At 72.2% G+C, this 56,723-nt stretch carries 53 protein-coding genes, 1 pseudogene and 1 riboswitch (2 of these 55 only partly in view); of the genes and pseudogenes, 39 read left to right on the forward strand and 15 right to left on the reverse strand.

The window, feature by feature from the left end; genetic code table 11:
* Positions 1–330, reverse strand: the 5' portion of a protein-coding gene (locus BSL84_RS23980) for a CAP domain-containing protein (protein ID WP_075971087.1). It extends 681 nt beyond the left edge of the window; 330 of the gene's 1,011 nt are visible here — the first part of the coding sequence; it begins with the start codon at positions 328–330; its stop codon lies off the left edge, out of view.
* Positions 331–466: 136 nt separating this feature from the next.
* Between BSL84_RS23980 and BSL84_RS23985 the strand changes: the two genes are divergently transcribed.
* The 4 genes from BSL84_RS23985 to BSL84_RS24000 all read left to right on the forward strand — a co-directional run bounded on the left by BSL84_RS23985 (position 467) and on the right by BSL84_RS24000 (position 7,196).
* The gene (locus tag BSL84_RS23985; protein WP_030032600.1) at positions 467–748 is read left to right on the forward strand and encodes an acylphosphatase; all 282 of its coding nucleotides are present in this window, start codon (positions 467–469) and stop codon (positions 746–748) included.
* A 348-nt stretch (positions 749–1,096) separates the two neighbouring features.
* Entirely contained in the window at positions 1,097–1,315 is a 219-nt protein-coding gene (locus BSL84_RS23990; protein WP_030032603.1) for a hypothetical protein, read from the forward strand.
* Between the two features lie 185 nt (positions 1,316–1,500).
* Positions 1,501–5,580: an AAA family ATPase gene (locus tag BSL84_RS23995; RefSeq protein WP_075971088.1), complete on the forward strand. Its 4,080-nt coding sequence runs from the start codon at positions 1,501–1,503 to the stop codon at positions 5,578–5,580.
* 182 nt (positions 5,581–5,762) lie between these two features.
* On the forward strand, positions 5,763–7,196 hold the full coding sequence (locus BSL84_RS24000) for a sugar porter family MFS transporter (protein WP_030029882.1): 1,434 nt from the start codon (positions 5,763–5,765) through the stop codon (positions 7,194–7,196).
* A 42-nt stretch (positions 7,197–7,238) separates the two neighbouring features.
* Here the strand turns inward: BSL84_RS24000 and BSL84_RS24005 are convergent, their stop codons facing one another.
* Entirely contained in the window at positions 7,239–8,225 is a 987-nt protein-coding gene (locus BSL84_RS24005) for an LLM class flavin-dependent oxidoreductase (protein WP_030029881.1), read from the reverse strand.
* Between the two features lie 169 nt (positions 8,226–8,394).
* Here BSL84_RS24005 and ftsY point away from each other — a divergent pair, with 169 nt between their 5' ends.
* Complete coding sequence (ftsY, locus tag BSL84_RS24010) at positions 8,395–9,609, forward strand: signal recognition particle-docking protein FtsY (protein ID WP_030029880.1); 1,215 nt, start codon at positions 8,395–8,397, stop codon at positions 9,607–9,609.
* A 76-nt stretch (positions 9,610–9,685) separates the two neighbouring features.
* Here ftsY and BSL84_RS24015 read toward each other — a convergent pair whose 3' ends face one another.
* On the reverse strand, positions 9,686–10,354 hold the full coding sequence (locus tag BSL84_RS24015; RefSeq protein ID WP_075972207.1) for a bifunctional DNA primase/polymerase: 669 nt from the start codon (positions 10,352–10,354) through the stop codon (positions 9,686–9,688).
* Positions 10,355–10,801: 447 nt separating this feature from the next.
* On the opposite strand from BSL84_RS24015, the gene BSL84_RS24020 reads away from it, so the two are divergent.
* From BSL84_RS24020 to ffh, 5 genes are all read left to right on the forward strand, one after another.
* Positions 10,802–12,292, forward strand: a complete 1,491-nt coding sequence (locus BSL84_RS24020) for a hypothetical protein (RefSeq protein ID WP_075971089.1) — start codon at positions 10,802–10,804, stop codon at positions 12,290–12,292.
* 350 nt (positions 12,293–12,642) lie between these two features.
* Positions 12,643–13,986, forward strand: coding sequence for an ammonium transporter (locus tag BSL84_RS24025; RefSeq protein WP_075971090.1), 1,344 nt, complete (start codon positions 12,643–12,645; stop codon positions 13,984–13,986).
* The gene (locus BSL84_RS24030; RefSeq protein WP_030030798.1) at positions 13,983–14,321 is read left to right on the forward strand and encodes a P-II family nitrogen regulator; all 339 of its coding nucleotides are present in this window, start codon (positions 13,983–13,985) and stop codon (positions 14,319–14,321) included. The genes BSL84_RS24025 and BSL84_RS24030 overlap by 4 nt, the downstream gene beginning before the upstream one ends.
* Positions 14,322–14,532: 211 nt before the next feature.
* The gene (locus BSL84_RS24035; RefSeq protein WP_075971091.1) at positions 14,533–16,962 is read left to right on the forward strand and encodes a [protein-PII] uridylyltransferase; all 2,430 of its coding nucleotides are present in this window, start codon (positions 14,533–14,535) and stop codon (positions 16,960–16,962) included.
* Between the two features lie 225 nt (positions 16,963–17,187).
* Positions 17,188–18,759: a signal recognition particle protein gene (gene ffh / locus BSL84_RS24040; protein WP_045321717.1), complete on the forward strand. Its 1,572-nt coding sequence runs from the start codon at positions 17,188–17,190 to the stop codon at positions 18,757–18,759.
* A 79-nt stretch (positions 18,760–18,838) separates the two neighbouring features.
* On the opposite strand, the gene BSL84_RS24045 is transcribed toward ffh, so the two are convergent.
* The gene (locus BSL84_RS24045) at positions 18,839–19,525 is read right to left on the reverse strand and encodes a methyltransferase type 11 (RefSeq protein ID WP_045321716.1); all 687 of its coding nucleotides are present in this window, start codon (positions 19,523–19,525) and stop codon (positions 18,839–18,841) included.
* Between the two features lie 130 nt (positions 19,526–19,655).
* On the opposite strand from BSL84_RS24045, the gene proS reads away from it, so the two are divergent.
* The 18 genes and pseudogenes from proS (at position 19,656) to BSL84_RS24135 (ending at position 34,229) form a co-directional block, all read left to right on the forward strand.
* Positions 19,656–21,068 (forward strand): proline--tRNA ligase, encoded by a 1,413-nt coding sequence (proS, locus tag BSL84_RS24050; protein WP_030031957.1) that lies wholly within the window; start codon positions 19,656–19,658, stop codon positions 21,066–21,068.
* Positions 21,069–21,277: 209 nt separating this feature from the next.
* Complete coding sequence (locus BSL84_RS24055; RefSeq protein ID WP_030031959.1) at positions 21,278–21,874, forward strand: hypothetical protein; 597 nt, start codon at positions 21,278–21,280, stop codon at positions 21,872–21,874.
* 296 nt (positions 21,875–22,170) lie between these two features.
* On the forward strand, positions 22,171–22,608 hold the full coding sequence (rpsP, locus tag BSL84_RS24060) for a 30S ribosomal protein S16 (protein WP_030031059.1): 438 nt from the start codon (positions 22,171–22,173) through the stop codon (positions 22,606–22,608).
* A gap of 2 nt (positions 22,609–22,610) precedes the next feature.
* Positions 22,611–22,850, forward strand: a complete 240-nt coding sequence (locus BSL84_RS24065; protein WP_030011889.1) for an RNA-binding protein — start codon at positions 22,611–22,613, stop codon at positions 22,848–22,850.
* Between the two features lie 83 nt (positions 22,851–22,933).
* Positions 22,934–23,500: a ribosome maturation factor RimM gene (gene rimM, locus BSL84_RS24070; protein WP_030031060.1), complete on the forward strand. Its 567-nt coding sequence runs from the start codon at positions 22,934–22,936 to the stop codon at positions 23,498–23,500.
* A complete protein-coding gene (gene trmD, locus BSL84_RS24075) occupies positions 23,500–24,321 on the forward strand; it encodes a tRNA (guanosine(37)-N1)-methyltransferase TrmD (RefSeq protein ID WP_075971092.1) in 822 nt (273 codons plus the stop codon). The genes rimM and trmD overlap by 1 nt, the downstream gene beginning before the upstream one ends.
* 134 nt (positions 24,322–24,455) lie before the next feature.
* A complete protein-coding gene (rplS, locus tag BSL84_RS24080; RefSeq protein WP_030031062.1) occupies positions 24,456–24,806 on the forward strand; it encodes a 50S ribosomal protein L19 in 351 nt (116 codons plus the stop codon).
* Between the two features lie 44 nt (positions 24,807–24,850).
* The gene (gene lepB, locus BSL84_RS24085; RefSeq protein WP_075971093.1) at positions 24,851–25,603 is read left to right on the forward strand and encodes a signal peptidase I; all 753 of its coding nucleotides are present in this window, start codon (positions 24,851–24,853) and stop codon (positions 25,601–25,603) included.
* Positions 25,596–26,804: pseudogene (lepB, locus tag BSL84_RS24090) on the forward strand (signal peptidase I); the annotation flags it as partial. The gene lepB (BSL84_RS24085) and the pseudogene lepB (BSL84_RS24090), both read left to right, overlap by 8 nt.
* Positions 26,713–27,609, forward strand: a complete 897-nt coding sequence (gene lepB, locus BSL84_RS24095) for a signal peptidase I (RefSeq protein WP_075972208.1) — start codon at positions 26,713–26,715, stop codon at positions 27,607–27,609. The pseudogene lepB (BSL84_RS24090) and the gene lepB (BSL84_RS24095), both read left to right, overlap by 92 nt.
* Positions 27,610–27,650: 41 nt before the next feature.
* Entirely contained in the window at positions 27,651–28,430 is a 780-nt protein-coding gene (gene lepB, locus BSL84_RS24100) for a signal peptidase I (RefSeq protein WP_075971095.1), read from the forward strand.
* Entirely contained in the window at positions 28,420–28,926 is a 507-nt protein-coding gene (locus BSL84_RS24105; RefSeq protein ID WP_030031864.1) for an NUDIX hydrolase, read from the forward strand. Before lepB (BSL84_RS24100) ends, BSL84_RS24105 begins: the two co-directional genes overlap by 11 nt.
* A 55-nt stretch (positions 28,927–28,981) precedes the next feature.
* Complete coding sequence (locus BSL84_RS24110; RefSeq protein WP_005311352.1) at positions 28,982–29,290, forward strand: DUF2469 domain-containing protein; 309 nt, start codon at positions 28,982–28,984, stop codon at positions 29,288–29,290.
* A gap of 108 nt (positions 29,291–29,398) precedes the next feature.
* The gene (locus BSL84_RS24115) at positions 29,399–29,770 is read left to right on the forward strand and encodes a YraN family protein (RefSeq protein ID WP_030031862.1); all 372 of its coding nucleotides are present in this window, start codon (positions 29,399–29,401) and stop codon (positions 29,768–29,770) included.
* Entirely contained in the window at positions 29,770–31,401 is a 1,632-nt protein-coding gene (locus BSL84_RS24120; RefSeq protein WP_045321711.1) for a YifB family Mg chelatase-like AAA ATPase, read from the forward strand. Before BSL84_RS24115 ends, BSL84_RS24120 begins: the two co-directional genes overlap by 1 nt.
* Positions 31,398–32,522, forward strand: a complete 1,125-nt coding sequence (dprA, locus tag BSL84_RS24125; RefSeq protein WP_075971096.1) for a DNA-processing protein DprA — start codon at positions 31,398–31,400, stop codon at positions 32,520–32,522. The genes BSL84_RS24120 and dprA overlap by 4 nt, the downstream gene beginning before the upstream one ends.
* 260 nt (positions 32,523–32,782) lie before the next feature.
* Entirely contained in the window at positions 32,783–33,619 is an 837-nt protein-coding gene (gene whiG, locus BSL84_RS24130; protein ID WP_037664874.1) for an RNA polymerase sigma factor WhiG, read from the forward strand.
* Positions 33,620–33,689: 70 nt separating this feature from the next.
* Entirely contained in the window at positions 33,690–34,229 is a 540-nt protein-coding gene (locus BSL84_RS24135; protein WP_075972209.1) for a TetR/AcrR family transcriptional regulator, read from the forward strand.
* Positions 34,230–34,262: 33 nt separating this feature from the next.
* On the opposite strand, the gene BSL84_RS24140 is transcribed toward BSL84_RS24135, so the two are convergent.
* A complete protein-coding gene (locus BSL84_RS24140) occupies positions 34,263–34,826 on the reverse strand; it encodes a M23 family metallopeptidase (RefSeq protein WP_075971097.1) in 564 nt (187 codons plus the stop codon).
* Between the two features lie 250 nt (positions 34,827–35,076).
* On the opposite strand from BSL84_RS24140, the gene rpsB reads away from it, so the two are divergent.
* The 9 genes from rpsB to BSL84_RS24185 all read left to right on the forward strand — a co-directional run bounded on the left by rpsB (position 35,077) and on the right by BSL84_RS24185 (position 44,958).
* Positions 35,077–35,949, forward strand: coding sequence for a 30S ribosomal protein S2 (gene rpsB, locus BSL84_RS24145; protein WP_030028673.1), 873 nt, complete (start codon positions 35,077–35,079; stop codon positions 35,947–35,949).
* A 135-nt stretch (positions 35,950–36,084) separates the two neighbouring features.
* Entirely contained in the window at positions 36,085–36,921 is an 837-nt protein-coding gene (tsf, locus tag BSL84_RS24150) for a translation elongation factor Ts (protein ID WP_030028672.1), read from the forward strand.
* Positions 36,922–37,083: 162 nt separating this feature from the next.
* Entirely contained in the window at positions 37,084–37,863 is a 780-nt protein-coding gene (gene pyrH / locus BSL84_RS24155) for a UMP kinase (RefSeq protein WP_030028671.1), read from the forward strand.
* A gap of 78 nt (positions 37,864–37,941) precedes the next feature.
* Positions 37,942–38,499, forward strand: coding sequence for a ribosome recycling factor (gene frr, locus BSL84_RS24160; protein ID WP_030028670.1), 558 nt, complete (start codon positions 37,942–37,944; stop codon positions 38,497–38,499).
* On the forward strand, positions 38,499–39,575 hold the full coding sequence (locus BSL84_RS24165; protein ID WP_030028669.1) for a phosphatidate cytidylyltransferase: 1,077 nt from the start codon (positions 38,499–38,501) through the stop codon (positions 39,573–39,575). Before frr ends, BSL84_RS24165 begins: the two co-directional genes overlap by 1 nt.
* Positions 39,576–39,706: 131 nt before the next feature.
* Positions 39,707–40,822 carry a 23S rRNA (adenine(2503)-C(2))-methyltransferase RlmN gene (gene rlmN / locus BSL84_RS24170; RefSeq protein ID WP_045321709.1) on the forward strand — a complete coding sequence of 372 codons (1,116 nt, stop codon included), beginning with the start codon at positions 39,707–39,709 and terminating at the stop codon, positions 40,820–40,822.
* 58 nt (positions 40,823–40,880) lie between these two features.
* Positions 40,881–40,990, forward strand: a riboswitch (TPP riboswitch).
* Positions 40,991–41,075: 85 nt separating this feature from the next.
* A complete protein-coding gene (locus tag BSL84_RS24175) occupies positions 41,076–42,173 on the forward strand; it encodes a thiamine ABC transporter substrate-binding protein (protein ID WP_030028667.1) in 1,098 nt (365 codons plus the stop codon).
* Positions 42,174–42,325: 152 nt separating this feature from the next.
* On the forward strand, positions 42,326–43,942 hold the full coding sequence (locus tag BSL84_RS24180; RefSeq protein ID WP_075971098.1) for an ABC transporter permease: 1,617 nt from the start codon (positions 42,326–42,328) through the stop codon (positions 43,940–43,942).
* On the forward strand, positions 43,942–44,958 hold the full coding sequence (locus tag BSL84_RS24185) for an ABC transporter ATP-binding protein (protein WP_030029204.1): 1,017 nt from the start codon (positions 43,942–43,944) through the stop codon (positions 44,956–44,958). Before BSL84_RS24180 ends, BSL84_RS24185 begins: the two co-directional genes overlap by 1 nt.
* Before the next feature lie 31 nt (positions 44,959–44,989).
* On the opposite strand, the gene BSL84_RS24190 is transcribed toward BSL84_RS24185, so the two are convergent.
* The 10 genes from BSL84_RS24190 to BSL84_RS24235 all read right to left on the reverse strand — a co-directional run bounded on the left by BSL84_RS24190 (position 44,990) and on the right by BSL84_RS24235 (position 54,856).
* Positions 44,990–46,246, reverse strand: coding sequence for a cytochrome P450 (locus BSL84_RS24190; RefSeq protein ID WP_045321706.1), 1,257 nt, complete (start codon positions 46,244–46,246; stop codon positions 44,990–44,992).
* Positions 46,247–46,285: 39 nt separating this feature from the next.
* Entirely contained in the window at positions 46,286–47,689 is a 1,404-nt protein-coding gene (locus BSL84_RS24195; RefSeq protein WP_045321705.1) for an NAD(P)/FAD-dependent oxidoreductase, read from the reverse strand.
* Positions 47,686–47,943 carry a ferredoxin gene (locus BSL84_RS24200; protein ID WP_030029209.1) on the reverse strand — a complete coding sequence of 86 codons (258 nt, stop codon included), beginning with the start codon at positions 47,941–47,943 and terminating at the stop codon, positions 47,686–47,688. The genes BSL84_RS24195 and BSL84_RS24200 overlap by 4 nt, the downstream gene beginning before the upstream one ends.
* Positions 47,944–48,067: 124 nt before the next feature.
* On the reverse strand, positions 48,068–48,715 hold the full coding sequence (locus tag BSL84_RS24205; protein WP_075971099.1) for a hypothetical protein: 648 nt from the start codon (positions 48,713–48,715) through the stop codon (positions 48,068–48,070).
* A 142-nt stretch (positions 48,716–48,857) separates the two neighbouring features.
* Complete coding sequence (locus BSL84_RS24210; protein ID WP_075971100.1) at positions 48,858–49,763, reverse strand: hypothetical protein; 906 nt, start codon at positions 49,761–49,763, stop codon at positions 48,858–48,860.
* A 103-nt stretch (positions 49,764–49,866) separates the two neighbouring features.
* On the reverse strand, positions 49,867–50,958 hold the full coding sequence (locus BSL84_RS24215) for an LOG family protein (protein ID WP_107069581.1): 1,092 nt from the start codon (positions 50,956–50,958) through the stop codon (positions 49,867–49,869).
* A gap of 26 nt (positions 50,959–50,984) precedes the next feature.
* Entirely contained in the window at positions 50,985–52,058 is a 1,074-nt protein-coding gene (locus tag BSL84_RS24220; protein WP_075971101.1) for a hypothetical protein, read from the reverse strand.
* A complete protein-coding gene (locus BSL84_RS24225) occupies positions 52,040–52,795 on the reverse strand; it encodes an ABC transporter ATP-binding protein (RefSeq protein WP_030037259.1) in 756 nt (251 codons plus the stop codon). Before BSL84_RS24225 ends, BSL84_RS24220 begins: the two co-directional genes overlap by 19 nt.
* Before the next feature lie 193 nt (positions 52,796–52,988).
* The gene (locus BSL84_RS24230; RefSeq protein WP_030037258.1) at positions 52,989–54,368 is read right to left on the reverse strand and encodes an aspartate aminotransferase family protein; all 1,380 of its coding nucleotides are present in this window, start codon (positions 54,366–54,368) and stop codon (positions 52,989–52,991) included.
* A complete protein-coding gene (locus BSL84_RS24235; RefSeq protein ID WP_030037257.1) occupies positions 54,353–54,856 on the reverse strand; it encodes an Lrp/AsnC family transcriptional regulator in 504 nt (167 codons plus the stop codon). The genes BSL84_RS24230 and BSL84_RS24235 overlap by 16 nt, the downstream gene beginning before the upstream one ends.
* A gap of 169 nt (positions 54,857–55,025) precedes the next feature.
* Here BSL84_RS24235 and BSL84_RS24240 point away from each other — a divergent pair, with 169 nt between their 5' ends.
* Positions 55,026–56,465, forward strand: a complete 1,440-nt coding sequence (locus BSL84_RS24240; RefSeq protein WP_030037256.1) for a gamma-aminobutyraldehyde dehydrogenase — start codon at positions 55,026–55,028, stop codon at positions 56,463–56,465.
* Between the two features lie 190 nt (positions 56,466–56,655).
* Positions 56,656–56,723: the 5' end (the start) of a hypothetical protein gene (locus tag BSL84_RS24245; protein WP_045321702.1), read on the forward strand. 400 nt of this gene lie beyond the right edge of the window; only the first 68 of its 468 coding nucleotides appear in the window; its start codon is at positions 56,656–56,658; its stop codon lies beyond the right edge, outside the window.

Consider the following 56,723-nt stretch of genomic DNA (forward strand, 5'->3'; position numbering starts at 1 on the left):
TGCGGTGGGCGAGGCCGGCGCGGTCGCGGGGGCACTGGGCGGCCCGCTCGTCGCGGAGCCGCGGCCTGACAGGCTCGCCAGGCCGCCCTGCCTCTGGAGTACGGAGTCACCGGCGTCGGGCGCGGCCTTGGCCCCGTCGGCCTTGGCGGCGGTGTTCTCCGTGGCGCTGACCCCCACATAGGGGAACGAGCCGCCGACCGGCACCGTGCCGGTGGTGACGGCCGCGGCGCCGAGGGCCACGGCCGCCGAGACCCCGAGCAGGCCGGTGCGCAGGGCGGTGCCGTGCGGGCCGCCGCGGCGCGGCGGGGAGGGGAGCCGGTGACGTCCCATCGGTGTCGTGCCTTCCTGAATGGATCAAGAAATCCCTAACCCACCCAAATGGGTGAGTTCATTGGTGCGCGACTGTACGCCATGGGGCCCTGGGGGCGATGTGACCGGAAAGTGGCGACCCGGTTAGCGTTCACGCATGAACGAAGACGTCCGTCTGACCGCCTGGGTGCGCGGTCGTGTGCAGGGAGTGGGCTTCCGCTGGTTCACCAGGGAGAACGCCTTGGAGATCGGCGGGGTGGTCGGCTTCGCGCTCAACCTCGACGACGGGCGAGTGCAGGTGGTCGCCGAAGGTCAACGTGAGAATTGCCACCGGCTGCTCGACTGGCTGAGGTCCGCCGACACGCCCGGCCGGGTGGACGGAGTGACAGAGATCTGGGGGACACCGCGCGGTGGCTACGAGGGCTTCGGGATGCGATGAGCGATCGACTGATCATGGACTCATCACATCTCTGAGCGTCCGGACCCGGTCGGAACTGGGCATTCGTCGACGAGGCGTTGCCGCGGCGGGCGATCCGTGGAAGGCTCGGAGACGAGGATGATCTCCACGCCCCTCGTGGGGGCCGGGACGCCCGCCGATACGGGGCGTGATCGTGTTGACCGTCAAACTTTTTGGTGAGACGCTGGAAGCCCCGCGCACCTGAGCTGTTTGGCAGTGCTGGCAGTAGTAAGCGCAGTGACTGACAGTCGCTGCCGGACATCCGCGGGTGCGATTCCCTCACGACCCACACCGCTTCGGTCGGTCACTCAGTGTGGAGGACCATCCATCATGGCAAAGGCGCTTCTCGGTTACGTCGGCGGTTCCGACCCGCGACTCCTCGCCGAGATGCGACGGCTTCAGCAGCGCGTCCAGGACCTTGAGTCCGAGCTCGTACGGATTCAGTCCGAAAATGACGCGCTGAACGCGGCCGCCGCTCAGCACGACGGAGACTCGCTGCTGGACAGCATCGACATCGACGTACCCCAGGCGGAGCCTGCGCTCACCTGATCCGCGCTCACTCGTCGCTCGATTCCAGCCCCGCATGATCTGCAAGGGACGCTCCGGCGTCCCTTCTTTCTTTGCACTCCGCACCAGGCACCACAGGGCCGGGTGGGGGCCCTGATGCCTACGACGTCGATCGTGCCCTGCACCTTCATGGGTGAAACCGACCGTGAAAGGTAGAGTCCGGCGGCGTGCACCTCAAGTCCCTGACCCTGCGTGGCTTCAAGTCCTTCGCCTCCGCGACCACCCTGCGCTTCGAGCCCGGCATCACCTGCGTCGTGGGTCCGAACGGCTCGGGCAAGTCCAACGTCGTCGACGCGCTGTCCTGGGTCATGGGCGAACAGGGGGCCAAGTCCCTGCGCGGCGGCAAGATGGAGGACGTCATCTTCGCCGGGACCACCGGACGTCCGCCGCTCGGGCGGGCAGAGGTCTCCCTCACGATCGACAACACCGACGGCGCGCTGCCCATCGACTACGCCGAAGTCACCATCACCCGGATCATGTTCCGCGGCGGCAGCAGCGAGTACCAGATCAACGGCGACACCTGCCGGCTGCTCGACATCCAGGAACTGCTCTCCGACTCCGGCATCGGCCGCGAGATGCACGTCATCGTCGGGCAGGGCCAGCTGGACTCCGTCCTGCACGCCGACCCCATGGGCCGCCGCGCCTTCATCGAGGAGGCGGCCGGCGTCCTGAAGCACCGCAAGCGCAAGGAGAAGGCGCTGCGGAAGCTCGACGCGATGCAGGCCAACCTCGCCCGCGTGCAGGACCTCGGCGACGAACTGCGCCGGCAGCTCAAGCCCCTCGGCCGGCAGGCCGCGGTCGCCCGGCGGGCGGCCGTGATCCAGGCCGACCTGCGCGACGCGCGGCTGCGCCTGCTCGCCGACGACCTGGTCGCCCTGCGCCGCGCCCTGGACGCGGAGATCGCCGACGAGGCCGCGCTGAAGGAACGCAAGGAGGCCGCCGAGGCCCAGCTCGCCGGCGCGCTGCGGCGCGAGGCCGAGCTGGAGGAGGCCGTACGGGAACTCACGCCGCGGCTCCAGCGGGCGCAGCAGACCTGGTACGAGCTGTCGCAGCTCGCCGAGCGGGTACGGGGCACCGCGTCCCTGGCGGAGGCGAGGGTCAAGAGCGCGACCGCCCCCGTCGAGGAGGAGCGCAGGGGCCGCGACCCCGAGGACATGGAGCGCGAGGCCGAGCGGATCCGCGAGCAGGAGGCGGAGCTGACGGCGGCCCTGGAGGCGGCGACCCGGGCCTTGGAGGACACCACCGGACACCGCGCGGAGCTGGAGCGGGAACTGGCCGAGGAGGAACGGCGGCTCCGGGACGCCGCGCGGGCCATCGCCGACCGGCGTGAGGGTCTGGCCCGGCTGACGGGACGGCTCGGCGCGGCCCGCTCCCGTGCCGGTGCGGCCCAGGCGGAGATCGACCGGCTCGCCCTGGCGCGGGACGAGGCGCGGACCCGGGCCGAGGCGGCGCAGGCCGAGTACGAGGCCCTGGCCGAGGAGGTCGGCGGGCTCGACGACGACTCGGCGGAGGCGGACCACGAAGCCGCGCGGGCGGAGCTGAGGGAGGCCGAGGCGGGCCTCGGCGCCGCGCGGGAGGCACTGGCGGCGGCCGAGCGCGCGCGGGCCGCGGTGTCCGCCCGCCGTGACGCGCTGGCGCTGGGGCTGCGCCGCAAGGACGGTACGGGGGCGCTGCTCGCGGCCCGCGAACGGCTGGCCGGCGTGCTCGGACCGGCGGCGGAGCGCCTGTCGGTGACCCCCGGCTACGAAGCCGCCGTGGCCGCCGCACTGGGCTCGGCGGCGGACGCGCTGGCGGTGGCCTCTCCGTCGGCGGCGGCCGGGGCCATCCGCCACCTGCGCGCAGCGGACGCCGGCCGGGCCACCCTCCTGATCACCCCGCCGACCGCCCTCCCGGACGGGGCTGCCGATTCCCTCCCGGGTGGGGGTGCCGGGTCCCTTCCGGGTGGGGGCGCCGGGTCTCTTTCAGGTGGGGGTGCCGGCCTCTCCGGCGGGGGTGCCGGGTCCCTTCCGGGTGGGGCTGCGGGCTTCTCTGGTGGGGGTGCCGGGTCTCTTTCAGGTGGGGGTGCTGGCCTCTCCGGCGGGGGTGCGGGTATGTCGGCGCCCTTGCCGGGCCAGGGTTCCGGACCTGCTCCGGCCGTGCCGAGCCGCAGTGCGGCGCCCGCAACGGGCGCCGCTGCCGAGGGGCGCGCCGCGGACGCGGGTGGTCCGGCGGGGCTGCCGGGGCAGGGGATCGGGGTCGGGGCCACTGCGGCGGACGACGCCCAGCCGGGCTCGGGCGCGAGCTCCACGGCCGCGGCGGCGCCGGAGGCGGTCCCGCCCGCCCGCACCGCGCAGACGGCCGAGGCCCTCGCGGGCCGGCTCCTGCCAGGGCCGGCCGGGAGCGCGGACGCGGCGGCCGCCGCCCCGGCAGGACAGGGTGAGGCCCGACCGGACTCCGGACCCGACGGGCCCGTACCCGTCACGGCGCTGGTGGCCGGGGACGGCGAGGTGCTGCGGGCCCTGGCGTGGGTGCTGCGCGACCACGTCGTCGTCGGGACGCTCGACGAGGCCGAGGCGCTCGTCGCACGGTGCCCGGAGGCGGTGGCCGTGACCGTCGAGGGCGACGTCCTCGGAGCGCACCTCGCGCACGGCGGATCCGCCTCGGCGCCCAGCCTGATCGAGGTGCAGGCCGCCGTGGACGAGGCGGCGGCGGAGCTGGCCCGGCTGGGCGTGCGGTGCGGGGAACTCGCCGAGGCGCAGGCGGCCGCGCAGGCCCGGCGGCAGGACGCGGCGGCGCTGGTGGACGAGCTCGCCGAGCGGCGGCGCGTCGAGGAGCAGGCCCGCGCCGGGGTCGCCCAGCAGCTCGGCCGGCTGGCCGGCCAGGCGAAGGGGGCCGCCGGTGAGGCCGAGCGCGCCGCCGCCGCCGCGGCCAAGGCCCAGGACGCCCTGGAGCAGGCCCTGGCCGAGGTCGAGGAGTGCGCGGAGCGGCTGGCCGTCGCCGAGGAGATGCCGGTGGAGGAGGAGCCCGACAGCTCCCGCCGTGACCGGCTCGCGGCCGACGGGGCCAACGCCCGCCAGACCGAGATGGAGGCCCGGCTCCAGCTGCGTACCCACGAGGAGCGGGTCAAGGGGCTGGCCGGGCGGGCGGATTCCCTCGACCGGGCCGCTCGGGCGGAGCGCGAGGCCCGGGCACGCGCCGAGCGCCGCCGGACGCGCCGGCGCCACGAGGCGGACGTGGCCCGTGCGGTGGCCGACGGCTCTCGCCAGCTCCTCGCGCACGTGGAGGTCTCCCTCCTGCGGGCCGACGAGGAGCGCGTCCTGGCCGAGCGGGCCAAGGGCCTGCGTGAGCGGGAGCTCGCCGACGCGCGCAACAGCGCCCGCGACCTGAAGGGGGAGCTCGACAAGCTCACCGACTCCGTCCACCGCGGCGAGGTGCTCGGCGCCGAACAGCGGCTGCGCATCGAGGCCCTGGAAGCCAAGGCGCTGGAGGAGTTCGGCATGGAGCCCCGCGCGCTCGTCGCCGAGTACGGCCCGGACCAGCCGGTGCCGCCGTCACCGCCGGCCGACGGCGAGGAGCTGCCGCAGGACCCCGAGCACCCGCGCAACCGGCCCGGCCCCTTCGTCCGTGCGCAGCAGGAGAAGCGCTTCAAGGCGGCCGAACGGGCCTACCAGCAGCTCGGCAAGGTCAACCCGCTCGCCCTGGAGGAGTTCGCGGCCCTCGAAGAGCGCCACAAGTTCCTCAGCGAGCAGCTGGAGGACCTTCGCAAGACCCGAGCCGACCTCCTTCAAGTGGTGAAGGAGGTCGACGAGCGCGTCGAGCAGGTGTTCACCGAGGCGTACCGGGACACGGCCCGGGAGTTCGAGGGCGTCTTCTCACGGCTGTTCCCCGGTGGAGAGGGCCGCCTGGTCCTGACCGACCCGGACAACATGCTCACCACCGGCGTCGACGTCGAGGCGCGCCCGCCGGGCAAGAAGGTCAAGCGGCTGTCGCTGCTGTCCGGCGGCGAGCGCTCGCTGACCGCCGTGGCCATGCTCGTGTCCATCTTCAAGGCCCGCCCCAGTCCGTTCTACGTGATGGACGAGGTCGAGGCCGCGCTCGACGACACCAACCTGCAGCGGCTGATCCGGATCATGGAGGAGCTCCAGGAGAGCTCGCAGCTGATCGTGATCACGCACCAGAAGCGCACCATGGAGGTCGCGGACGCCCTCTATGGCGTTTCCATGCAGGGCGACGGGGTATCGAAGGTCATCAGCCAACGTCTCCGCTGAGCCGTATAAATTCAAGAAGTGAATTCAAGGGTGCCAGTCTCTGCGGTATGCGAACTTAGCCCCAGGCCTTGACTTCAGAAACTGAACGCATAGGCGCGCTCCGCTGTCCCCCGGCTTCGAGTGGTGCCCGATCTTGAACTGTGCGCCACTGTGAAGACGGACGAAACCCCACGGAGCACACCTTGACCAGCAGCACATCGCGGGCCTCGGCGCCCGGCGGCGGAGCCTCGCCCCAGCCCGACCACCTCGGCCACGTCATCTTCATCACGGCGGCCGCTGCCATGGGCGGCTTCCTCTTCGGGTACGACAGCTCCGTCATCAACGGCGCCGTCGTCGCGATCCGCGAGCGGTTCGACGTCGGCTCGGAGGCGCTCGCCCAGGTGATCGCCGCGGCGCTGATCGGCTGCGCCATCGGCGCCGCGACCGCGGGCCGGCTCGCCGACCGGATCGGCCGAATCCGCTGCATGCAGATCGCGGCCGTCCTCTTCACCGCCAGCGCCATCGGTTCGGCCCTGCCCTTCGCCCTCTGGGACCTCGCCATGTGGCGCGTGATCGGCGGCTTCGGCATCGGCATGGCCTCCGTCATCGGCCCCGCCTACATCGCGGAGGTCTCCCCGCCCGCCTACCGCGGCCGGCTCGCCTCCTTCCAGCAGGCCGCCATCGTCATCGGCATCGCCGTGTCCCAGCTCGTCAACTGGGGCATCCTCAACCTCGCCGACGGCGACCAGCGCGGCGAGATCGGCGGCCTGGAGGCCTGGCAGTGGATGCTGGGCGTCATGGTGGTGCCGGCCGTGCTCTACGGGCTGCTGTCCTTCGTCATCCCGGAGTCCCCGCGCTTCCTGGTCTCCGTCGGCCGAACCGACCAGGCCAAGAAGGTGCTGGCCGAGGTCGAGGGCTCCAAGGTCGACCTGGACGGGCGGATCCGCGAGATCCAGCACGCGATGCACTCCGAGACCAAGTCCACCTTCAGGGACCTGCTCGGCGGCCGCTTCGGCTTCCTGCCCATCGTCTGGATCGGCATCGGCCTCTCGCTCTTCCAGCAGCTCGTCGGCATCAACGTGATCTTCTACTACAGCTCCTCGCTGTGGCAGTCCGTCGGCATCGACCCGACCAGCTCCTTCCTGTACTCCTTCACCACGTCGATCATCAACATCGTCGGCACGGTGATCGCGATGATCTTCGTCGACCGGATCGGCCGCAAGCCCCTCGCCCTCATCGGCTCCACGGGGATGGCCATCTCCCTCGGCCTGTGTGCCTGGGCGTTCTCCTTCACGACCGGTACCGGCGAGGACATCACCCTGCCCGACGCCCAGGCCACGGTCGCCCTGGTCGCCGCGCACTCCTTCGTGCTCTTCTTCGCCCTGTCCTGGGGCGTGGTGGTCTGGGTGCTGCTCGGCGAGATGTTCCCCAACCGCATCCGGGCCGCGGCGCTCGGCGTCGCCGCCTCGGCCCAGTGGATCGCCAACTGGGTCATCACCGTCTCGTTCCCGTCCCTGTCGGACTGGAGCCTGTCCGGTGCCTATGTGATCTACACCGTCTTCGCACTGCTCTCGATCCCGTTCGTCCTCAAGTGGGTACCGGAGACCAAGGGCAAGGCGCTGGAGGAGATGGGGTAACCATCCCCCGCCACCACCCCCTCTCCTCGGTACTGCCCCGGCTCAGCCCTTGAGCCGGGGCAGTACCCGTTCGCACAGCAGGTGCAGGCTGCGCCAGCCCTCGTCCAGCGGCATCCCGCCGCACAGCGGGTGCAGCACCAGGTTCCCGGCCGCGCCCGCGCCCCGGCCGTAGGCCACCGCCTCGTCCGGGGTCAGGACCCGGTAGACGCCCTCCGCGCGCAGCTCCGCCACCGAGCGCGCGGCCGACCGGACCGCGCTGCGGATGTCCTTGGACTGCCAGGACGCGTACATCGCCGCCTCGTGGAGGAAGCACTCCCCGTACTGCGCCCAGACCCGGTCGGGGTCCTCCGCGACGTGCAGCAGCGGGGTCTCGGCCGCGGGCATCATGCAGAAGCCCTCCGTGCCGTACTCCGCCAGCCGCGCCGTGTAGTACGCCTCCAGCTCCGGCAGGTGCGCGCTGGGGAAGAAGGGCAGCCCGAGCCGGGCGGCGCGGCGCGCGGCCGCCCGGGAGCTGCCGCCGACCAGCAGCAGCGGGTGCGGGCGGGTGAAGGGCGCGGGCGTGACCCGGACCGTGCGGCCGCGGTACTCGAAGGGCTCGCCGGTCCAGGCCTTCAGCAGGGTCTCCAGCAGCTCGTCCTGGAGCCGGCCGCGCCGGCCCCACTCCACGCCGTGCTGCTCGTACTCCTCGGGCCGGTAGCCGATCCCGGCGACGGTGACCAGGCGCCCGCCGCTCAGCAGGTCGAGGACGGCGATGTCCTCGGCGGCCCGCAGCGGGTCGTACAGCGGACCGATGACCGCCGAGACGGTGACGGCGATCCGGCGGGTCGCGCCGAGGACCGCGCCCGCGAAGGTGAAGGGGGAGGGCAGCCAGTTGTTGTCCGTGCCGTGGTGCTCCTCGGTCTGGACGGTGTCGATCCCCCGGTCGTCCGCGTAGCGGGCCATCTCCAGCGCCGCCTTGTAGCGGGCGGACAGGGACTCGGGGGTTCCGCCGGGTTCGACGAGATTGAACCGGGCCACGGTGACGGGCATGGAGAGGTCCCCCTTCGCCGGATGGGGTGGCTGGCGAAGGGCGACGTTAGCTGACGTGGCGTCAGTTGGACAGGGGTCCGCCGCCGAGACGACAGGTCGCGGCTCACGCCCCGGTCCGAACGCCCGGGTTCCCGGCTCCGAGGTGCCCGTAACCGATACTGGTGGGGTTATGGACATCCTCATCCTTGCTGTAGTCATCGCCCTGGTCGCGGTCGGTGCGATCAGCGGGCTCGTGGTCAGCAGCCGCAAGAAGAAGCAGCTGCCGCCCCCGGCACCGCCGAGCACGCCGACCATCACTGCCCCGCCTGCCGAACCGCAGGTGGGGGAGGACGCCGTAGAGACGGCGGAAGAGCCGCGCCGCACGATCGAGGAGGTCGGACTCCCGGAGGCCGAGGCTCCCGCCGCGGCGCCCGTGGTCGTCGAGCCCGAGGTCCCGGCCGCGCCCGAGATCGAGGTGCCCGAGCCCACCGCCGGCCGCCTGGTCCGGCTGCGCGCCCGCCTCGCCCGGTCGCAGAACTCCCTCGGCAAGGGGCTGCTCACGCTGCTCTCGCGCGAGCACCTCGACGAGGACACCTGGGAGGAGATCGAGGAGACCCTCCTCGTCGCCGACGTCGGCGTCGTACCCACCCAGGAGCTCGTCGAGCGCCTCCGTGAGCGGGTCAAGGTCCTCGGCACCCGCACCCCGGCGGACCTGCGCGCCCTGCTCAAGGAGGAGCTGCTGACCCTCGTCGGCACCGACTTCGACCGCGCCGTGAAGACGGAGAGCGGCGAGGACACCCCCGGCGTGATCATGGTCGTCGGCGTCAACGGCACCGGCAAGACCACCACCACCGGCAAGCTGGCCCGGGTGCTTGTCGCCGACGGCCGCAGTGTGGTGCTCGGCGCGGCCGACACCTTCCGCGCCGCCGCGGCCGACCAGCTGCAGACCTGGGGTGAGCGCGTCGGCGCCCGTACCGTGCGCGGCCCCGAGGGCGGCGACCCGGCCTCGATCGCCTACGACGCGGTCAAGGAGGGCATCGCCGAGGGCGCCGACGTCGTACTCATCGACACCGCCGGCCGCCTGCACACCAAGACCGGCCTCATGGACGAGCTCGGCAAGGTCAAGCGCGTCGTCGAGAAGCACGGACCGCTGGACGAGATCCTGCTCGTCCTGGACGCCACCACCGGCCAGAACGGCCTGACCCAGGCGCGCGTCTTCGCCGAGGTCGTGGACATCACCGGCATCGTGCTGACCAAGCTCGACGGAACGGCCAAGGGCGGCATCGTCGTCGCCGTCCAGCGCGAGCTGGGCGTCCCGGTCAAGCTCGTCGGCCTCGGCGAGGGCGCCGACGACCTGGCCCCCTTCGAGCCCGAGGCGTTCGTGGACGCCCTGATCGGCGACTGAGCAGGGCCCCTGCGCACGAAGACCGGTGCCCCGCCTTCCGTACGGAAGGCGGGGCACCGGTCTTCGTGCGTGCCGCTCAGCGGCGGAAGCGGTGGCAGATGTACGCCAGGGTGCCCAGCAGCAGCCGGGCCTGCGGCGGGCACGCCGCGGAGTCGAGCGCGGGCGGCCGCAGCCAGCCGGCCTGTCCGATACCGGCCCGGTCCGAGGGCGGGGCGGTCACGAAGGCACCCGGGCCCAGGGCGCGCAGGTCCAGGTCGGCGTCGTCCCAGCCCATCCGGTACAGCAGCTGCGGCAGCTCCGCCGCCGCGCCGGGAGCCACGAAGAACTGCGCCCGGCCGTCGGCGGTGACGACGACCGGGCCGAGCGGCAGGCCCATCCGCTCCAGTCGCACCAGCGCGCGCCGGCCCGCCTCCTCGGAGACCTCGATGACGTCGAAGGCGCGGCCCACCGGGAGCAGGACCGCGGCCCCGGGGTAGCCGCCCCAGGCCTCGGCGACCTCGTCCAGGGTGGCGCCGGCCGGCACCGTCGGTGCGAAGGCCAGGGGGTGCGCGCCGGGCGCGACGCACCGGGCGTCCCCGCAGGAGCAGTCGCGGGAAGGGGCCGCGGCGCGGGCCCCGGGGACCACGTCCCAGCCCCACAGCCCGGTGTACTCCGCCACCGCCGTGCACTCCGAGGTCCGGCCGCGGCGCCGGATGCCGGAACGGAACTCCCTGGTACCGCGGCTGCCGCCGATCGTGAAGCCCATGCCCATGCCCATGCCCCCTCCAACGGGTCGGACGCGCCGGTGGTTACGACGCCGTGGTGAGGACGCCGGAGGACCCGCCGCCGGGGCCGCACGGCGGTCCGCCGCGGAGCCGCCGGGGGGAGTGCCCGCCGCTGCCGCCCGGCGCACTCCTCGCCGCGCGCGCCCCGAGCGCACTCCAGTACAACCGGTCCGTTTCACCTCGGTGTCAAGTGAATCGCGCCTGGCCGGTGGCGCGTTCATTCGAAGGGGTGGCGAATGGTGGCGTTTCTGGAAACGACCTCGCCGCACGGGTGATCGTAGGATTACTTTCGGTACACGAACCCTGAGGCGGGCCCGTGCGTGGGTATGCCGGAGGCAATGCGTGAAGGACCTGTGAAGGTCCGTGTGACGCTCGGCGTACCGGCCAGGGTTTCGTACGGGAAAGGCTGAGCGGATGGGGGCGTTCCAGTGAGCGGCAACGGGCCAGGCGGAACGATCGAGGGTGCGGCTGCGCGCAACGAGCAGCTGACCTCGTGGTTCGTCCGCAGCGGATGGTCGAAGGGCGAACTCGCCCGACAGGTCAACCGCAGAGCCCGGCAGGTGGGCGCCCACCACATCAGCACCGACACCTCCCGGGTGCGCCGCTGGCTGGACGGCGAACAGCCCCGCGAGCCCGTTCCGCGCATCCTGTCCGAGCTGTTCTCCGAGCGTTTCGGCTCCGTCGTCGCCATCGAACAGCTCGGCCTGCGCACCGCCCACCAGACCCCCTCCGTGTCCGGGGTCGACCTGCCCTGGGCCGGCCCGCAGACCGTCGAACTCCTCGGCGAGTTCTCCCGCAGCGACCTGATGCTGGCCCGCCGCGGCTTCCTCGGGACCTCGCTCGCCCTCTCCGCCGGCCCCGCCCTCATCGAGCCCATGCAGCGCTGGCTCGTCCCGTCCCCCGCCGCCGACACGGGACCGCGCGGGACGGGGCCGACGGGCGCCCTCGGCGGCCACCGCCCGCCCCGGCTCTCCGAACCGGAGCTCGACCTCCTCGACGCCACCACCGTGATGTTCCGCCAGTGGGACGCCCAGTGCGGGGGCGGCCTGCGCCGCAAGGCCGTCGTGGGCCAGCTCCACGAGGTCACCGACCTGCTCCAGGAGAACCACCCCGCCCCCGTCATGAAGCGGCTCTTCAAGGTCGCCGCGGAGCTGGCCGAACTGGCCGGCTGGATGAGCTACGACATCGGCCTGCACCCAACGGCGCAGAAGTACTTCGTGCTCGCGCTGCACGCCGCCAAGGAGGCCGGCGACAAGCCGCTCGGCTCGTACATCCTCTCCGGCATGAGCCGCCAGATGATCCACCTCGGCCGGCCCGAGGACGCCCTCGAACTCGTCCACCTCGCGCAGTACGGCAGCCGTGACTGCGCCGGCCCCCGCACCCAGGCCATGCTGTATGCGATGGAGGCCCGCGCCTACGCCAACATGGGCCAGCCCAGCCGCTGCAAGCGGGCCGTGCGGATGGCCGAGGACACCTTCTCCGACGTCGGCTTCGCCGACGAGCCGGAGCCGGACTGGATCCGCTTCTTCTCCGAGGCCGAGCTGAACGGCGAGAACTCCCACTCCTACCGGGACCTGGCCTACGTCGCCGGGCGCAGCCCCATGTACGCCTCCCTCGCCGAACCGGTCATGGAGCGGGCCGTCGAGCTCTTCGAGAAGGACCAGGAGCACCAGCGCTCCTACGCCCTCAACCTCATCGGCATGGCCACCGTGCACCTGCTCCAGCGCGAGCCCGAGCAGGCCGCAGCCCTCGTCGACCGGGCACTCGACGTGGCGGGAAAGGTGCGCTCCGAGCGGGTCAACACCCGCCTGCGCAAGACCGTCGACAGCGCCGCCCGCGAGTACGGCGACGTCGCCGAGGTGGTCCGTCTCACCGACCACCTCGCCTCCCGGCTCCCCGAAGCCGCGGAGGCCGTCTGACGGCCCCGGAGGCCGTCCCCCAGGCCCCGGCCGCGGCAGTCACCCCGAGAAGCCCGATCAGGCTCCCCCAGCCAGGACGTCCGGGTGCTGCCGCGGTCGGCTGCACCCTGCGACCCCCGCCGCCCCCGCGGCGGGGGTCGCCCGCCGTCGGGGCCGCCCGATCGGCGGACGCCCTGTTCATCGCCGCGTAACAGCACGGACCTCTTCGTCACGGCCGCGAAACATCGGGCGGCGCCGCCGGAAACCGGCCTGCGCGAATCTCATGGCCAATAACCGGCCAGTTCCTCAGGCCGCCGCTCAGGTTCCCACGATCGCCCGCACGCGAACGTACCGACGACGAGGAGACGCCGATGGCATCAGCCATCACGACCCTCGCTGCAGACGCCCCGACGCTTTCTGCCGCGAACACCGGGTTCATGCTCATCTGCTCCGCCCTGGTCATGCTGATGACCCCGGGACTCGCCTTCTTCTACGGAGGCATGGTCCGGGTCAAGAGCAGCCTCAACATGCTGATGATGAGCTTCGTCAGCCTCGGGATCGTCACGATCCTCTGGGTGCTCTACGGCTTCAGCCTCGCCTTCGGCACCGACTCCGGCTCCCTCATCGGCTGGAACTCCGACTACGTGGGCCTCAGCGGCATCGGCATCACCGAGCTCTGGGACGGCTACACCATCCCGGTCTACGTCTTCGCCGTCTTCCAGCTGATGTTCGCCGTCATCACCCCGGCCCTGATCAGCGGCGCCCTCGCCGACCGCGTGAAGTTCAGCGCCTGGATCCTCTTCACCGCGCTGTGGGTCACCGTCGTCTACTTCCCCGTCGCCCACTGGGTCTGGGGCGCCGGCGGCTGGCTCTTCGAGATGGGCGTCATCGACTTCGCGGGCGGCACCGCCGTCCACATCAACGCCGGCGCCGCCGCCCTCGGCGTCATCCTCGTCGTCGGCAAGCGCGTCGGCTTCAAGAAGGACCCGATGCGCCCGCACAGCCTGCCCCTCGTGATGCTGGGCGCCGGCCTCCTCTGGTTCGGCTGGTTCGGATTCAACGCCGGCTCCTGGCTCGGCAACGACGACGGCGTCGGCGCGGTCATGTTCGTCAACACCCAGGTCGCCACCGCCGCCGCCATGCTGGCCTGGCTCGCCTACGAGAAGCTGCGCCACGGCTCCTTCACCACCCTCGGCGCCGCCTCCGGCGCGGTCGCCGGCCTCGTCGCGATCACCCCCGCCGGCGGCTCGGTCAGCCCGCTCGGCGCGATCGCCGTCGGCGCCATCGCCGGTGTGCTGTGCGCCATGGCCGTGGGCCTGAAGTACCGGTTCGGATACGACGACTCCCTCGACGTCGTCGGCGTCCACCTCGTCGGCGGCATCGCCGGCTCCCTGCTCGTCGGCTTCTTCGCCACCGGCGGGGTCCAGTCCGACGCGGCCGGCCTCTTCTACGGCGGCGGCCTGGAGCAGCTCGGCAAGCAGGCCATCGGAGTCTTCTCCGTCCTCGCCTACTCTCTGGTGGCATCCGCGGTGCTCGCCTTCCTCCTCGACAAGACGATCGGGATGCGCGTCGCCGAAGACGTCGAGGTCGCCGGCATCGACCAGAGCGAACACGCCGAGACCGCCTACGACTTCAGCGGCGCCGGTGGCGGAGCCGCCGCGCGGAACACCACCGCCCCCCTCCCCTCCGCCGCGAGCAAGAAGGTTGACGCATGAAGCTGATCACCGCGATCGTCAAGCCGCACAAGCTGGACGAGATCAAGGAAGCCCTCCAGACCTTCGGAGTGCAGGGCCTCACGGTCAGCGAGGCCAGCGGCTACGGCCGCCAGCGCGGCCACACCGAGGTCTACCGGGGCGCCGAGTACCAGGTCGACCTCGTCCCCAAGATCCGCATCGAGGTGCTGGTCGAGGACTCCGACGCCGAAGAGGTCATCCGGGTCGTCGTGAGCGCGGCGTCCACCGGCAAGATCGGCGACGGCAAGGTGTGGAGCGTCCCCGTGGACTCGGTCGTCCGGGTCCGCACCGGCGAGCGCGGCGCCGACGCGCTCTAGAACCGGACAGGTCCCAGGGCATGTTGCGAAAGCCCCGTCTGGCTCGCGGCGCCTGGCACGGCACCTCGCCGCGCTGTCGGGATCGCCCGCGTACGACCGGTACGCGGCCGACCCTCCGCCTTGCGGGGCACCGCACCAGACACCGCGAGCACCGCCCCGCGGGCGGACGACGCCACTTTCGCAACACGCCCCAGCTGACGGGAGCCCCTGGGTGACGAGCACCGAAGACACCACCGACCACACGGCCGACTCGGGACCCAGCGGATACGCCGCGGCCCGGCTGCGACTCCTCCAGGAGGAGTCGCGGTCCGGGCCCGCCCGGCGTTCCGCCCTGGCCGCACTCACCGACGCCTGGCTGAGCGCCCTCTTCGCCACCGCCGTACGCGAGACCGGAGTCCGCGGCGCCACCCTCGTGGCCGTGGGCGGCTACGGCAGGGCCGAACTCTCCCCGCGCAGCGACCTCGACCTCCTGCTGCTCCACGACGGCAAGGCCGACCCCCAGGCGCTCGGCGCGCTCGCCGACCGCCTCTGGTACCCGGTGTGGGACCTCGGCGTCGCCCTCGACCACTCGGTACGCACCCCCGCCGAGGCCCGAAAGACCGCCGCCGAGGACCTCAAGGCCCACCTCGGCCTGCTGGACGCCCGCACGGTCGCGGGCGACGCCGGCCTCCTCACCGGCCTGCGCACCGCCGTCCTGGCCGACTGGCGCAACCAGGCCCCCGCCCGCCTCCCCGAGCTGCACTCCCTGTGCCGCGAGCGCGCCGAGCGGGCAGGAGAGCTCCGCTTCCTGCTCGAACCCGACCTCAAGGAGGCCCGCGGCGGCCTCCGCGACGCCACCGCGCTGCGCGCCGTCGCCGCCTCCTGGCTCGCCGACGCCCCGCGCGAAGGACTCGCCGAGGCCCGCCGGCGGCTGCTGGACGCCCGCGACGCCCTCCACCTGGTCACCGGCCGGGCCACCGACCGGCTCTCCCTCCAGGAACAGGACCAGGTCGCGGAGCGGCTCGGCCTGCTCGACGCCGACGCGCTGCTGCGCGAGGTGTACGAGGCCGCGCGCGTCGTCGCGTACGCCGGCGACGTGACCTGGCGCGAGGTCGGACGAGTACTGCGGGCCCGCGCCGCCCGGCCCCGGCTCCGCGGGCTGCTGGGCGGCCGCGGCGCCGCCGCCGCAGCCCGGGCACCTCTGGCCGAAGGCGTGGTGGAGTCCGACGGCGAGGCCGTCCTGGCCCTGGCCGCCCGCCCCGACCGCGACGCGGTACTGCCCCTGCGGCTGGCCGCGGCCGCCGCGCAGGCGGGACTCCCCGTCTCACCGCACGCCGTACGCCGGCTCGCGCAGCAGGGCCGCCCGCTGCCGGTGCCCTGGCCGGCCGAGGCACGCGAGCAGCTGCTCACCCTCCTGGGCGCCGGCGAGCCGACGGTGGCCGTCTGGGAGGCCATGGAGGCCGAAGGGCTGATCACCCGGCTCCTGCCCGACTGGGAGCGGGTGCGCTGCCGCCCCCAGCGCAACCCCGTCCACACCTGGACCGTCGACCGGCACCTGATCGAGACGGCCGTGCGCGCCGCGGCCCTCACCCGCCGGGTGGGCCGCCCCGACCTGCTGCTGATGGCCGCGCTCCTTCACGACATCGGCAAGGGCTGGCCCGGAGACCACTCGGTCGCCGGCGAGACCATCGCCCGAGACGTCGCCGCCCGGGTGGGCTTCGACGCCGGCGACACCGCCGTGCTGGGAGCCCTCGTACGGCACCACCTGCTGCTGATCGACACGGCGACCCGGCGCGACCTGGACGACCCGGCCACCGTCCGATCCGTCGCCGAGGCCGTCGGATCGGTGGGCACCCTGGAGATCCTGCACGCCCTCACCGAGGCGGACGCCCTGGCCACCGGGCCCGCCGCGTGGAGCGCCTGGCGCGGCTCGCTCGTCGCGGACCTCGTCGCCCGGGTCGCCGCCGTGCTGCGGGGCGCGGCCCCGGCCGTACGGGAGCCGGAGATCCCGGGCGCCGAGCAGGAGCGCCTGGCGGTGGAGGCGCTGCGCACGCGCGAACCGGTCGTGGCGCTCCAGTCCCGCCAGGAGGAGGCGGACGCGGTCGGGGTGGAGCTCGTGGTGGCGGTGCCCGACCAGCCGGGGGTCCTCCCCGCGGCGGCCGGGGTACTGGCCCTGCACCGGCTCACCGTACGGGCCGCCGACCTGCGCTCCGTGGAACTCCCCGACCGCCTGGGGGAGGTCCTGGTCCTGCGGTGGCGGGTGGCGGCCGAGTACGGGGCGCTGCCCGAGGCCGCCCGCCTGCGCGCCGACCTGGTGCGCGCCCTGGACGGCACCCTCGACGTCCCGGCGAAGCTCGCGGACCGCGAGGCGGCCTACCCGCGCCGCCGCGGGGTCGTCCCGCCGCCGCCCAGGGTCGCGGTGGTCCCCGACGTCTCCTCGCTCGCCACGGTGCTGGAGGTTCGCGCGCCCGACGCCGTCGGCCTGCTGCACCGCATCGGGCGGGCGCTGGAGGCCGGCGGGGTGCGGGTGCGCAGCGCGCACGTCTCCACGCTGGGCGCCAACGCCGTGGACACCCTGTACGTGACGACCCCGGAGGGCAAACCCCTGGACCCCGCGGACGCGGCAGCGCTCGCCGCCTCGGTCGCGGCCGCCCTGTCGTAAGGGCTGTCCCGTGATCCCCGGCGGGCGCTCGGCGCCGGCTACGGCGCCTCGCCGCGTTGTCGCAAAGCGCCCACGGGACTGCCCTCAGCCCGGTGCGACGCCGCTGCCCGGGCCTGCGGGGCAGCGGCGGACCGCTACCGGGTGCAGGCAGGTCCCCGGACGGGGGAAGGGCCCGATACCCTGGGGGACGACCACACGCCCCCGACCCGAGGAATCGCGACCACCGTGTTCGATACGCTCTCCGACCGCTTGGCGAATACCTTCAAGGGCCTGCGCGGCAAAGGCCGGCTGTCCGAGGCTGACATCGACGCGGCGGCCCGGGAAATCCGTATCGCGCTCCTTGAGGCCGACGTCGCCCTCCCGGTCGTCCGCTCCTTCATCGCGAACGTCAAGGAACGCGCGCGCGGTGAAGAGGTCAGCAAGGCCCTGAACCCGGGCCAGCAGGTCCTGAAGATCGTCAACGACGAGCTCATCACCATCCTCGGCGGCGAGACCCGGCGGCTGCGCTTCGCCAAGACCGCCCCCACCGTGATCATGCTGGCCGGCCTCCAGGGTGCGGGCAAGACCACCCTCGCCGGAAAGCTGGGCCTCTGGCTGAAGGGGCAGGGCCACGCCCCGCTGCTCGTCGCCTGCGACCTCCAGCGCCCCAACGCCGTCAACCAGCTGAGCGTCGTCGCCGACCGCGCCGGCGTGGCCGTGTACGCGCCCCAGCCCGGCAACGGCGTCGGCGACCCGGTCCAGGTCGCCAAGGACTCGGTCGAGTACGCGCGCACCAAGCAGTTCGACATCGTCATCGTCGACACCGCCGGCCGCCTCGGCATCGACGCCGAGCTGATGCAGCAGGCCGCGGACATCCGCGACGCCGTCAGCCCGGACGAGATCCTCTTCGTCGTCGACGCCATGATCGGCCAGGACGCGGTCAACACCGCCGAGGCCTTCCGCGACGGCGTCGGCTTCGACGGCGTGGTGCTCTCCAAGCTCGACGGCGACGCCCGGGGCGGTGCCGCGCTCTCCATCGCGCACGTCACCGGCAAGCAGATCATGTTCGCCTCGAACGGCGAGAAGCTCGACGACTTCGACGCCTTCCACCCCGACCGCATGGCGGGCCGGATCCTCGACATGGGTGACATGCTCACCCTCATCGAGCAGGCCGAGAAGACCTTCTCGCAGGCCGAGGCCGAGAAGATGGCGGCCAAGCTCGCCAAGGGCCCCAAGGAGTTCACGCTCGACGACTTCCTGGCCCAGATGGAGCAGGTCCGCAAGATGGGCTCCATCTCCAAGCTGCTCGGCATGCTGCCCGGCATGGGGCAGATCAAGGACCAGATCAACAACATCGACGAGCGCGACGTCGACCGCACCGCCGCGATCATCAAGTCGATGACCCCGGCCGAGCGCCAGGACCCGACGATCATCAACGGCTCGCGCCGCGCCCGTATCGCCAAGGGCTCCGGCACCGAGGTCAGCGCCGTCAAGGCGCTGGTCGAGCGGTTCTTCGACGCCCGCAAGATGATGTCCCGCATGGCCCAGGGCGGCGGCATGCCCGGCATGCCGGGCATCCCCGGGATGGGCGGCGGCCCCGGCCGGCAGAAGAAGCAGGTCAAGCAGGCCAAGGGCAAGCGCAAGAGCGGCAACCCGATGAAGCGCAAGCAGGAGGAGGCCGCAGCCGCGGCCCGCCGCGAGCAGGGCCCGCAGACGGTCGACCCGGCAGCCGCCTCCAACCCGTTCGGCCTTCCCGCCGGCGGTCAGGGCGGCCAGGACTTCGACCTCCCGGACGAGTTCAAGAAGTTCATGAAGTAGACGCGGACCGCCGAAGGGGCCCCGGCCGTGCGAGCAGCAGCCCGCACGGCCGGGGCCCCTTCCGTTCGCATGTCCGCCGCTACTCTACCCGGGCGATGACGTACCGGAAGATGTTCGGCAGCCACACGGTCCCGTCGGGTCGCTCGAAGGGGTGGAGCGCCTCGGCGAGCTCCTTCTCGGCGAGCGCCGCATCGGACGCGCCGTCGTAGAGGCCGGTCGACAGGAGCCCCCGTACCGCGCTGTCCACGTCCGCGTAGCCGAAGGGGCAGAACACCCGCCCCGAACCGTCCGGACGCAGCCCGGCGCGCTCCACCACCGCGTCCAGGTCGCCCGGCGCCGGACCGCCGCCCAGCACCGAGGGCACCGTGCAGCGCTCGGCGGGCCCCCAGTCGGCCAGCACCACGGCGCCGCCGCGTCTGACCGCGGGCAGGGCCGAGGCCAGGGCCTCCGGGGTGGGCGAGAAGGCCAGCAGGGCGTCGTACGGGCGGGGCGGCGAGGGCACCGCCGGCGGGGCCGCCAGCACCTCCAGCAGCCGTTCGCGGGCCAGCGCCCGCCGGGCCGGATCCGCCTCCACACCGGTGGCCGCGGCTCCCCGCGCGGCCGCCAGCAGCAGGGCCAGGCCGGCCCCGCAGTCGAGGCCCAGCAGCCGGTCACCCGGACCGACCTCCAGCCGGTCGTAGACCGCCTCGTACAGCGGTACCAGCATCCGTTCCTGGATCTCCGCCCAGTCCCGGGCGACGAGCGTCGCGGTCGGCGTCGGTGTCATCGAAGAAGCGCTCCTGATTCCGTCTGCCCCCCAGCCCCCGTTGCCAGAGAACTCCCCATTCGCCCCCGCGTCCAGAGGAGCGCGCCACCCGATTCACGCATCCTGCGCCGGGCGCCGTACGATTCGCGGCATGGCAAAGGCACCCGTTCTCACCCCTCAGGCGGAGGATTTCCCCCGCTGGTACCAGGATCTGATCAACAAGGCCGAGCTGGCCGACAACGGTCCGGTCCGCGGCACCATGGTCATCCGACCGTACGGCTACGGCCTGTGGGAGCGGATGCAGCAGGAGATGGACGCCCGCATCAAGGACCAGGGCGCCCAGAACGCGTACTTCCCCCTCTTCATCCCGCAGTCGTACCTCACCCGCGAGGCCGAGCACGTCGAGGGCTTCGCCCCCGAGCTCGCGGTCGTCACCCACGGCGGCGGCAAGGAGCTGGAGGAGCCGGTCGTCGTCCGGCCCACGTCCGAGACGATCATCAACGACTACTTCTCCAAGTGGGTCCAGAGCTACCGCGACCTGCCCCTGCTGATCAACCAGTGGGCCAACGTGGTCCGCTGGGAGATGCGCCCCCGCGTCTTCCTGCGCACCAGTGAGTTCCTCTGGCAGGAGGGCCACACGGCCCACGCCACCTACGAGGACGCCCGCGACTACGCCGCCCGCATCCACCGCGACGTCTACGGCGACTTCATGACCAACGTGCTCGGCATCGACGTCGTGCTCGGCCGCAAGACCGCCAAGGAGCGCTTCGCCGGCGCCATCAACACCCTCACCCTCGAAGGCATGATGGGTGACGGCAAGGCCCTGCAGATGGGCACCAGCCACGAGCTCGGCACCAACTTCGCGAAGGCCTTCAACACGCAGTACCTGTCGAAGGAGGGCAAGCAGGAGCTCGTCTGGCAGACCTCGTGGGGCGTCTCGACCCGCATGGTCGGCGGCCTGATCATGTCCCACGGCGACGACAACGGCCTGCGCGTGCCGCCGCGCCTCGCGCACGTCCAGGTCGTCGTCATGGCGATCAAGGGTGACGAGGCCGTCGCCAAGGTCCGCGAGCTGGGCGACCGGCTGAAGGCCGCCGGCATCCGTGTGCACGTCGACGACCGCGTCGACACCCCCTTCGGCCGCCGCGCCGTGGACTGGGAGCTCAAGGGCGTACCGGTCCGTGTCGAGATCGGCCCCCGCGACCTGGAGGCCGGCACCGCGATGCTCGCCCGCCGGATCCCGGGCGGGAAGGCCCCGGTGCAGATCGACGCGCTCGCCGACCTGCTGCCGAAGGTGCTCGACGAGGACCAGGCGCAGCTGCTGCGCGAGTCCCGCGAGCGCCGCGAGTCCCGCACCTCCGACGTCGCGACCATCGAGGAGGCCGCCGAGGCCGCCGTCGCCGGCGGCTGGGCGCGGATCCCGTGGGCCGACCTCGGCCCCGAGGGCGAGGCCAAGCTGGCCGAGCAGGCCGTCTCCGTGCGCTGCCTCGTGGCCGAGGACGGGTCCGTGCCGGACGCCGACGACGCTCCCGGTACCCTCGCGATCGTGGCGCGCTCGTACTGATCACGCCGTCGAGGCTTCCGGGCCCCGGCGTGCGGCGGGTGCCGCGCGCCGGGGCCGAGGACTTCCGGTCGACGTTACGTACCGACTCCTCCTGAGTTCGTCGCACCCGTCCTCGTCGGGACGCATGAGGCTGAACTGACTGGTACGTGCAAAAAATTTGCAATGGCCCGGAATCGGAACACCCGGGCACCCCGGCTCGTTGTCACGACGTGAGCACGACACCACCTGTTCTCGCCGCAGAGCTGGCGCAGGCGTGGGCCGACATTCAGCGGTACCACCCCGAGCTGCCCGACCTTGCCGCGCCCGAGTCCCTGATCGGAGAGTCCTCGTCCGCCTGCGGCGCCGAACTCTCCTTCGAGCGACTGCTGCACGAGGCAGTCCACGGCATCGCGGCCGCCCGCGGTGTGCGTGACACCTCGCGCGCAGGCCGCTACCACAACCGCAGATTCCTCGCGATCGCCGAGGAGATGGGGCTGGACCACTCCGACGAGCCGCACGCCAGCAGCGGCTTCTCGCTGGTCACGCTCAATCCCGAGGCCAAGCGGCGCTACCGCCCCACCATGGAGCGGCTGCAGCGCGCCCTCAAGGCCCACACCGCCGCCACCGCCGCCGACACCAAGCGCACCTTCCGCGGACCCGCCGCCCGGCACGGCTCCTCGGGCGGCGGCGTGCGCGTCAAGGCGGTCTGCGACTGCGGGCGCAACGTACGCGTCGTCCCCTCCGTGCTCGCCCAGGCGCCGATCGTGTGCGGCGGCTGCATGAAGCCCTTCCGCATCCCCGAGGTGGCGATCGCGGCGGCCTCCTGACCGCCCCCGCCCGCCGGCGGGGCCACCGCCCCACGGCATCGCGGCCGCCGGGCCCCCGCCCCCACCGGGGCGGCCGGGTCCGCGCCCGCGCGGCAGCGCCGTACCGTCGGCGCCGGTCCGCCCTGCCCGCCCGGCCGAGTGCGCCGCAGGCGTATGGCACAATGGCTAGCTGTACTCGACAGTCGCACAGGACCCCTCTCTCCTCCGGCTGACGCGTCCATCGGGCACCCGAGTACCGCAACCCCACGTGGCATCTCATGTGCCCAACCACGTCAAGTTCAGGAGACACCACTCCAGTGGCAGTCAAGATCAAGCTCAAGCGCCTCGGTAAGATCCGCTCTCCCCACTACCGCATCGTCGTCGCCGACGCCCGCACCCGCCGGGACGGCCGCGCGATCGAGGAGATCGGCATCTACCAGCCGACCTACAACCCGTCGCGCATCGAGGTCAACGGTGAGCGCGCCCAGTACTGGCTCTCTGTCGGCGCCCAGCCGACCGAGGCCGTTCTCGCCATCCTGAAGCTCACCGGTGACTGGCAGGCGCACAAGGGCCTCCCGGCCCCCGCGCCGCTGCTGCAGCCGGCCACGAAGGAAGACAAGCGTCGCTCCTTCGACGAGTTCGCCAAGGCCCTTGAGGGCATCGGCGAGGGCAAGGGCGAGGCCATCACGCAGAAGAAGAAGGCCGACAAGAAGGCGGACGAGGCTGAGGCCGCCGCCGAGTCGACCGAGGCCTGAGCATGCTCGAGGAGGCTCTTGAGCACCTCGTAAAGGGCATTGTGGACAACCCCGACGAAGTGCAGGTCGCCTCGCGCAACCTGCGCCGCGGGCAGGTGCTGGAGGTCCGGGTCCACCCCGACGACCTCGGCAAGGTGATCGGCCGCAACGGCCGCACCGCACGTGCCCTGCGTACCGTCGTGGGCGCCATCGGCGGCCGCGGGATCCGCGTCGACCTCGTCGACGTGGACCAGGTCCGCTGAGCAGTTGAATCACCGGCACGGGCCGGGGAGGGCATACGTGCCCGCCCCGGCCCGTCGTCGTCTGAACAGGAGAGGCACAGACAGTGGAGCTGGTAGTCGCGCGGATCGGCCGCGCCCACGGCATCAAGGGTGAGGTCACCGTCGAGGTGCGCACGGACGAGCCGGAACTGCGGCTCAGCCCCGGCGCCGTGCTGCGCACCGAACCGGCTTCGGTCGGCCCGCTGACCATCGAGACGGGCCGGGTGCACAGCGGCCGGCTGATGCTGCGCTTCGCCGGCGTCAAGGACCGCACCGCCGCGGAGTCGCTGCGCAACACCCTCCTCATCGCCGACGTGGACCCGGCGGAGCTGCCCGAGGAGGAGGACGAGTACTACGACCACCAGCTGATGGACCTGGACGTGGTGCTGGAGGACGGCACCGAGATCGGCCGCATCACCGAGATCTCCCACCTGCCCTCGCAGGACCTCTTCATCGTCGAGCGCCCCGACGGCACCGAGGTGATGATCCCCTTCGTCGAGGAGATCGTCGCCGAGATCGACCTGGAGGAGCAGCGCTGCGTCATCACGCCGCCGCCCGGTCTGATCGACGACCGGGCCGAGATCGTCTCCACCCGGGACGCCGAGGCCGCGAGCTCCGAGGGCGACGCCTGATGCGTCTCGACGTCGTCACGATCTTCCCCGAGTACCTGGAACCGCTCAACGTCTCCCTCGTCGGCAAGGCCCGCGCGCGCGGCCAGCTCGACGTCCACGTCCACGACCTGCGGGACTGGACCCACGACCGGCACAACACGGTCGACGACACCCCCTACGGCGGCGGCCCCGGCATGGTCATGAAGACCGGCCCGTGGGGCGAGGCGCTGGACGAGGCGCTGGCCGACGGCTACGAGGCGGGCGCGCACGGCCCCGTCATGGTGGTCCCCACGCCCAGCGGCCGCCCGTTCACCCAGGAACTGGCCGTCGAGCTCTCCGAGCGGCCCTGGCTGATCTTCACGCCCGCCCGCTACGAGGGCATCGACCGCCGTGTGATGGACGAGTACGCCACGCGCATGCCGGTGTACGAGGTCTCCATCGGTGACTACGTCCTGGCCGGCGGCGAGGCGGCCGTCCTGGTCGTCACCGAGGCCGTGGCGCGGCTGCTGCCCGGCGTCCTGGGCAACGCCGAGTCGCACCGGGACGACTCCTTCGCGCCCGGCGAGATGGCGAACCTGCTGGAGGGGCCCGTCTACACCAAGCCGCCGGTGTGGCGCGGCCGGGACATCCCCGAGGTGCTGCTCAGCGGCCACCACGGGAAGATCGCCCGGTGGCGCCGGGACGAGGCCTTCCGCCGGACGGCGAGCAACCGGCCCGACCTGATCGAGCGCTGCGAGGCCTCCGCCTTCGACAAGAAGGACCGCGAGATCCTCTCCATCCTGGGCTGGCAACCGACGCCTGACGGCCGATTTTGGCGCAGGCCGCAGGCCGTGGAAGAATAGGCGGCTGCTGTGTGCTCGCCGGACGCCCCTGCCACAGGGGGACCGTCGGCCGCCGAGTGTCACAGCTCCCGAATTCTCTACGGAAACCCGCATCGGCGACCTGTGGCGTCATGCGAAGAAAGCAGACGAAGAACATGTCTCACCTGCTCGATGGCGTCAACGCCGCCGCGCTCCGCTCGGACGTCCCGGCCTTCCGCCCGGGTGACACGATCAACGTGCACGTCCGCGTGATCGAGGGCAACCGCTCCCGTATCCAGCAGTTCAAGGGTGTCGTCATCCGCCGCCAGGGCTCGGGCGTCTCCGAGACCTTCACCGTTCGCAAGGTCTCCTTCAGCGTCGGCGTGGAGCGTACCTTCCCGGTCCACTCCCCGATCTTCGAGAAGATCGAGCTCGTCACCCGCGGTGACGTACGCCGTGCGAAGCTGTACTACCTCCGTGAGCTCCGCGGCAAGGCCGCGAAGATCAAGGAGAAGCGCGACAAGTAAGGTCGCCACCGGTGTCCGGGGGCGGCCGGATAGGCTCGCCCCCGATGGACACCGAAGCACCTCACACGCAGCGCGGCCACTCTTCCCCCGGCGAGGGGCAAGGGCGGCCGCGTTCTGCGTTCTCCGGGACCGGCGAGGCCGGACCCGGACGGCCGGTCCCGCAGCGGCAGCTGACGTGGCGCCGGGCGGGGATGATCGGCGTCGCCTGCACGCTCTTCCTGCTGCTGCTCAGCAACTTCGTCGTCCAGCCGTTCCTGATCCCCAGCCGCTCCATGGAGCCGACGCTGAAGGTCGGGGACCGGCTGCTGGTGAACAAGCTGGCGTACCGTTTCGGTGATCAGCCGCGCCGCGGGGACCTGGTGGTCTTCGACGGCACGGGATCCTTCGTGCGGGAGCGCGCGGACGGCAACCCGGTCGGCGGCCTCGTGCACGGCGCGGCCTCGGCGCTCGGGCTCGCTGAGCCCTCCGACACCGACTTCGTGAAGCGGGTGGTGGGCGTGGGCGGTGACGACGTGGTCTGCTGCGACGCGGACGGCCGGGTCGCGGTGAACGGCGTTCCGCTGGACGAGCCGTACCTGTACCCGGGGGACGCGCCCTCGGCGGTGCCCTTCCGGATCGTCGTGCCCCTGGGGACCCTGTGGGTGATGGGTGATCATCGTTCCCAGTCCCGGGACTCGCGGGACCACCTGGGGGAACCGGGCGGGGGGATGGTGCCGGTGGAGAAAGTGATCGGGCGAGCCGACTGGATCGGCTGGCCGGTCTCGCGGTGGGGCGCCCTCGGCGGCGGCCATGGGTAGCCGCGGGCGGCCGAAGGGCCGACGGGAGCGGGAACCCGAGCCGGAGCCGCGCGGCAGGTCGCGGAGCCGGGGGGACCGGATCGCGCCGGCGCCGCAGTCGCGCGCGCGGCCGCGCGGCCGGCGGGACTGGCTGGATGACGAGCCCGAGCCCGAGCCGGGGCCGCGCGCGGGGCCGAGAGGCCGGCGCGAGGCGCGACCGGAGCCGGAGCCGGTTCCGGCGGAGGGGGGCAGGGCCCATCGGCGCCGCCTGGCCCGAAAGGTCCGGCGGCGCCGCCGGACCCGCCGGGCGGGCGAGCTGCCCCTGCTCGTGGTGGTGGCGCTGTGCATAGCCCTGCTGCTCAAGACCTTCCTGGTACAGGCCTTCTTCATCCCGTCGGGCTCGATGGAGCAGACCATCCGGATCGGCGACCGGGTCCTGGTGGACAAGCTGACCCCGTGGTTCGGCTCCAAGGTCGAACGCGGGGACGTCGTCGTGTTCAAGGACCCGGGCGGCTGGCTCAGGGGCGAGTCGGCCCGGCCGGCCCCGGACCCGATCGTGGTCAAGCAGGTCAAACAGGCCCTGACCTTCATCGGCCTGCTGCCCTCGGCCGACGAGCAGGACCTGATCAAGCGCGTCATCGGCGTGGGCGGCGACACCGTCAAGTGCTGTGACGCCAAGGGCCGGGTCACCGTCAACGGCTCGCCGCTCGACGAGCCGTACGTGAAGCCGGGCAACACCCCCTCCGACATCCCCTTCGAGGTGGAGGTGCCGGCCGGACGGCTGTTCGTGATGGGCGACCACCGGGCGAATTCGGCCGATTCCCGCTTCCACCTCGACGAGGCCTTCGAGGGCACCATCGACGAGAACGGGGTCGTGGGGGAGGCCGTGGTGATCGCGTGGCCGTTCGGGCACTGGGCCCGTCTGGAACAGCCGGCGACCTTCCGCATGGTGCCCGATCAGGCACGACGTGCCGGACGCGGCCCCAGGCGGCGCCGCCCGGGCGCGCCGTTCGCATAGTGTGTCCTGCGTCTCCCGAGCCCTAGGGAACTCCCGCTCGTTAAGGGAGGGGAGGACCCGTGTCCGGCTCGGTGCGGGCGGCGATCGTGAGTGAGGAGTGGATGTGGGGGACGTGGCGGTAGGCGCGCGGTCCGGACGCGACGAGGGCGAGGAGCGGCCGGACGACGCCGTCGCGCGCGAGGCCGAGGAGGACGGCGCCCTGGAGAAGCCGCACCGCTCGTTCTGGAAGGAGCTCCCGCTCCTCATCGGCATCGCCCTGCTGCTGGCCCTGCTGATCAAGACCTTCCTGGTCCAGGCGTTCTCGATCCCCTCGGACTCGATGCAGGACACCCTGCAGCGCGGGGACCGGGTGCTGGTCGACAAGCTCACCCCGTGGTTCGGCTCCGAGCCGGAGCGCGGCGAGGTCGTGGTCTTCCACGACCCGGCCGACTGGCTGTCGGGTGAGCCCACACCGGAGCCGAACATCGCGCAGAAGGTCCTCAGCTGGATCGGCCTGATGCCGTCCGCCGAGGACAAGGACCTGATCAAGCGGACCATCGCCATCGGCGGTGACACGGTCGAGTGCAAGAAGGGGCGACCGGTCGTCGTCAACGGCAAGGCGCTCGACGAGCCGTACATCTTCCCCGGTGACACCGCGTGCGACGACCACCCCTTCGGCCCGCTCAAGGTGCCCGAGGGCAAGATCTGGGTGATGGGCGACCACCGGCAGAACTCCCAGGACTCCCGCTACCACATGGAGGACTCCACGCAGGGCTTCGTGCCGGTCGACAAGGTCGTCGGACGGGCCGTCGTGATCGCGTGGCCGGTGACCCGCTGGTCCACGCTTCCGATCCCGGACACCTTCGACCAGCCCGGCATCGGGAACCAGGCCGCGGCCACCGCGCTCGGCCTCGGCGCCGCCGGACTGGCGCCGGTCGGGCTCGGCCCGGGCGCGCTGGGGCTCGCCGGAGCGGTTCCGCTCGTCATGTGGCGCCGCAGGAAGCTGACCAGCGGCCGTACCGACGGGTAGGGTGCCGCCCAGGACGACGATCCCGATGCGGGGGCGCTGGAATGGGCGGAACTGAAGCGATACGCAGTGGCAAGGACGGCCGCGGCGGTCTCGGCAACGTGTTGTCGGGCATCGTCGTGGCCATCGGCTTTGCGCTCTTCCTGGGCGGCTTCGTGTGGGGGGCGCTCGTCTACCGGCCCTACACGGTCCCGACGGACTCGATGATGCCGACGGTGCGGCCCGGCGATCGGCTGCTGGCCCAGCGCATCGACGGCGGCGAGGTGCGCCGCGGGGACGTGGTCGTCTTCACTGATGCCATGTGGAGCGACTCACCCATGGTCAAGCGTGTCGTCGGCGTCGGCGGCGACACCGTGAAGTGCTGCGGTGCGGGCGGCGAGCTGACCGTGAACGGTGTCCCGCTGGACGAGCCCTACGCCGACACCAGCCGGCCGGACACGGGTCTGGCCATGCCGCCCGGGCAGGCCCCGCCGTCCGGAACCCCCTTCGAGGTGACCGTCCCCGAGGGCAACCTCTTCCTGCTCGGCGACCGGCGCGCCGCCTCGCTGGACTCACGGTCCCACCTGCAGGAGGCCGGCCAGGGCACCGTGCCGCGCTCCGCCGTCAGCGCCCGCGTCGACGCCCTCGCCTGGCCGGACATGGCGATGCTGGAGCGGCCGCGGACGTACGCCGCCCTGCCCGGCGGGACCTCGGGGCACGGGCCGCTGCGGCTCCAGGTGGCGGCCGTGGTCGCCGGAGCCGCCCTGGTGGTGCTGGGAGCCGCCTACGGGCCCGTCGCGCGGGTCCTCGGCCGCGGACGGCGGGAGCGGGCCGGTGTCGCCTGACCCGGCGGCCGGGCGCCGCCCCCGCCAGGTGTCCCGGGTGATCCTGCTCGATCCGGCGGACCGGATCCTGCTGCTGCACGGCTTCGAACCGGCCGACCCCTCGGACGACTGGTGGTTCACCCCCGGCGGCGGACTGGAGGGGACGGAGACCCGGGAGCAGGCCGCGCTGCGCGAGCTGGCCGAAGAGACCGGGATCACCGAGGTGGAGCTGGGGCCGGTGCTGTGGCACCGCTACTGCTCCTTCCCCTTCGACGGCCGGCGCTGGGAGCAGGACGAGTGGTACTTCCTGGCCCGGACCAGCCGGACCACGACCTGGATGGGCGGCCTGACCGAGCTGGAGCGGCGCAGCGTCACCGGAGCCAGGTGGTGGACCTCCGAGGAACTTCTCACGGCACGTGAGACGGTGTACCCGACCAAGCTCGCCGAGCTGCTCCGCACGCTGCTCGACGAGGGTCCTCCGGGTGCCCCGGTGGTCCTGGCCCCGGAAATCGTCTAGGGGCGCACGGCGCTGGCGCACAATAGGGGGACGCACGGCTGAAGGGGAACATGCCATGAGTGCCGAGGACCTCGAAAAGTACGAGACCGAGATGGAGCTGAAGCTCTATCGGGAGTACCGCGACGTCGTCGGGCTGTTCAAGTACGTGATCGAGACCGAACGCCGTTTCTACCTCACCAACGACTACGAGATGCAGGTGCACTCCGTCCAGGGCGAGGTCTTCTTCGAGGTCTCCATGGCCGACGCCTGGGTCTGGGACATGTACCGGCCGGCCCGCTTCGTCAAGCAGGTCCGGGTGCTGACCTTCAAGGACGTGAACATCGAGGAGCTCAACAAGAGCGATCTCGAACTGCCGGGCAGCTGATCACCTCACCCGGGAGGGTGACGGCTCTGTCCACAGCGGCCGGGTTGTCCACCAAGATCCACAAGGTGGGCGGGGACGCGGGACCGTCGGTGCCGGAGGTGGTGCCCGATGGACGCGAAGAGCGTGGCACGGCAGGCGATGGGGCGGTACGGCGAGGATCTCGCGGCACGGCGGCTGACCGAGGCCGGCATGACCGTGATCGCGCGGAACTGGCGGTGCCGCGGTGGGGAGATCGACATCGTCGCGCGCGACGGGGACGCCCTCGTCGTGTGCGAGGTCAAGACCCGTCGCACAGGGGGCTTCGAGCACCCGATGGCGGCCGTACGGACCGCCAAGGCGGACCGGTTGAGGAACCTCGCCGGGCGCTGGCTCGCCGATCACGGCGGACCACCCCCGGGCGGGGTCCGTATCGACCTCGTGGGAGTCCTGCTCCCACGGCGCGGCGCGCCCCTGGTGGAACACGTCAGGGGGGTGGCCTGATGGGGTTCGCGCGAGCCTGCTCCGTGGCCCTCGTCGGCGTCGACGGCGTGGTGGTGGAGGTCCAGGCCGACCTGGAGCCCGGAGTCGCGGCCTTCACCCTGGTGGGACTGCCGGACAAGACCCTCGTCGAGAGCCGGGACCGGGTGCGTGCGGCCGTGGTCAACTCCGGGGCGGCCTGGCCGCAGAAGAAGCTCACCGTCGGGCTGAGCCCGGCCTCGGTGCCCAAGTCCGGCGCCGGATTCGACATGGCGGTGGCGGCGGCCGTGCTCGGCGCGGCCGAGGTGGTCGACCCGGCGGCCATCGCCGACCTCGTGCTGATCGGCGAGCTGGGGCTGGACGGGCGGGTGCGTCCGGTCCGGGGGATCCTGCCCGCCGTCCTCGCCGCGGCCGAAGCCGGCTACCGGCAGGTGGTCGTGCCCCGGCAGTGCGCCGCCGAGGCCGCGCTCGTCCCGGACGTCTCGGTGCTCGGCGTGCGCAGCCTGCGCCAGCTGATCGCCGTCCTGACCGACGGGGAGGTGCCCGACGAGGAGCCCGGGGAAGCGCCGGACCGCCCGGACCCGATGCTCGCCGGACTGCTCGTCCCCGGGGCGGGCCTGGGCACCGGGCTCGCCCCCGGCCGCCCGGGCGGGGACTGCGCCGACTTCCCCGACCTGGCGGACGTGGCCGGGCAGCACACGGCGCGCCGCGCCCTCGAAGTGGCCGCCGCCGGAGGCCACCACCTGTTCCTCAGCGGACCGCCCGGCGCCGGGAAGACGATGCTGGCCGAGCGGCTGCCCTGGATCCTGCCGCCGCTCACCCGCCAGGACTCCGTGGAGGTCACCGCGGTCCACTCGGTCGCGGGAATCCTGCCGCCCGGCGAACCCCTCGTCTCCCGGCCGCCCTACTGCGCCCCGCACCACTCGGCGACCATGCAGTCCCTGGTGGGTGGCGGGACCGGGGTACCCAGGCCCGGAGCGGTCTCCCTCGCCCACCGGGGGGTGCTCTTCCTGGACGAGGCCGCGGAGTTCCACAGCCGGGCGCTGGACGCGCTGCGCCAGCCGCTGGAATCGGGGCACGTGGTCATCGCCCGCGCCGCCGGGGTGGTACGGCTGCCCGCCAGGTTCCTCATGGTCCTCGCCGCGAACCCCTGCCCGTGCGGACGGCACACCCTGCACGGCGCCGGCTGCGAATGCCCGCCCTCGGTGATCCGGCGCTACCAGGCCAGGCTGTCCGGGCCGCTGCTGGACCGGGTCGACCTGAGGGTGGAGGCGGAGCCCGTGACCCGCGGCGACCTGCTCGGCCGCGGCGGCCGGGGGGAGCCCACCGCAGTGGTCGCCGACCGGGTGCGGGAGGCCCGGGAGCGCGCCGGGGCGCGGCTCGCCGGGACGGCCTGGAGGCTCAACTCCGAAGTGCCCGGGCAGGAACTGAGAACCCGTTGGCAGGCGGCGCCGGGGGCTCTGGCACAGGCCGAGCGGGAACTGGAACGGGGGCTGCTCACCGCGCGCGGGCTGGACCGCGTCCTGCGGGTCGCCTGGACCGTCGCCGACCTGCGGGGGCGGGACCGGCCCGAGGCGCTGGACGTGGCCGTGGCGCTGGAGCTGCGGACCGGAGTCGCCCGTGGGGCCATGTCGGTGCCGGGGGCCGCGACATGACCGGCGCGCAGGACGAGGAGCTGCTGGCGCGGGCGGCGTTGACACGGGTGTTGGAGCCCGGGGACGCGCACGGCGGACGCTGGATCAGGGAGCACGGCGCCGTACGGCTGTTGAGGCTGCTGTCCGACCCGCGGGAGCCGTGGGGGGCCCCGCCCGGGGTCGCGCCGGAACGGCTCGACGCCTACCGCAGACGGGCGGCGCTGGCCGACCCCCGGCGCGACCTCGAACTGGCCGCCGGGTCGGGAGGCCGGTTCGTCTTCCCCGGGTCGGCGGAGTGGCCGACGCAGCTGGACGACCTCGGTGACGAACGGCCCGTCGGCCTCTGGCTGCGGGGCCGGCCCAACCTGCGTACGTGGGCGCTGCGTTCGGTCGCCGTGGTCGGGGCCCGGGCCTGTACCCCGTACGGCGCCCACATGGCGCAGACACTGGCCGCCGGGCTCGCCGAGCGGGGGTGGGTCGTCGTCTCCGGGGCGGCCTTCGGCATCGACGGTGCCGCGCACCGCGGAGCCCTCGCCTCCGCCGGGGCGACCGCGGCGGTGCTCGCCTGCGGAGTGGACGTCGCCTATCCCCGCGGACACGCCGGGCTGCTCGGCCGGATCGCCGGCCAGGGACTCGTCCTCGGGGAGCTGCCGCCGGGCAGCCACCCCACACCCAGCCGCTTCGTCCTGCGCAACCGGGTCATCGCCGCCCTCACCCGCGGCACCGTCGTCGTCGAGGCCGCCCACCGCAGCGGCTCCCTGGTCACCGCCCGGCGCGCCCAGCGGCTCGGGCGGGTCACCATGGGCGTCCCGGGACCCGCCACCAGCGGCCTCTCCGGCGGCGTGCACGAACTGCTCAGGGGCGAGGCCCTGCTGGTGACCGACGCGGCGGAAGTGGTCGAACTCGTCGGCTCCATGGGGGAGCTGGCCCCCGAGCGGCGCGGCCCCGTGCTCGCCCGTGACCTGCTGGACCGCGACACGGCCCGTGTACTCGAAGCCCTGCCGGCCGGACGCCCGGCGACCGCGGCCGAGCTGGCACTTGCCTCCGGCACCGGCACCGATGAAGTCATCGGCAGACTGTACGAACTTCACTCTCTGGGGTTCGTCGAACGGCAGGGCGACGGCTGGCAGTTGAGCGGATGAAAGGACGGAGGGGGCACACAAACCCGCGCCACCCGGCGAGGCGGTCGTTGACCTGGGCACTTCCGGTGGAAGAGTGAAAGAGATGAGAGACGCGGTCCTCCCGGTGGCAGTCGCCGGGACCGTGCGCCAGGCGCCGGTCCCGGGCCGCCCGCGCGAGCCGGGGCGCCCCTCGGCCCCCGCGCCATCCCGTACTCTTCGCGCACCGCGACACTTTCGTCACGCTACGCTCCCAAGGAATCCGGCTCCGGCAAAGGCGAAGCATGCCCCAACACACCTCAGGGTCCGACCGCGCTGCGGTGCCTCCCGCTGCCCGCGGCAGCGTGCGGTCCACCGCGCCCTCGTCCCTGGAGGGGCTGTGGCGCTCGTACAAGGACTCGGGTGACGAACGGCTGCGGGAGCAGCTGATCCTGCACTACTCGCCCCTGGTGAAGTACGTGGCCGGCCGGGTCAGCGTGGGCCTGCCGCCCAACGTCGAGCAGGCCGACTTCGTCTCCTCCGGCGTCTTCGGGCTGATCGACGCCATCGAGAAGTTCGACATCGACCGCTCGATCAAGTTCGAGACCTACGCGATCACCCGGATCCGCGGGGCGATGATCGACGAACTGCGGGCGCTGGACTGGATCCCCCGATCCGTCCGGCAGAAGGCGCGCGCCGTGGAGCGGGCCTACGCCACGCTGGAGGCCCAGCTGAGGCGCACCCCGACGGAGGCCGAGGTCGCCGGCGAGATGGGGATCGGCGTGGAGGACCTGCACGCCGTCTTCAGCCAGTTGTCGCTGGCGAACGTGGTCGCCCTGGAGGAGTTGCTGCACGTCGGCGGCGACGGCGGCGACCGCCTCTCGCTGATGGACACGCTGGAGGACACCGCCGCGGACAACCCGGTGGAGGTGGCGGAGGACCGCGAACTGCGGCGCCTGCTGGCACGGGCCATCAACACGCTGCCGGAGCGCGAGAAGACCGTCGTCACCCTCTACTACTACGAGGGCCTCACCCTGGCCGAGATCGGCAACGTGCTGGGGGTCACCGAGAGCCGGGTCAGCCAGATCCACACCAAGTCCGTGCTGCAACTGCGCGCGAAGTTGGCAGATGTGGGGCGATGAGCCTGCGGTACCTCCGTAGAGTGGACGTGTGCCCAGGATTCGAGCGGCCTCCGTGGCCGAGCACCGGTCGATGCAGCGCGGCGCCCTCTTGGACGCGGCGCGTTCCCTGCTGTCCGAAGGCGGTACGGAGGCGCTGACCTTCCCCGCCCTGGCGGAGCGGACCGGTCTCGCCCGGTCCTCCGTGTACGAGTACTTCCGCTCCCGCGCGGCCGTGGTCGAAGAGCTGTGCGCCGTGGACTTCCCCGTGTGGGCCGCCGAGATCGAGGCGGCGATGGAGCGGGCCGAATCGCCCGAAGCCAAGGTCGAGGCCTACGTGCGCAGCCAGCTGGCGCTGGTGGGGGACCGCAGGCACCGGGCGGTCGTGGCGATCTCGGCCGGCGAGCTGGACGCCGGAGCCCGGGAGAAGATCCGGGCCGCGCACGGCGGGCTGATCGCGATGATCGTCGAGGCGCTGGCCGCACTCGGGCAGGAGCAGCCCAGACTGGCCGCGATGCTCCTGCAGGGCGTCGTGGACGCCGCCGTGCGCCGTATCGAGCTCGGCGCCGCGGAGGATCCCGAGGTCATCACGGAGACCGCGCTGGCCATCGCCCTGCGGGGCGTCCGGGGCTGACCGCCCCCTCCGGCCGGTGGCCTCCGCCCCGCTTCACGCGCCCTCCGGACGCTGCTGCGGCAGCAGGCGCGGCGAGGGCCGCGCCAGGAGCGCCAGCGGGTTGAGGTACGCCTCGCCCGACAGCAGCCCCCAGTGCAGGCACGGCGCCGGGCAGTGGGACCCCTCCGTGAGCACCGCCACCACCTGCCCCGCGGCCACCTCCTCCCCCTCCGCCACCAGCGGCCGGACCGGCTCGTACGTCGTACGCAGGCCGTTCGGCAGCGCGAGCGAGAGGACCCCGCGGCCCGCGACCTGCCCGGCGTGGTGGACCCGGCCGGCGGCGACGGCGCGCAGCCTGGCCCCCACCGGGGCCGCCAGGTCCACCCCTCGGTGGCCGGCGGCGTACGGGGTCGGGGGCGGGTCCCACCACCGGGCCACCGACAGCGGCGCGGGCAGCGGCCGGACCCCGGGCGGCACCGCGGCCGGTGCCGCCGGCGACGATGCGGGCGGTGGCGCAGGCGACGGCGCCGCCGGCGGAGGGGGCGGTGGCGCGGGCGGTGCCGTGGGCAGGGCGGTCCGGGCCAGCACCAGGAGAAGGCTGAGCAGCAGTGTCGTCATGCGGGCCAGCGTCCCGCGGCACCCGGCCGGGGCGGGCCGGCCTGTGGACGACCCGGGCGCTGTGGACAACGGCGTCACCCGCATACCGCCGGGTCCCGTACACTTCTTGTGGCGATCCGGGTCACCGGGTCGACTTCGCACGCCCCGGCACCAGCCCGAAACGGCCAGGTGGCAGCGTCTCTCGGTCCCCTCATGGGGGCAGGGCGCGGCGGGGCGTCAGGAATCAAACCGAGAAACCAAGGAGATGGCCATGGCCGTCGTCACGATGCGGGAGCTGCTGGAAAGCGGCGTCCACTTCGGTCACCAGACCCGCCGTTGGAACCCGAAGATGAAGCGCTTCATCTTCACGGAGCGCAACGGCATCTACATCATCGACCTGCTGCAGTCGCTGTCGTACATCGACCGCGCCTACGAGTTCGTGAAGGAGACCGTCGCGCACGGTGGCTCCATCATGTTCGTCGGTACCAAGAAGCAGGCGCAGGAGGCCATCGCCGAGCAGGCGACGCGCGTCGGCATGCCGTACGTCAACCAGCGCTGGCTCGGTGGCATGCTCACCAACTTCTCCACCGTCTACAAGCGCCTCCAGCGTCTGAAGGAGCTTGAGGCGATCGACTTTGAGGACGTCGCCGCCTCGGGTCTCACCAAGAAGGAGCTCCTGGTCCTCTCCCGCGAGAAGGCCAAGCTGGAGAAGACCCTCGGTGGTATCCGCGAGATGTCGAAGGTTCCCAGCGCCGTCTGGATCGTCGACACCAAGAAGGAGCACATCGCCGTCGGTGAGGCGCGCAAGCTCCACATCCCGGTCGTCGCGATCCTCGACACCAACTGCGACCCCGACGAGGTCGACTACAAGATCCCGGGCAACGACGACGCGATCCGTTCCGTCACCCTGCTCACCCGCGTGATCGCCGACGCCGTCGCCGAGGGCCTCATCGCCCGCTCCGGCGCTGCGACCGGTGACTCGAAGCCGGGCGAGAAGGCCGCCGCCGAGCCGCTCGCCGAGTGGGAGCGCGACCTGCTTGAGGGCGACAAGAAGGCCGACGACGCCGAGGCCGCCGCTCCGGCCGCCGAGGCCCCGGCCGCCGAGGCTGTCGAGGCCCCGGCCGCCGACGCCGAGCAGGCCTGACCCACTGAGAGCGCCCGGCGTTCACGCGCCGGGCACTCACAGCACGGACGATGACGGCGGGGGAGCCGCGCCACGAGCGCGGGGCCTCCGCCGTTCACCCGTAGATCTACGACTTCGAGAGAGAATCACAGACTCATGGCGAACTACACCGCCGCTGACGTCAAGAAGCTCCGCGAGCTCACCGGCGCCGGCATGCTGGACTGCAAGAACGCGCTCGTGGACGCCGACGGTGACGTCGAGAAGGCCCAGGAAGCGCTCCGCATCAAGGGCCAGAAGGGCGTCGCCAAGCGCGAGGGCCGTTCTGCCGAGAACGGTGCCGTCGTCTCCCTCATCGCCGACGACAACACCTCCGGTGTCCTCGTCGAGCTGAAGTGCGAGACCGACTTCGTCGCCAAGGGCGAGAAGTTCCTGGCCGTCGCCAACGAGCTGGCCGCGCACGTCGCCGCCACCTCCCCGGCCGACATCGAGGCGCTGCTCGCGTCCGAGATCAAGCCCGGTCAGACCGTCACCGCTTTCGTCGACGAGGCCAACGCCAACCTCGGCGAGAAGATCGTCCTGGACCGCTTCGCGCAGTTCACCGGCGGCTACGTGACCGCGTACATGCACCGCACGATGCCCGACCTGCCGTACCAGATCGGCGTCCTGGTCGAGCTCGACAAGGAGAACGCCGAGGTCGCCCGCGGCGTCGCGCAGCACATCGCCGCGTTCGCGCCGCAGTGGCTGTCCGCCGAGGACGTCCCGGCCGAGAAGGTCGAGTCCGAGCGCCGCATCGCCGAAGAGGTCACCCGCGCGGAGGGCAAGCCCGAGGCTGCCATCGCCAAGATCGTCGAGGGTCGCGTCAACGGCTTCTTCAAGGACGCCACGCTGCTCGGCCAGGCCTACGCCCTGGACAACAAGAAGTCCGTCCAGAAGGTTCTGGACGAGGCCGGTGTCACCCTGAAGCGCTTCACCCGCATCAAGGTCGGCATCTGAGTCCGTCCGTACGCGACGGACACCGGACCCCGGTAGGGTCTGAAGCAGTCGTCCGCGCTTGCGCGAGGCGACCGCAGATCTGACGAGGAGGCCATTGCCGTAGAGGGAACCGCAAGGACCCACCGGCAATGGCCTTCTTCGTATGTGCACGAGGAGATCTCCATGAATCAGGGCGTGGACCCCCACACCGCTTCCGACGACAAGAGCGACCAGTTCAAGAAGGGCCGCCGCTTCATGCTGAAGCTGTCGGGCGAGGCCTTCTCCGGTGGCGGAGGACTGGGCGTCGATCCCGACGTCGTCCACGCCATCGCGCGTGAGATCGCCGCGGTGGTCCGCGACGGCGCGGAGATCGCCGTCGTGATCGGCGGCGGCAACTTCTTCCGAGGCGCCGAGCTCCAGCAGCGCGGCATGGACCGGGCCCGGTCCGACTACATGGGCATGCTCGGAACGGTCATGAACTGCCTCGCGCTCCAGGACTTCCTGGAGAAGGAGGGCATCGACTCCCGCGTGCAGACCGCCATCACCATGGGCCAGGTCGCGGAGCCGTACATCCCGCTGCGTGCCGTGCGCCACCTGGAGAAGGGCCGCGTCGTCATCTTCGGCGCGGGCATGGGCATGCCCTACTTCTCCACCGACACCACGGCCGCCCAGCGCGCCCTGGAGATCGACGCCGAAGCCCTCCTCATGGGCAAGAACGGTGTCGACGGGGTCTACGACTCCGACCCGAAGAAGAACCCGGACGCGGTGAAGTTCGACGCCCTGGAGTACGGAGAGGTCCTCTCGCGCGACCTCAAGGTCGCCGACGCCACCGCGATCACCCTCTGCCGTGACAACAAGCTGCCGATCCTCGTCTTCGAACTGCTCGCCGAGGGCAATATCGCCCGCGCCGTCAAGGGTGAGAAGATCGGCACGCTCGTCAGCGACCAGGAAACCCGGGCCTGAGCAGTCCGCTGCCGGTCCGGGCGGCCCGGCCCGGCCCGCCCGCCTGAACCATCCATTCAAGACATGCAGGAGCACGTGGTGATCGAAGAAATCCTCCTCGAAGCCGAGGAGAAGATGGAGAAGGCCGTCGTCGTCGCGAAGGAGGACTTCGCCGCGATCCGTACCGGCCGTGCGCACCCGGCGATGTTCAACAAGATCGTCGCCGACTACTACGGCGCCATCACGCCCATCAACCAGCTCGCCTCGTTCGCGGTTCCCGAGCCGCGCATGGCCATCGTGACGCCCTTCGACGCGTCCGCGCTGCGCAACATCGAGCAGGCCATCCGCGACTCCGACCTCGGTGTCAACCCGAGCAACGACGGCCGGATCATCCGGGTGACCTTCCCCGAGCTGACCGGTGAGCGCCGCAAGGAGTACATCAAGGTCGCCAAGAACAAGGCCGAGGACTCCAAGGTCTCCATCCGCTCCGTGCGCCGCAAGGCCAAGGACGCCCTCGACAAGCTCGTCAAGGACAAGGAGGCCGGCGAGGACGAGGTCCGCCGCGCCGAGAAGGAGCTCGACGACACCACCGCGAAGTACGTCGCGCAGGTGGACGAGCTCCTGAAGCACAAGGAAGCCGAGCTCCTCGAAGTCTGATGAACGACTCTTCCTGGCAGCCGGAGCCGGTTCCGGCGGGTCCCGCATACGATGCGCAGGTGGGCCCGCACACTCGGCCCATGCCCATCGTGCCCGATGCCGCCGGCCGTGACTTCGACGACCGGGAAGCACGCGATCGGGGGGCCGCCTCGGACGGCGGTCCCCTCTTCCGCGCCGATACGCCGCCGCAGGAGCCCATGCCCAGCCCCCCGCCCCCGCATGCCGAGCACCCGCAGGACTCCTCACCTCCGCCGCAGAAGAAGCGCGCGGGGCGGGACCTGCGCGCCGCCATAGGGGTGGGCGTCGGCCTCGGCGCGGTGATCTTCGCCTCGCTGCTGATCGTCAAGGCGGTCTTCGTCGGCGTCATCGTCGTCGCGGTCGTCGTCGGCCTGTGGGAGCTCACCTCGCGGCTCCAGGAGAAGAAGGGCATCAAGGCCCCTCTGGTCCCGCTCGCGGTCGGTGGCGCTGCCATGGTCATCGCCGGATACGTCCGGGGGGCCGAGGGCGCCTGGGTCGCCATGGCGCTGACGGTGCTGGCGCTCCTGGTGTGGCGGATGACCGAACCGCCCGAGGACTACCTGAAGGACGTCACGGCGGGCGCCTTCGCGGCGTTCTACGTGCCCTTCCTGGCCACCTTCGTCGCGATGCTGCTCACAGCCGACGACGGGCCGCAGCGCGTGATCACCTTCCTGCTGCTGACCGTGGTCAGCGACACCGGGGCGTACGCCGTGGGCTGGCGCTTCGGCAAGACCAAGCTCGCGCCGCGCATCAGCCCCGGCAAGACCCGCGAGGGGCTGTTCGGCGCCGTGGCGTTCGCCATGGGAGCCGGCGCGCTCTGCATGGAGTTCCTGATCGACGGCGGAGCCTGGTGGCAGGGCCTGCTGCTCGGCCTCGCGGTCGCGGTCAGCGCCACCCTGGGCGACCTGGGCGAGTCGATGATCAAGAGGGACCTGGGCATCAAGGACATGGGCACCCTGCTGCCGGGACACGGCGGCATCATGGACCGGCTGGACTCGCTGCTGCCCACCGCCCCGGTGGTGTGGCTGCTGCTCGCGGCCTTCGTCGGCACCGGCTGACCGGCCGGGCCGGGTTATCCTGGAGGGCGCGCCGCGGGTACGCGGCGCGCCTTTTCCGTCCAGCGGCCGAGCCGCGGACCCGGCCCTGCACGCGCGGGGTGACCCCACCTCGTCGTACTGAGGAGTACCGCATGGCCCCCCGTCCCGCTCCGGGTGAGCTCACCTTCGTCGCTCCCCGCGGGGCCAAGAAGCCGCCCCGGCACCTCGCCGACATGACTCCGGCCGAGCGCCGCGAGGCGGTCGCCGCGATCGGTGAGAAGCCCTTCCGGGCCAAGCAGCTCTCCCAGCACTACTTCGCCCGCTACGCGCACGACCCGGCGGAGTGGACGGACATCCCCGCCGGCTCCCGCGAGAAGCTCCAGCAGGAGCTCCTGCCGGACCTGATGAACGTCGTCCGGCACATCAGCTGCGACAACGACACCACCCGCAAGACGCTGTGGAAGCTGCACGACGGCACGCTCGTGGAGTCCGTGCTGATGCGTTACCCCGACCGGGTGACCATGTGCATCTCCTCGCAGGCGGGCTGCGGCATGAACTGCCCGTTCTGCGCCACCGGCCAGGCGGGTCTGGACCGCAACCTCTCCACCGCCGAGATCGTGCACCAGATCGTCGACGGCATGCGCGCGCTGCGCGACGGGGAGGTCCCCGGCGGCCCCGCCCGGCTGTCGAACATCGTCTTCATGGGCATGGGCGAGCCGCTGGCCAACTACAACCGCGTCGTCGGCGCCATCCGCCGGCTCACCGACCCCGAGCCAGACGGCCTGGGCCTGTCCCAGCGCGGCATCACCGTCTCCACCGTCGGCCTGGTCCCGGCCATGCTGCGGTTCGCCGACGAGGGCTTCAAGTGCCGTCTGGCCGTCTCGCTGCACGCCCCGGACGACGAGCTGCGCGACACCCTGGTGCCGGTGAACACCCGCTGGAAGGTCCGCGAGGTCCTGGACGCCGCGTGGGAGTACGCCGAGAAGTCCGGCCGCCGGATCTCGATCGAGTACGCCCTGATCCGCGACATCAACGACCAGGCCTGGCGCGGCGACCTCCTGGGCCGACTGCTCAAGGGCAAGCGGGTACACGTCAACCTGATCCCGCTGAACCCGACGCCCGGCTCGAAGTGGACCGCCTCGCGGCCCGAGGACGAGAAGGCCTTCGTCGAGGCCATCGCGCGCCACGGTGTGCCGGTGACCGTGCGTGACACCCGCGGCCAGGAGATCGACGGCGCGTGCGGCCAGCTGGCCGCCTCGGAGCGCTGACCTCCACTTCCGGCCGGCCCCATTCGGCCACGGGGTACCCTGTGGCCGAACCAATTGCATATTCCGACAGGGGAGCGCCACAGCGCTGAGAGTGCGGTATCCGTCATCCGCAGACCCTCTGAACCTCGCCCCGGTCATTCGGGGTAGGAAGTTCGGTCACCACTCTTGCTGTTGCGCCCTGCCCGGCGTCCGCTCCGACAGAGCGCCGGGCGGGGCCGCGTCTTCTCCTGGACATCCCAGGAGGAATTCACCGATGAGCACCACCAGGAAGATCGCGGGCGCCGCGCTCGCGGCCGCGCTGGGCGTCACCACGCTCAGCGCCTGCGGCGGCGACGCCGAGGACAAGCCCGCCGGCGGGGGCGACGTCCCGAAGTCCAGGACCGTCACGCTGGTCTCCCACGACTCCTTCAACGTGACCGATTCGGTCCTGAAGGAGTTCGAGCAGCAGAGCGGCTACACCGTCAAGGTCCTGAAGTCCGGGGACGCGGGCGCCGCCCTCAACCAGGAGATCCTCACCAAGGGCACCCCGCGCGGCGACGTCTTCTTCGGCGTGGACAACACGCTGCTCTCGCGCGCCCTCGACAACGGCATCTTCACCCCCTACGAGGCCAAGGGCCTGGGCGAGGTGAAGCCCGAGTACGTGCTCGACAAGGAGCACCGGGTCACCCCGGTCGACTCCGGCGACATCTGCGTCAACTATGACAAGGCGTACTTCGCGGACAGGAAGATCGCCCCGCCGCAGACCCTGGACGACCTGGTCAAGCCGGAGTACAAGGACCTGCTGGTGGTCGAGAACGCCGCGACCTCCTCTCCCGGCCTCGGCTTCATGCTCGCCACCGTCGGCAAGTACGGCGAGGAGGGCTGGAAGGACTACTGGAGCAAGCTGAAGGCCAACGGCGTCGAGGTCGTCGACGGCTGGGAGCAGGCCTACAACGAGCGCTTCTCGGCCTCGGCGGGCGGCAAGAAGGCCAAGGGCGACCGCCCGCTCGTCGTCTCCTACGCCTCCAGCCCGCCGGTCGAGGTGCTGTACGGCGAGCCGCAGCCGGCCGAGGCCCCGACGGGCGTCGCCACCGGCACCTGCTTCCGTCAGATCGAGTTCGCGGGCCTGCTCAAGGGCGCGAAGAACGAGGAGGGCGGCAAGGCCCTGGTGGACTTCCTGATCAGCAAGAAGTTCCAGGAGGACATGCCGCTCCAGATGTTCGTCAACCCCGTCACCAAGGACGCCGCGCTGCCGGAGCTGTTCACCAAGCACGGTGTGGTGGTCGAGAAGCCGGAGAACGTCACTCCGGAGACCATCGCCAAGAACCGTGAGCAGTGGGTCAAGGCATGGACCGCGCTCGTCGTGAAGTAGGCGGTACGAAGGAGCCGGGCGCGGCGCCGGCCGGCCGCGCCCAGGCCCCCGCCCCGGTCCCCGGCCCGCCCGCCCCGGTTCACGGACCGGGGCGGGGGCGCGGGCAGGGCGAGAGCGAGAGCGGGCGGGCCACCGCCGTCCGCCTCGCCCTGATGGCCGTCCCCCTCGCCTTCTTCGGGCTGTTCTTCGCCTACCCCGTCGCCGCGATCGTCGGCCGCGGCCTCAAGACCGACACCGGCTGGCAGTTCGGCCGCCTCGGCGAGGTGCTCGCGCGGCCCGACATCGCCGACGTGCTGTGGTTCACCACCTGGCAGGCGCTCGCCTCCACCGCGCTCACCCTGCTGATCGCCCTCCCCGGCGCCTACGTCTTCGCGCGCCTGGAGTTCCCCGGAAAGCAGCTGCTGCGGGCCGTGGTGACCGTTCCCTTCGTGCTGCCGACCGTGGTCGTCGGCACCGCCTTCCTGGCGCTGCTCGGACGCGGCGGACTGCTGGACGAACTGGCCGGCGTCCGCCTCGACACCACCGTCTGGGCGATCCTCCTCGCGCACGTCTTCTTCAACTACGCCGTCGTCGTCCGCACGGTCGGCGGGCTGTGGTCCCAGCTCGACCCACGCCAGGAGGAGGCCGCGCGGGTGCTGGGCGCCGGCCGGTTCGCCGCCTGGCGCAGGGTGATCCTGCCCGCGCTGGCCCCGGCCGTGGCGGCGGCCTCCCTGATGGTGTTCCTCTTCACCTTCAGCTCCTTCGGCGTCGTCCTGATCCTGGGCGGACCCGCCTACTCCACCCTGGAGGTGGAGGTCTACCGGCAGACCGCGCAGCTCCTGGACCTGTCGACGGCCGCCGTGCTGACGATGGTGCAGTTCGCCGCGATCGGCGCGATCCTCGCCCTGCACGCCTGGACCGTGCGCCGGCGCGAGACCGCGCTGCGCCTGGTCGACCCGGGCCGCACCGCGCACCGACCGCGCGGCTGGGCCCAGCGCACCCTGCTGGGCGGGGTCCTGCTGACCGTCGGGCTGCTGATCGTGGCGCCGCTGGCCGTGCTCGTCGAGCGCTCCTTCGACACCCCCGGCGGCTACGGCCTCGGCTTCTACCGGGCCCTGCAGGACACCGGCGCCGGTGGCGGCACCTTCCTGGTGCCGCCGCTGGAAGCGGTCGGGAACTCCCTGCGGTACGCGCTCGCCGCCACCGCGATCGCCCTGCTCGTCGGCGGTCTCGCGGCCGCCGCCCTGACCCGGCGCGGGGGCCGCTTCGTACGGGGCTTCGACGCGATGCTGATGCTCCCGCTCGGGGTGTCCGCCGTCACCGTCGGCTTCGGCTTCCTGATCACCCTGGACGAGCCGCCGCTGGACCTGCGGACCTCGTGGATCCTGGTGCCGCTGGCTCAGGCGCTGGTGGGCGTGCCGTTCGTCGTACGGACCATGCTGCCCGTCCTGCGCGCCGTCGACGGGCGGCTCCGGGAGGCCGCAGCGGTGCTCGGCGCGTCACCGCTGCGCGCCTGGCGGGAGGTGGACCTGCCGCTGGTGCGCAGGGCGCTGCTGATCGCGGCCGGGTTCGCCTTCGCCGTGTCGCTGGGGGAGTTCGGCGCGACCGTCTTCATCGCCCGGGCGGACCGGCCGACGCTGCCGGTGGCCGTGGCGCGGCTGCTGGGGCGGGCCGGTGAGCTGAACTACGGGCAGGCGATGGCCCTGAGCACGATCCTGATGCTGGTGTGCGCGGTGTCCCTGCTGGTGCTGGAGCGACTGCGACCCGACAAGACCTCCGGAGAGTTCTGATGACACTGCTTCAGCTGGAAGGGGTGTCGGTCCGCTTCGGTGAGCGCGCGGTCGTCGACTCCGTGGACCTGGAGGTCGCCGAGCACGAGATCGTGTGCGTCCTGGGCCCGAGCGGCAGCGGGAAGTCCACGCTGCTGCGGGTCGTCGCCGGCCTCCAGCAGGTGTCCGCAGGGCGCGTGCTGCTGGGCGGCGCCGACCAGGCCGGTGTCCCCGTGCACCGGCGGGGTGTGGGCCTGATGTTCCAGGACCACCAGCTCTTCCCGCACCGCGACGTCGGCGCGAACGTCTCCTTCGGCCTGCGGATGCGCGGCCGCGGCCGCGCCTCGTACGCCGCCCCGGTCGCGGAGCTGCTGGAGCTGGTCGGGCTCCCCGGGGCCCAGGGCCGGGCGGTGGCCTCCCTGTCCGGCGGCGAGCAGCAGCGGGTGGCGCTGGCCCGGGCGCTGGCGCCGTCACCGCGGCTGCTGATGCTCGACGAACCGCTCGGCCAGCTGGACCGGGGGCTGCGGGAACGGCTCGTGGTCGAGCTGCGGGAGCTGTTCTCGCGGCTGGGGACGACGGTCCTGGCCGTCACGCACGACCAGGGGGAGGCCTTCGCCCTCGCCGACCGGGTCGTGGTGATGCGGGACGGCCGGATCGCGCAGGCCGGGACCCCGCTGGAGGTGTGGCAGCGGCCCGCGTCGGAGTTCGTGGCGCGCTTCCTCGGCTTCGAGAACGTCGTCCCGGCGACGGTGACGGGAGCGGTCGCGGCGACCGCCTGGGGCAGCGTCCCGGTCCCGGCCGGCTCCCCCCAGGGGAAGCAGCGCCTCCTGGTCCGCCCGGCGGGGGTGCTGCTCCGCGACGAGGGCCTGCGGTGCGAGGTGGTGTCGCGGACCTTCCGCGGTACCCACGTCGCCCTGCTGCTGCGGCCGGAGGGCGGCCCGCTGCTGGAGGCCGAGTGCGGCCTGGCGGGGGCCCCGGCCGTCGGCGACCGGGTCGCCGCGGCGTTCAGCCCCGCCGAGGTCGTCGTCCTCCCCTGACGTACGGCCCGGGCCTGACGTCAGCCGGACGTCATCCGGCCTTCGGCAGGACGCCGTCGCAGGCGATCGGCAGGTGCCGGGGCCCACGCAGCACCGCGTTCTGTCGGTACTGCGGCGGGTCCTGGAGCAGCCGCGGGTTCACCAGCCGGCGGGCCAGCTCGCTCAGCGCCAGCTGCGCCTCCTGCCGGGCCAGCGGCGCTCCGAAGCAGCTGTGGATGCCGCTGCCGAGCCCCAGGTGCTGGATGTCCTTGCGGTCCGGGTCGAAGCGGTCCGGGTTCTCGAACCGCTTGGGGTCGCGGTTGCCGGACGCCAGCATCAGCCACAGGGACGCCCCCTTGGGGATGGCGACCCCCGCGACCTCGATGTCGCACAGCGTGGTGCGCTGCGGCAGCAGCTGCACCGGCGGCTCGTACCGCAGCAGCTCCTCCACGATCGGGATCGCCAGGCCCGGGTCCTCGCGCAGCCGCTTGAGCACGTCGGGGTGGCGCAGCAGCGTCAGCATGCCGTTGGTGATCAGGTTGACCGTCGTCTCGTGGCCCGCGATGAGCAGCAGCGCGGAGGTGCTGAGCGCCTCCATGGTGGTCATCGCACCGTCCGGGCCGTCCGCGGTCGCCAGCTGCGACAGCATGTCGTCGCCGGGGTTCTTGCGCCGCTCCTCGATCAGCCCGGCCAGGTACATGCCCAGCTCCATCCGGGCGTCCATGGTGCCCTTGCCCCGCTGGGCGGGGTCCGCGTCCGGGTCGGGGTCCAGGCTGGCGGCCAGGGTCTCCGCCCACACGTGGAAGCGCGGTTCGTCCTCGTGGGGGACCCCGAGCAGCCGGCAGATCACCGTGACCGGGAAGGGGTAGGCGAACTGGTCGACCAGGTCGACCCGGTCCAGGTCGCCGGAGGTGGCGATGCCGTCGATGAGCCCGTCGACGAGGCCGTGCAGCTCGCCGCGCATGTCGTGCACCCGGCGCGGGGAGTGCGGCGGCCCGAACGGCCGGTTCGTCATGCGCCGCAGGCGGTCGTGGTCCGGCGGATCGAGCTTGAGGAAGGAGGGCGGCAGGGCCGTCCCCTCGTCGTCGGCGGACTGCCCCAGCGGATCGTCGCCGGTCGCCTTCAGGTTGCGCGAGTCGGAGCTGATCCGCGGGTCGTGCAGCAGGCTCTGGATCTCGTGGTACGTGCTGACCACGTACGGGCCGTTCCCCTCGTGGGACACCGGCGTCCGGCGCAGCTCCTCGTACAGCGGGTACGGATTGGCCCGGTTCGCGTAGTCGATGATCTCCCGCAGGAGGGCTTGTGTCATGGCGGGTCCTCGTGGTCCTCGGGGGCGGGCGCGGCGGGGTCAGTGCCCGGGGGTGAAGGTCATCTTCCGGTCGGCCGGCGAGTAGCCGCTGAGGGTGATGGTCGGGCCGTGGGTGGGTACCGAGGGGTCCGGGAAGTCGGCCGGCACCGGCTTGTTCCCCTCCGGCCTGCGGTCCACCGTGGTGAACGGCGGCGGGAACGGCGCCGTGCCCTCGATCTGCTGCTCGTAGAACGGCAGCCAGCGGCAGTTGTCGAAGGTCACGGCGGCGATCACCCGCCCCTGGTAGCCGTAGACGGCCGCGAACCGGCGCTCGGCCAGCGAGCCCTGGGTGACGATGATCTCGGTCCCCATCGGCGGCACCCCGACCGACTTGATGTTCACACCGAACTGCGAGGACCAGAAGGCCGGCACCCACAGGTGCGGGCGGCGGTCCGTGCTCTCGCTGAGCATGTTGTGCGCGGCGGTCTCGGCCTGCGCGACGGCGTTGCCCCAGTGCTCCAGGGACAGGAACTGGTAGCCGAACAGGGCGTGCGGCGAACGCGCCACGTCACCCGCGACGTAGATGTCGTCGGTGACGATGCCCCGGACGTCGAAGGCCCGGCAGCCCGCGTCGCAGGCGATGCCCCGGGGCCCGGCGCCCAGGCCCGACCCCGCCAGCCACTCGGTGTTGCGCTGCGCGCCGAGGGAGACGACCACCACGTCCGCCTCCACGGTGGAGCCGTCGGAGAGGTGGGCGGCGCGGACCCGGCCGGCGGGATCGCCCTCCAGCGCGGTGACCATGACGCCGGTGCGCAGGTCGACCTCGTGCTCCCGGTGCATCTCGGCCGCGACTTCACCGATCACCGCGCCGAGCGCGCCGACCAGCGGGGCCGAGCCGCGTTCGGCGACGGTCACCTTCAGGCCGCGTTCCCGGCAGGCGGAGGCGATCTCCGACCCGGTGAACCCGGCTCCGATGACGAGGACCCGGCGGGGACGGGCGGCGAGGGCCCGTTGCAGTCCTTCGCCGTCGTCGCGGGTGCGCAGGACGAAGACCCCTGCGAGTTCGCCCTCCTCCGGGTTGGGCCAGGGCCGGGCCCGGACGCCGGTGGCGATCAGCAGCCGGTCGTACTCGACCTCGTCGCCGTTGCCGAGCCGGACCCGGCGGGCGGCCATGTCCAGGCCCGTCGCGGGCACTCCGAGGCGCCAGTCGGCGTCGATCGCCCGGCGGCGGGGGAGTGCGGTGTGGTCCGCCGCCGCGTTGCCCAGCAGGACCTGCTTGGACAGCGGCGGCCGGTCGTACGGCTCGTGGGGCTCGTCGCCGATCATCGTGAGCGACCCGGTGAACCCCTTGTCGCGCATGGTCTCGGCGGCCCGCAGACCCGCGAGCGAAGCGCCGACGACGACGATTCGGCCCTCGCGCTTGAGCTGCTCCAGGGATCCGTCGCGTGTGCCTCCACCGCTCACCGTGAACCTCCGGAACCGGCGCCCGCCCCGGCCTCCTGGGGCACCACGCCCGCCATGTCCTCGTCGGTGAGTTCGAGGAGGATCGCGCCGACGGGGCAGGCGGCCACGGCGCGGGCGACGTTCTCACGCTGCTCGGCGGCCGCCTCGGGGTTGTAGAGGAGCGACTCGTCGCCGTGCATGGCGAAGACGTCGGGAGCGAGGAAGGCGCACTGGGCGTATCCCTGGCAGCGGTTGAGGTCGACGACAAGCCTCATGACGGATCGGCCCTTCCCTCGGCTGTTGATCCCCGTCGCCCCCCGGCTACCCCCGGTCCCTCCCTCTGTCCACCAGCATGCATGCGGCGCCCGTACGCCGCCTGCCGGAGCACGGACCACCTGGTCAGGACGGGTTCACGGCTGGCCCGGAGCGGTCCGTGGGCGCTGCTTGGCGCCGGACGCGCAGGATGTGGACGCTGAGGACCAGCGCCCAGGCCGGGAACAGCAGCTCCGACCAGGGCACGCCGGCTCCCACCACGATCAGCACCAGGCCGACGAGGGTGCCCAGCAGGGCCAGGGGCCGGGGGAAGACGCCGAGCTTCCGCCCGATCATCGAGGTCGCCAGCACGAACACGGCGGCCATGCGCATCGCGTACGTCGCGAGCAGGGTGTAGGCGTAGTGGCGCCCGAAGTCGGAGGGCGTCTGCTCGTCCAGTACGGTGCCGGCCGCCGCGGCGGCCGCGAAGAGGGCCGCCACGAACACGAAGCCGCTGCCGAGGAACACGGTCGCGATGAACCGGTCCTCGGCCGCGCCGGTGTGAGCGCGCAGGGCCCCCATGAACCAGAGGAAGAAGATGCCGGCGAACGGCACGATCTGCAGCGCCGTCTGGACCGCCCAGCGGCGGTCAGGGTCGATGGCCGCGTCGGCGGCGTCGCCGGCCGGAACGGAGATCCGCATCAGGACGATCGCCGCACCGAGCAGCAGGGCGAAGGCGACACCGGCCAGGCCGGCCGCGCGCGGCGTCTTCAGCCGGTCGGTCGTGGGCTCCATGGACCCCTCGCTCTCTCCCCCGGTCCAGCAAGCGACAGCCGCCGCCGCGCCACCACCGGGGGCGGCCGACCGGGTGAGGGAGCGGGGGCGGCGCCGGCCGCGGTACTGGTACCGGTGCCGGTCGCCGCCCGCACGGCCGGGGTCAGCCGACCGGCTGCGGCACCGGGGCCGCCGTCTCCTCCTCGGCTCCCTCGTGCTTGCCGTACCAGGCGACCGCCACCGCGCCGGCCACCGCCATGACGAAGCCGGTGACCGCCAGCCAGGCGAGGCCGGGGCGGGACGCGTCTCCGAGCCAGAGCACCCCGATCGCGCCGGGCAGCACCGTCTCGCCGACGACGAGGGCCGCGGTGGCTCCGTTGACCGAGCCGATCTGCAGGGCGACGGTGTGCAGGTACATGCCGCCGATGCCGGCCAGCAGGATGGCGTAGAGGGCCGGGTCGGTGAGCAGGGTGCCCAGGTCCAACGGGTCGACGCCGTCCAGGATCCGCACGCCGACGCCGAGCGCGCCGAAGCCCAGGCCCGACAGCAGGCCCGCCAGGATCGCGGCGCCGCCGCCGAGGAGGCGGACGGCCACCGTGCCGCCGACCATCAGCAGCGTGGTGATCCCCAGCAGCCACCAGTGCGTGGACATCGGCGCGTGATGGCCGCCCTCGTGGCCCGCCGCCGTCGCCAGCAGCACCAGGGCGGTGCAGACGACCCCGATCGACGCCCACTCCTTGCGGCTCAGCCTGATGCCCAGCATCTTCACGCTCAGCACGGCCGTGATCACCAGGTTGGCGCTGATCACCGTCTGGGACAGGAAGAGCGGGAGGAGGCGGGCGGCCAGGGCGCCGAGGCCGAAGCCGACGAAGTCCAGGATCGTGCCGACGATGAACTCCCACGTCATCGCCGCCTTCGCGGTGGACGAGAGGTTGGGGCCGCCGTGGGCGGTCACCCCGGCCGCCGTCGGGGACATCCGGGCGGCGCGGCGCGATCCGACGGCTTGCAGCACGGATCCCGTGCCGTAGCAGATGGATGCCGCGACAGCGGTCAGCAGGCCTATGAGCACCGATGGCTCCGTTCACGTCTGGCAGGTATTGCGGTACCTCTGCCAGACGCCGGAATCGGCCCGGAAGTTGCCTGTGGAGCCCGACTTGTCGAGGAAGCCCGGCTCAGCGCATCGACGCGAGCACGCCGGGGACCTCGTCCACCGAGTCGACGAGCGCGATCCGCGACTCCATCGCCCGGCCCCGGGCCAGCGCCCGCAGCAGCGGCCAGACCGGGAGGTGCTCGGTCCAGTGGGCGCGGTCGACCAGGACCATCGGTGCCGGCTCGCCCCGGGAGCCGTAGTAGTTGGGGGTCGCGGCGTCGAACACCTCCTGCACGGTGCCTGCCGCCCCGGGCAGGAAGACCACGCCCGCGGTGGACCGGGCCAGGAGACCGTCCTCGCGGGTGGCGTTCGCGAAGTACTTCGCGATGTGCGCGGCGAAGGCGTTCGGCGGCTCGTGGCCGTAGAACCAGGTGGGGATGCCCACCGAGTCGCCGCCGCCGGGCCAGCGCTCCCGTACGGCGAAGGCCGCGTGCGCCCAGTCGGACACGGACGGCTCGAAGGAGGGGGCCTTGGCCAGCAGCTCCAGGGCCTCCTCCAGGGCCTCGTCCGGGGCCGGCGCCAGGTAGGCGCCGAGGTTGGCGGCCTCCATCGCACCGGGGCCGCCGCCCGTGGCCACGGTCAGCCCGGACCGGGTCAGCGCCCGCCCGAGCTCCACCGCACCGCGGTAGCCGGCACTGTCGCGGGCCATGGCGTGGCCGCCCATCACGCCCACCACGCGGGCCGCGGCGAGGTGTTCGTCGAGGGCGTCGGAGATGGCGTCGTCGTGCACCGAGCGCAGCATCGAGGAGAAGACGTCGCCGTCGCCCGCGGTCTCCTGGAACCAGGCGTACGCCCCGGCGTCCGGGGTGGCTTCGTAGCCGTCGGGCAGACCGGCGAACAGCTCCTCCGGGGTGTAGAGCAGGCCCCGGTACGGGTTGAAGGGCAGGTCCGGAACGGGCGGGAAGACCAGCGCGCCGTCCGCGCGGACCTTCGCCGAGGCATCGGGCTCCATCGCGCAGCCCAGGAAGACGGCCGCCGAGGTGTCGGCGGCCAGCAGCGCGAAGGTCCGCTCCAGCAGGTTGACCGACTGGATGCGGTAGCCGCTGAGCGAGCCGCGTGCCACGACCTGGTCGAATTCGGCGAGCGTCTCGATCTCGATGTCTGCGTTGACCATTCGGCCCACCCTAAGGGCTGTCTGCCTCAGCGGGTCAGCGCCAGCGACGTCAGCTGTGCCACACCCCAGCTGAGGGGTACGCACACGGCCACGAGCGCGGTGGCCCGCAGACCCGCCGCCGTGCGCAGGACCCGTGCGGGGGCTGCGAGATCGAGCATGGCCTCGCGTCCGGCGGCCCCCGTACGGCGGCCCTCCGCCGCGGATGTGAGAAGGGTCGCGGTGGCGCACAGCGCGACCAGCGCGGCGGCCGGCCAGGCCAGCGGCCCCAGCGGAACGTGCAGCCCGCCCCGGTCCCGCAGGGCGAGGGCGGTCAGGGCTCCGGCGGCCACTGAGCACAGCACGCCCAGCGGCGGCCCGATCCGGGGGGCCTGCTCCTGCAGGTACCGCCCGGCCAGCAGCCGGAGCGCGCCCGGGCGCACGGCCTGGACCAGGCTGCCGCAGGCGTAGGCCAGACCCGGTCCGGCCAGGGCGAGTCCGACGGCGGTCAGTACCCAGCCCGCGAGGACCCCGCCGCCGTCCCGGCCGGCGTAGGCCTCGACGGCGAGCCCGCAGGCGGTCAGCGCGATGCCCCAGGGCAGGGCGGTCTGCGGAGCCAGCGGCCGGCGCGGACGCAGCGCGAGCACGGTGGCGGCCGACGCGGTCACCGGTACGAGGCCCAGCAGGGTCAGGGCGGCCGCCAGGGGCAGCGGCTGCTCGGCGTGGAGCAGCCGGGCACCGGTGCCGTCGAACGGCAGCCCGGCGAGGTCCCCGCGCAGGTGGAGGAAGACGGCCAGGGCGAGGGCGCTGCCCAGGGTGCAGGCGACGGCCGTGGAGATCGCGGCGGCCAGGGACAGCCGTACGGGCCCCAGCCCGGCGGCGTCCAGCCCCTCGCGGGGCCGGGGCGCGGGGTCGGCGCGGGCCACGGCGACGGCGAAGTGGACCGTCGCGGCCAGCGGGACCAGCGCCCACAGCAGGCGAGGGAACGATCCGGCAGGCCGGTCCACGGCGGCGGCGAGTACGTACAGCAGCAGGAAGCCGGTCCCGGCGGAGGCGGCGGCGACGAGCAGCCTGCGCAGCTGCACGGCGGGCCGGGCGCCGCGGGCTAGGCGGAGAGCGAGCACGCGGCCTGGCCCTCCGGGGTGTCGGGGAGAGGGGAGGTGCCGGCGGTCACCGAGAGGCGGCCGTCGACCAGGGGCAGGCGGCGGTCCGCGGCGGCGGCGGTGGCCTCGTCGTCGGTGGCCAGCAGCACGGTGATGCCGTGGGAGCGGGCCGCGGTGGTCAGGGTCCGCAGCAGCAGGGCCCGGTCGGCCCGGTGCAGCGGGGCCGTGGGCTCGTCGGCGTAGAGCACGGACGGCACGGTGACCAGGGACCGGGCCAGGGCGACGCGCTGGCACTCCGCGCGGCTGAGCGCGGCGGGCCGCTTGCGGGCGAAGGCGCCGATGTCGAGGCGGTCGAGCCATTCGCAGGCGGCGTGCTTGGCGACGCGGTGGGAGGCCCCGGTGAGCAGCAGCGGCAGCGCGGCGTTCTCCCAGACCTTCAGTTCGGGCAGCAGCTGGGGCTCGGGGCCGAGCCAGCCGAAGCGGTCGCGGCGCAGCCGTTCGCGGGACAGGTCTCCCATGGTGTGCACGGGGACGCTGTTGAACCAGACCTCGCCCTCGGAGGGGAGCAGCTGCCCGGACAGGCACCGCAGCAGGGTCGTCTTGCCGCTGCCCCGGGCTCCCGTCAGGGCCACGATCTCGCCCTCGCGGACTCCGAGCGAGACATCGACGAGGGCGGGGGCACCGTCGTGCGCGTAGTGCAGGGACCGCGCCCACAGCACGTCGTTGTCCGGCGGGGCATTGTCCGGTGGGGCCACCATGGCGTACACCTCCGTCCGAGGGAACGAAACGGAGCCCTTCCGGTCACTGGCGCCGTAGTCAGATGTAAGGAGATGAACCGCTTGGATGCTGACAGCACACGGCCCGGACCCCCGCGTTCTCACTCGAACGAGGGATCCGGGCCGTGTGATCGGACCATCGCACCGTCGGTCTGTCAGACCGTCCGAGGCCTGGTCAGAGCTTCGTCCACGCCTCGGTGAGCACCGTGCGCAGGATGCCTTCGATCTCGTCGAAGGTCCCCTGGTCCGCGGTCAGCGGCGGCGCCAGCTGGATGACCGGGTCGCCGCGGTCGTCGGCCCGGCAGTACAGGCCGTTCTCGAAGAGCGCCTTGGACAGGAAGCCGTAGAGCACGCGCTCGGTCTCCTCGTCCGTGAAGGACTCCTTGGTGACCTTGTCCTTGACGAGCTCGATGCCGTAGAAGTAGCCGTTGCCGCGGACGTCGCCGACGATCGGCAGGTCGTGCAGCTTCTGCAGCGTCTTGAGGAAGGCGCCCTCGTTGTCCAGCACGTGCTGGTTGAGGCCTTCCTTGTCGAAGATGTCGAGGTTGGCGAGGGCCACGGCGGAGGACACCGGGTGTCCGCCGAAGGTGTAGCCGTGCAGGAAGGTGTTGTCGCCCTTGTAGAACGGCTCCGCGATGCGGTCCGAGACGATGCAGGCGCCGATCGGGGAGTAGCCCGAGGTCATGCCCTTGGCGCAGGTGATCATGTCCGGTACGTAGTCGAACTTGTCACAGGCGAACATCGTGCCGAGGCGGCCGAAGGCGCAGATCGTCTCGTCGGAGACGAGGAGCACGTCGTACGCGTCGCAGATCTCGCGGACCCGCTGGAAGTAGCCGGGCGGCGGCGGGAAGCAGCCGCCGGCGTTCTGCACCGGCTCCAGGAAGACGGCGGCGACGGTGTCGGCGCCCTCGAAGAGGATCTGCTGCTCGATCTGGTCGGCGCACCAGCGGCCGAAGGCCTCGGGGTCGTCGCCGTAGATCGGGGCGCGGTAGATGTTGGTGTTCGGGACCTTGTGCGCACCCGGCACCAGCGGCTCGAAGGGAGCCTTGAGGGCCGGCAGACCCGTGATCGACAGGGCGCCCTGCGGGGTGCCGTGGTAGGCGACCGCACGCGAGATGACCTTGTACTTGGTGGGCTTGCCCTGCAGCTTGAAGAACTGCTTGGCCAGCTTCCAGGCGGTCTCGACGGCCTCGCCGCCGCCGGTGGTGAAGAAGACCTTGTTCAGGTCGCCCGGGGCGTAGTGCGCCAGGCGCTCGGCGAGCTCGACGGCCTTGGGGTGGGCGTAGGACCACACGGGGAAGAAGGCCAGTTCCTGCGCCTGCTTGTAGGCGACCTCGGCCAGCTCCTTGCGGCCGTGACCGGCGTTGACCACGAACAGGCCGGCGAGACCGTCGAGGTAGCGCTTGCCCTTGTCGTCGAAGATGTACGTGCCCTCACCGCGGACGATGGTGGGGACGGGGGAGTTCTCGTAGGACGACATGCGGGTGAAGTGCATCCACAGGTGGTCGTACGCGGTCTTGGAGAGGTCCTGGGTCACGGTTATCGGGTTCCCCACATGTAGGTCTGCTTCTTCAGCTTCAGGTAAACGAAGCTTTCGGTAGATCGCACGCCGGGGAGCGTGCGGATCCTCTTGTTGATCGTTTCCAGCAGGTGGTCGTCGTCCTCGCAGACGATCTCCACCATCAGGTCGAACGAGCCGGCGGTCATCACCACGTACTCGCACTCGGCCATGGCGGTCAGCGCGTCGGCCACCGGGTCGAGGTCGCCCTCGACGTTGATGCCGACCATGGCCTGACGCCGCAGGCCCACGGTGAGCGGGTCGGTGACGGCGACGATCTGCATGACGCCCTGGTCGAGCAGCTTCTGCACGCGCTGGCGCACAGCCGCCTCCGACAGGCCGACGGCCTTGCCGATCGAGGCGTAAGGACGGCGGCCGTCCTCCTGCAGTTGCTCGATGATCGCCAGGGACACAGCATCGACCGAAGGGGACGGTTGTCTGTTCCTGGAATCTGCGCTTCGACTGGCCACGAGCCCACTGTGCACGAGGAGTCGTCTGTTCCGCAAGACGGAATCGATGAAATCCGTTGTTTGGCGACTCTGATCTCACCGATTTCGTAGGTGGTGGCCTTCGGGTCTGTCGAAAGCCTCCGCCCAGGGGCTAGGCTTGGTATTCGTCTCAATCGTTGGACATGTGATCAGGAGTGTGGCTGTAGTGACCACCGAACTGCGTCGTCTGCGCAACTACATCGGCGGGGAGTTCAAGGACGCCGCCGACGGGCGCACCACCGAGGTGGTCAACCCGGCCACCGGAGAGGTGTACGCGACCGCGCCGCTCTCGGGCCAGGCCGACGTCGACGCCGCCATGGCCGCCGCCGCGGCCGCGTTCCCGGGCTGGCGCGACACCACCCCCGCCGAGCGCCAGAAGGCGCTGCTGAAGATCGCCGACGCCTTCGAGGCGCGCGCGGACGAGCTCGTCGCCGCGGAGTCGGAGAACACCGGCAAGCCGCTGGGCCTCACGGCCAGCGAGGAGCTGCCGCCGATGGTGGACCAGATCCGCTTCTTCGCGGGCGCCGCCCGCCTGCTGGAGGGCCGCTCGGCCGGCGAGTACATGGACGGGATGACCTCGATCATCCGCCGCGAGCCGGTCGGCGTGTGCGCCCAGGTCGCGCCGTGGAACTACCCGATGATGATGGCCGTCTGGAAGTTCGCCCCGGCCATCGCGGCGGGCAACACGGTCGTGCTCAAGCCCTCCGACACCACCCCGGCCTCCACCGTGCTGATGGCGGAGATCATCGACTCGGTCCTGCCCAAGGGCGTCTTCAACGTCATCTGCGGTGACCGCGAGACCGGCCGGGCGATGGTCGAGCACTCGACCCCGGCCATGGCCTCGATCACCGGCTCGGTGCGTGCGGGCATGCAGGTCGCCGAAAGCGCCTCCAAGGACGTCAAGCGCGTCCACCTGGAGCTCGGCGGCAAGGCCCCGGTCGTCGTCTTCGAGGACGCCGACATCCCCAAGGCCGTCGAGGACATCGCGGTCGCCGGCTACTTCAACGCCGGCCAGGACTGCACCGCCGCCACCCGCGTGCTCGTGCACGAGTCGATCCACGACGAGTTCGTCGCCGCGCTGGCCAAGGCCGCCGCGGACACCAGGACCGGCGCGCCGGACGACGAGGACGTGCTGTACGGCCCGCTGAACAACCCGAACCAGCTCAAGCAGGTGGCGGGCTTCATCGAGCGGCTCCCCGCCCACGCCAAGGTCGAGGCGGGCGGCCACCAGGTCGGCGAGAAGGGCTACTTCTACGCCCCGACCGTGGTCTCCGGCCTCAAGCAGGACGACGAGATCATCCAGAACGAGGTCTTCGGCCCCGTCATCACCGTCCAGTCCTTCACGGACGAGTCCCAGGCCCTGGAGTACGCGAACGGCGTCGAGTTCGCCCTCGCCTCCTCCGTGTGGACCAAGGACCACGGCCGCGCGATGCGCATGTCCAAGAACCTCGACTTCGGCTGCGTGTGGATCAACACCCACATCCCGCTCGTCGCCGAGATGCCGCACGGCGGCTTCAAGAAGTCCGGCTACGGCAAGGACCTCTCCGCCTACGGCTTCGAGGACTACACACGCATCAAGCACGTGATGACCTCGCTCGACGGCTGACCGGCCGTACCGATCGCGGCAGGACCCTGAAGGGGCGGGCGGTGGACACATGTCCACCGCCCGCCCCTTTCGCGTTCGCCGCCGGGCCCGCGGGACGGGGCGGACGGGCTCAGGTCACGGTCTCGAAACAGAACTGAACATGTTCAAGCAAATGGCTGAACGTGTTCAGAAATGTGCGTAGGCTTTCCCCATGATCGAGAGAAGCGCCCTTGAGCGGCGGATCCGTGTCTGGCTGATCGTCTTCGTCGTCTGCCTGGT

Source organism: Streptomyces sp. TN58, from assembly GCF_001941845.1.
Taxonomy (GTDB): Bacteria; Actinomycetota; Actinomycetes; order Streptomycetales; family Streptomycetaceae; genus Streptomyces.

Excerpts from the sequence above, each read along its gene's own strand:
- lepB (WP_075971093.1), top strand. The coding sequence starts at position 24,851 with ATGGACACCGAAGCACCTCACACGCAGCGCGGCCACTCTTCCCCCGGC.
- rlmN (WP_045321709.1), top strand. The coding sequence starts at position 39,707 with ATGGCCCCCCGTCCCGCTCCGGGTGAGCTCACCTTCGTCGCTCCCCGC.
- BSL84_RS24025 (WP_075971090.1), top strand. The coding sequence starts at position 12,643 with ATGGCATCAGCCATCACGACCCTCGCTGCAGACGCCCCGACGCTTTCT.
- BSL84_RS24120 (WP_045321711.1), top strand. The coding sequence starts at position 29,770 with ATGGGGTTCGCGCGAGCCTGCTCCGTGGCCCTCGTCGGCGTCGACGGC.
- trmD (WP_075971092.1), top strand. The coding sequence starts at position 23,500 with ATGCGTCTCGACGTCGTCACGATCTTCCCCGAGTACCTGGAACCGCTC.
- dprA (WP_075971096.1), top strand. The coding sequence starts at position 31,398 with ATGACCGGCGCGCAGGACGAGGAGCTGCTGGCGCGGGCGGCGTTGACA.
- BSL84_RS24190 (WP_045321706.1), bottom strand. The coding sequence starts at position 46,246 with ATGACACAAGCCCTCCTGCGGGAGATCATCGACTACGCGAACCGGGCC.
- lepB (WP_075971095.1), top strand. The coding sequence starts at position 27,651 with ATGGGCGGAACTGAAGCGATACGCAGTGGCAAGGACGGCCGCGGCGGT.
- BSL84_RS24065 (WP_030011889.1), top strand. The coding sequence starts at position 22,611 with ATGCTCGAGGAGGCTCTTGAGCACCTCGTAAAGGGCATTGTGGACAAC.
- BSL84_RS24200 (WP_030029209.1), bottom strand. The coding sequence starts at position 47,943 with ATGAGGCTTGTCGTCGACCTCAACCGCTGCCAGGGATACGCCCAGTGC.
- BSL84_RS23985 (WP_030032600.1), top strand. The coding sequence starts at position 467 with ATGAACGAAGACGTCCGTCTGACCGCCTGGGTGCGCGGTCGTGTGCAG.
- BSL84_RS24045 (WP_045321716.1), bottom strand. The coding sequence starts at position 19,525 with ATGACACCGACGCCGACCGCGACGCTCGTCGCCCGGGACTGGGCGGAG.
- BSL84_RS24165 (WP_030028669.1), top strand. The coding sequence starts at position 38,499 with ATGAACGACTCTTCCTGGCAGCCGGAGCCGGTTCCGGCGGGTCCCGCA.
- BSL84_RS24135 (WP_075972209.1), top strand. The coding sequence starts at position 33,690 with ATGCAGCGCGGCGCCCTCTTGGACGCGGCGCGTTCCCTGCTGTCCGAA.
- rplS (WP_030031062.1), top strand. The coding sequence starts at position 24,456 with ATGTCTCACCTGCTCGATGGCGTCAACGCCGCCGCGCTCCGCTCGGAC.
- ftsY (WP_030029880.1), top strand. The coding sequence starts at position 8,395 with ATGGACATCCTCATCCTTGCTGTAGTCATCGCCCTGGTCGCGGTCGGT.
- tsf (WP_030028672.1), top strand. The coding sequence starts at position 36,085 with ATGGCGAACTACACCGCCGCTGACGTCAAGAAGCTCCGCGAGCTCACC.
- BSL84_RS24030 (WP_030030798.1), top strand. The coding sequence starts at position 13,983 with ATGAAGCTGATCACCGCGATCGTCAAGCCGCACAAGCTGGACGAGATC.
- BSL84_RS24180 (WP_075971098.1), top strand. The coding sequence starts at position 42,326 with ATGGCCGTCCCCCTCGCCTTCTTCGGGCTGTTCTTCGCCTACCCCGTC.
- BSL84_RS24140 (WP_075971097.1), bottom strand. The coding sequence starts at position 34,826 with ATGACGACACTGCTGCTCAGCCTTCTCCTGGTGCTGGCCCGGACCGCC.
- pyrH (WP_030028671.1), top strand. The coding sequence starts at position 37,084 with ATGAATCAGGGCGTGGACCCCCACACCGCTTCCGACGACAAGAGCGAC.
- BSL84_RS24005 (WP_030029881.1), bottom strand. The coding sequence starts at position 8,225 with ATGCCCGTCACCGTGGCCCGGTTCAATCTCGTCGAACCCGGCGGAACC.
- BSL84_RS24215 (WP_107069581.1), bottom strand. The coding sequence starts at position 50,958 with ATGGTCAACGCAGACATCGAGATCGAGACGCTCGCCGAATTCGACCAG.
- BSL84_RS24205 (WP_075971099.1), bottom strand. The coding sequence starts at position 48,715 with ATGGAGCCCACGACCGACCGGCTGAAGACGCCGCGCGCGGCCGGCCTG.
- rpsB (WP_030028673.1), top strand. The coding sequence starts at position 35,077 with ATGGCCGTCGTCACGATGCGGGAGCTGCTGGAAAGCGGCGTCCACTTC.
- BSL84_RS24110 (WP_005311352.1), top strand. The coding sequence starts at position 28,982 with ATGAGTGCCGAGGACCTCGAAAAGTACGAGACCGAGATGGAGCTGAAG.
- BSL84_RS24175 (WP_030028667.1), top strand. The coding sequence starts at position 41,076 with ATGAGCACCACCAGGAAGATCGCGGGCGCCGCGCTCGCGGCCGCGCTG.
- whiG (WP_037664874.1), top strand. The coding sequence starts at position 32,783 with ATGCCCCAACACACCTCAGGGTCCGACCGCGCTGCGGTGCCTCCCGCT.
- BSL84_RS24185 (WP_030029204.1), top strand. The coding sequence starts at position 43,942 with ATGACACTGCTTCAGCTGGAAGGGGTGTCGGTCCGCTTCGGTGAGCGC.
- BSL84_RS24115 (WP_030031862.1), top strand. The coding sequence starts at position 29,399 with ATGGACGCGAAGAGCGTGGCACGGCAGGCGATGGGGCGGTACGGCGAG.
- proS (WP_030031957.1), top strand. The coding sequence starts at position 19,656 with ATGGCAAAGGCACCCGTTCTCACCCCTCAGGCGGAGGATTTCCCCCGC.
- BSL84_RS24225 (WP_030037259.1), bottom strand. The coding sequence starts at position 52,795 with ATGGTGGCCCCACCGGACAATGCCCCGCCGGACAACGACGTGCTGTGG.
- BSL84_RS23990 (WP_030032603.1), top strand. The coding sequence starts at position 1,097 with ATGGCAAAGGCGCTTCTCGGTTACGTCGGCGGTTCCGACCCGCGACTC.
- BSL84_RS24015 (WP_075972207.1), bottom strand. The coding sequence starts at position 10,354 with ATGGGCTTCACGATCGGCGGCAGCCGCGGTACCAGGGAGTTCCGTTCC.